At 73.2% G+C, this 47,848-nt stretch carries 34 protein-coding genes, 1 rRNA gene and 1 pseudogene; 14 read left to right on the forward strand and 22 right to left on the reverse strand.

Annotated features, from left to right (window positions below):
• Window positions 1-922, reverse strand: a 16S ribosomal RNA gene (locus ACWGJY_RS29280); the annotation flags it as partial.
• Window positions 923-1,522: 600 nt separating this feature from the next.
• Between ACWGJY_RS29280 and ACWGJY_RS29285 the strand changes: the two genes are divergently transcribed.
• Together ACWGJY_RS29285 and ptsP are read left to right on the forward strand one after the other, a co-directional pair.
• On the forward strand, window positions 1,523-1,972 hold the full coding sequence (locus tag ACWGJY_RS29285) for a PTS sugar transporter subunit IIA (protein WP_453263874.1): 450 nt from the start codon (window positions 1,523-1,525) through the stop codon (window positions 1,970-1,972).
• Window positions 1,973-2,049: 77 nt separating this feature from the next.
• Window positions 2,050-3,720 (forward strand): phosphoenolpyruvate--protein phosphotransferase, encoded by a 1,671-nt coding sequence (gene ptsP / locus ACWGJY_RS29290; protein ID WP_453263875.1) that lies wholly within the window; start codon window positions 2,050-2,052, stop codon window positions 3,718-3,720.
• Window positions 3,721-3,817: 97 nt separating this feature from the next.
• Here ptsP and ACWGJY_RS29295 read toward each other — a convergent pair whose 3' ends face one another.
• Window positions 3,818-4,744 (reverse strand): hypothetical protein, encoded by a 927-nt coding sequence (locus ACWGJY_RS29295; protein WP_453263876.1) that lies wholly within the window; start codon window positions 4,742-4,744, stop codon window positions 3,818-3,820.
• A gap of 150 nt (window positions 4,745-4,894) precedes the next feature.
• The gene (locus ACWGJY_RS29300; protein WP_453263877.1) at window positions 4,895-6,928 is read right to left on the reverse strand and encodes an acetoacetate--CoA ligase; all 2,034 of its coding nucleotides are present in this window, start codon (window positions 6,926-6,928) and stop codon (window positions 4,895-4,897) included.
• Between the two features lie 337 nt (window positions 6,929-7,265).
• Between ACWGJY_RS29300 and ACWGJY_RS29305 the strand changes: the two genes are divergently transcribed.
• On the forward strand, window positions 7,266-9,662 hold the full coding sequence (locus tag ACWGJY_RS29305; RefSeq protein WP_453263903.1) for a glycoside hydrolase family 31 protein: 2,397 nt from the start codon (window positions 7,266-7,268) through the stop codon (window positions 9,660-9,662).
• A 197-nt stretch (window positions 9,663-9,859) separates the two neighbouring features.
• Window positions 9,860-10,705, forward strand: a complete 846-nt coding sequence (locus ACWGJY_RS29310) for a M15 family metallopeptidase (RefSeq protein ID WP_453263878.1) — start codon at window positions 9,860-9,862, stop codon at window positions 10,703-10,705.
• 189 nt (window positions 10,706-10,894) lie between these two features.
• Here ACWGJY_RS29310 and ACWGJY_RS29315 read toward each other — a convergent pair whose 3' ends face one another.
• Window positions 10,895-11,905, reverse strand: coding sequence for an NUDIX hydrolase (locus tag ACWGJY_RS29315; RefSeq protein ID WP_453263879.1), 1,011 nt, complete (start codon window positions 11,903-11,905; stop codon window positions 10,895-10,897).
• 148 nt (window positions 11,906-12,053) lie between these two features.
• On the opposite strand from ACWGJY_RS29315, the pseudogene ACWGJY_RS29320 reads away from it, so the two are divergent.
• The 4 genes and pseudogenes from ACWGJY_RS29320 to glpK all read left to right on the forward strand — a co-directional run.
• A pseudogene (locus tag ACWGJY_RS29320) lies at window positions 12,054-12,467 on the forward strand (Zn-ribbon domain-containing OB-fold protein); the annotation flags it as partial.
• Window positions 12,468-12,698: 231 nt separating this feature from the next.
• Window positions 12,699-13,877: a lipid-transfer protein gene (locus tag ACWGJY_RS29325; protein WP_453263904.1), complete on the forward strand. Its 1,179-nt coding sequence runs from the start codon at window positions 12,699-12,701 to the stop codon at window positions 13,875-13,877.
• A 495-nt stretch (window positions 13,878-14,372) separates the two neighbouring features.
• Window positions 14,373-15,140: an MIP/aquaporin family protein gene (locus tag ACWGJY_RS29330; RefSeq protein ID WP_453263880.1), complete on the forward strand. Its 768-nt coding sequence runs from the start codon at window positions 14,373-14,375 to the stop codon at window positions 15,138-15,140.
• A gap of 70 nt (window positions 15,141-15,210) precedes the next feature.
• Window positions 15,211-16,746 (forward strand): glycerol kinase GlpK, encoded by a 1,536-nt coding sequence (gene glpK, locus ACWGJY_RS29335; protein ID WP_453263881.1) that lies wholly within the window; start codon window positions 15,211-15,213, stop codon window positions 16,744-16,746.
• A gap of 72 nt (window positions 16,747-16,818) precedes the next feature.
• Here glpK and ACWGJY_RS29340 read toward each other — a convergent pair whose 3' ends face one another.
• From ACWGJY_RS29340 to ACWGJY_RS29365, 6 genes are all read right to left on the reverse strand, one after another.
• Complete coding sequence (locus ACWGJY_RS29340; RefSeq protein WP_453263882.1) at window positions 16,819-17,430, reverse strand: GTP-binding protein; 612 nt, start codon at window positions 17,428-17,430, stop codon at window positions 16,819-16,821.
• A 219-nt stretch (window positions 17,431-17,649) separates the two neighbouring features.
• Complete coding sequence (locus tag ACWGJY_RS29345) at window positions 17,650-18,261, reverse strand: TetR/AcrR family transcriptional regulator (protein WP_453263883.1); 612 nt, start codon at window positions 18,259-18,261, stop codon at window positions 17,650-17,652.
• A gap of 59 nt (window positions 18,262-18,320) precedes the next feature.
• Window positions 18,321-19,190: an alpha/beta fold hydrolase gene (locus tag ACWGJY_RS29350; RefSeq protein WP_453263884.1), complete on the reverse strand. Its 870-nt coding sequence runs from the start codon at window positions 19,188-19,190 to the stop codon at window positions 18,321-18,323.
• A gap of 139 nt (window positions 19,191-19,329) precedes the next feature.
• Window positions 19,330-19,743, reverse strand: coding sequence for a DUF742 domain-containing protein (locus tag ACWGJY_RS29355; protein WP_453263885.1), 414 nt, complete (start codon window positions 19,741-19,743; stop codon window positions 19,330-19,332).
• Window positions 19,744-19,839: 96 nt separating this feature from the next.
• Entirely contained in the window at window positions 19,840-20,280 is a 441-nt protein-coding gene (locus ACWGJY_RS29360; RefSeq protein ID WP_453263886.1) for a roadblock/LC7 domain-containing protein, read from the reverse strand.
• Window positions 20,277-23,165, reverse strand: a complete 2,889-nt coding sequence (locus ACWGJY_RS29365; protein WP_453263887.1) for a nitrate- and nitrite sensing domain-containing protein — start codon at window positions 23,163-23,165, stop codon at window positions 20,277-20,279. Before ACWGJY_RS29365 ends, ACWGJY_RS29360 begins: the two co-directional genes overlap by 4 nt.
• A 267-nt stretch (window positions 23,166-23,432) precedes the next feature.
• Between ACWGJY_RS29365 and ACWGJY_RS29370 the strand changes: the two genes are divergently transcribed.
• Window positions 23,433-23,921, forward strand: coding sequence for a hypothetical protein (locus tag ACWGJY_RS29370; RefSeq protein WP_453263905.1), 489 nt, complete (start codon window positions 23,433-23,435; stop codon window positions 23,919-23,921).
• Window positions 23,922-24,096: 175 nt separating this feature from the next.
• On the opposite strand, the gene ACWGJY_RS29375 is transcribed toward ACWGJY_RS29370, so the two are convergent.
• On the reverse strand, window positions 24,097-24,426 hold the full coding sequence (locus ACWGJY_RS29375) for a bifunctional 3-phenylpropionate/cinnamic acid dioxygenase ferredoxin subunit (RefSeq protein WP_453263888.1): 330 nt from the start codon (window positions 24,424-24,426) through the stop codon (window positions 24,097-24,099).
• A 161-nt stretch (window positions 24,427-24,587) separates the two neighbouring features.
• Here ACWGJY_RS29375 and ACWGJY_RS29380 point away from each other — a divergent pair, with 161 nt between their 5' ends.
• Together ACWGJY_RS29380 and ACWGJY_RS29385 are read left to right on the forward strand one after the other, a co-directional pair.
• A complete protein-coding gene (locus ACWGJY_RS29380) occupies window positions 24,588-25,394 on the forward strand; it encodes an IclR family transcriptional regulator (RefSeq protein ID WP_453263889.1) in 807 nt (268 codons plus the stop codon).
• Window positions 25,395-25,627: 233 nt separating this feature from the next.
• Complete coding sequence (locus ACWGJY_RS29385; RefSeq protein WP_453263890.1) at window positions 25,628-26,713, forward strand: S-(hydroxymethyl)mycothiol dehydrogenase; 1,086 nt, start codon at window positions 25,628-25,630, stop codon at window positions 26,711-26,713.
• 72 nt (window positions 26,714-26,785) lie between these two features.
• Here the strand turns inward: ACWGJY_RS29385 and ACWGJY_RS29390 are convergent, their stop codons facing one another.
• The 7 genes from ACWGJY_RS29390 to ACWGJY_RS29420 all read right to left on the reverse strand — a co-directional run bounded on the left by ACWGJY_RS29390 (window position 26,786) and on the right by ACWGJY_RS29420 (window position 37,961).
• The gene (locus tag ACWGJY_RS29390; RefSeq protein ID WP_453263891.1) at window positions 26,786-31,495 is read right to left on the reverse strand and encodes a hypothetical protein; all 4,710 of its coding nucleotides are present in this window, start codon (window positions 31,493-31,495) and stop codon (window positions 26,786-26,788) included.
• Window positions 31,496-31,794: 299 nt separating this feature from the next.
• Window positions 31,795-32,802, reverse strand: a complete 1,008-nt coding sequence (locus ACWGJY_RS29395; protein WP_453263892.1) for a hypothetical protein — start codon at window positions 32,800-32,802, stop codon at window positions 31,795-31,797.
• A 136-nt stretch (window positions 32,803-32,938) separates the two neighbouring features.
• Complete coding sequence (locus ACWGJY_RS29400; protein ID WP_453263893.1) at window positions 32,939-34,492, reverse strand: hypothetical protein; 1,554 nt, start codon at window positions 34,490-34,492, stop codon at window positions 32,939-32,941.
• 152 nt (window positions 34,493-34,644) lie between these two features.
• Window positions 34,645-35,289 (reverse strand): pyroglutamyl-peptidase I, encoded by a 645-nt coding sequence (gene pcp, locus ACWGJY_RS29405; RefSeq protein ID WP_453263894.1) that lies wholly within the window; start codon window positions 35,287-35,289, stop codon window positions 34,645-34,647.
• Window positions 35,290-35,382: 93 nt separating this feature from the next.
• Window positions 35,383-36,351: a DUF979 domain-containing protein gene (locus tag ACWGJY_RS29410; RefSeq protein ID WP_453263895.1), complete on the reverse strand. Its 969-nt coding sequence runs from the start codon at window positions 36,349-36,351 to the stop codon at window positions 35,383-35,385.
• A complete protein-coding gene (locus tag ACWGJY_RS29415; protein WP_453263896.1) occupies window positions 36,348-37,058 on the reverse strand; it encodes a DUF969 domain-containing protein in 711 nt (236 codons plus the stop codon). Before ACWGJY_RS29415 ends, ACWGJY_RS29410 begins: the two co-directional genes overlap by 4 nt.
• 159 nt (window positions 37,059-37,217) lie before the next feature.
• A complete protein-coding gene (locus ACWGJY_RS29420) occupies window positions 37,218-37,961 on the reverse strand; it encodes a GntR family transcriptional regulator (protein WP_453263897.1) in 744 nt (247 codons plus the stop codon).
• 309 nt (window positions 37,962-38,270) lie between these two features.
• Here ACWGJY_RS29420 and ACWGJY_RS29425 point away from each other — a divergent pair, with 309 nt between their 5' ends.
• Genes ACWGJY_RS29425 through ACWGJY_RS29435 form a run of 3 tightly spaced genes read left to right on the forward strand, consistent with a single transcriptional unit; the run spans window position 38,271 to window position 40,530 of the window.
• A complete protein-coding gene (locus ACWGJY_RS29425) occupies window positions 38,271-39,050 on the forward strand; it encodes a LamB/YcsF family protein (protein ID WP_453263898.1) in 780 nt (259 codons plus the stop codon).
• Window positions 39,047-39,670 (forward strand): 5-oxoprolinase subunit PxpB, encoded by a 624-nt coding sequence (gene pxpB, locus ACWGJY_RS29430; RefSeq protein ID WP_453263899.1) that lies wholly within the window; start codon window positions 39,047-39,049, stop codon window positions 39,668-39,670. Before ACWGJY_RS29425 ends, pxpB begins: the two co-directional genes overlap by 4 nt.
• Window positions 39,667-40,530, forward strand: a complete 864-nt coding sequence (locus ACWGJY_RS29435; protein WP_453263900.1) for a 5-oxoprolinase subunit C family protein — start codon at window positions 39,667-39,669, stop codon at window positions 40,528-40,530. The genes pxpB and ACWGJY_RS29435 overlap by 4 nt, the downstream gene beginning before the upstream one ends.
• A gap of 136 nt (window positions 40,531-40,666) precedes the next feature.
• Here ACWGJY_RS29435 and ACWGJY_RS29440 read toward each other — a convergent pair whose 3' ends face one another.
• Genes ACWGJY_RS29440 through ACWGJY_RS29455 form a run of 4 tightly spaced genes read right to left on the reverse strand, consistent with a single transcriptional unit; the run spans window position 40,667 to window position 47,632 of the window.
• Window positions 40,667-44,281 (reverse strand): hydantoinase B/oxoprolinase family protein, encoded by a 3,615-nt coding sequence (locus tag ACWGJY_RS29440; protein WP_453263901.1) that lies wholly within the window; start codon window positions 44,279-44,281, stop codon window positions 40,667-40,669.
• Window positions 44,278-45,210 (reverse strand): SGNH/GDSL hydrolase family protein, encoded by a 933-nt coding sequence (locus tag ACWGJY_RS29445; RefSeq protein WP_453263906.1) that lies wholly within the window; start codon window positions 45,208-45,210, stop codon window positions 44,278-44,280. The genes ACWGJY_RS29440 and ACWGJY_RS29445 overlap by 4 nt, the downstream gene beginning before the upstream one ends.
• Window positions 45,211-45,269: 59 nt before the next feature.
• A complete protein-coding gene (locus tag ACWGJY_RS29450) occupies window positions 45,270-46,508 on the reverse strand; it encodes a glycosyltransferase (RefSeq protein ID WP_453263902.1) in 1,239 nt (412 codons plus the stop codon).
• Window positions 46,505-47,632 carry a glycosyltransferase family 4 protein gene (locus ACWGJY_RS29455; RefSeq protein ID WP_453263907.1) on the reverse strand — a complete coding sequence of 376 codons (1,128 nt, stop codon included), beginning with the start codon at window positions 47,630-47,632 and terminating at the stop codon, window positions 46,505-46,507. The genes ACWGJY_RS29450 and ACWGJY_RS29455 overlap by 4 nt, the downstream gene beginning before the upstream one ends.
• Window positions 47,633-47,848 lie beyond the last annotated feature (216 nt).

The raw sequence follows: 47,848 nt of genomic DNA on the forward strand, positions 1-47,848 counted from the left end.
CTCCGCTGCTTGTGCGGGCCCCCGTCAATTCCTTTGAGTTTTAGCCTTGCGGCCGTACTCCCCAGGCGGGGAACTTAATGCGTTAGCTGCGGCACGGACGACGTGGAATGTCGCCCACACCTAGTTCCCAACGTTTACGGCGTGGACTACCAGGGTATCTAATCCTGTTCGCTCCCCACGCTTTCGCTCCTCAGCGTCAGTATCGGCCCAGAGATCCGCCTTCGCCACCGGTGTTCCTCCTGATATCTGCGCATTTCACCGCTACACCAGGAATTCCGATCTCCCCTACCGAACTCTAGCCTGCCCGTATCGAATGCAGACCCGGGGTTAAGCCCCGGGCTTTCACATCCGACGTGACAAGCCGCCTACGAGCTCTTTACGCCCAATAATTCCGGACAACGCTTGCGCCCTACGTATTACCGCGGCTGCTGGCACGTAGTTAGCCGGCGCTTCTTCTGCAGGTACCGTCACTCTCGCTTCTTCCCTGCTGAAAGAGGTTTACAACCCGAAGGCCGTCATCCCTCACGCGGCGTCGCTGCATCAGGCTTTCGCCCATTGTGCAATATTCCCCACTGCTGCCTCCCGTAGGAGTCTGGGCCGTGTCTCAGTCCCAGTGTGGCCGGTCGCCCTCTCAGGCCGGCTACCCGTCGTCGCCTTGGTAGGCCATCACCCCACCAACAAGCTGATAGGCCGCGGGCTCATCCTTCACCGCCGGAGCTTTCCACACACAGACCATGCGGTCGTGTGTCATATCCGGTATTAGACCCCGTTTCCAGGGCTTGTCCCAGAGTGAAGGGCAGATTGCCCACGTGTTACTCACCCGTTCGCCACTAATCCACCCCGAAGGGCTTCATCGTTCGACTTGCATGTGTTAAGCACGCCGCCAGCGTTCGTCCTGAGCCAGGATCAAACTCTCCGTGAATGTTTACCGGTAATCCGGTGAACACACACGAGAGCGGAACAACCAGACGGAATAGGTCCGGTCGTTCACAGCGTCCTCGCTGTGTGTGCCACCCCGACCGCTCGGGCCGTGGTGGACTTTCAAAGGAACCTCATCCTCCGGAGTGTCTCCGGTGGACGGGGTATCAACATATCTGGCGTTGACTTTTGGCACGCTGTTGAGTTCTCAAGGAACGGACGCTTCCTTAGGATTCCCTCTCGGGTTTCCGCCGGGCGCTTCCCTTCGGTGTTTCACACTCTATCAGGCCTTTTTCGTCTTCCGAACCGCTGCTTTTCTGCAGACATACAGAAGCGCGCAATTCTCGAATCGCGATCAAGACGCTGGGAGTGCCGCCCACCATCAACCGGACGCAGTTGATTGCGTCCTGGCTGTCCGGGGCAGGTCTCAGACAGTACAGCTCTGCTGTGGGCGAGGCAAATCGATTCAGCAGGACGCGCGGTCCGCAACCGGCGTCTCTCATGCGGAACCGTCAGTTCTTATGACTTACGCTTCTGAACGGTGCGCCGTCCAGGACAGGTAGTGACGGCGGCCTGATGAATCTCCACCCCTGGGAGGCTTCCCATGACCACCGTGACGTCCCCTCTTGCCGGACGCGCCATCGGACTCGCGGCTGTGCCCGACCCGGTGTTCTCCGGAGCGATGGTGGGTCCCGGTACCGCCATCGATCCGGTGCGTGAGCCGTCTGCTGCTGTTTCACCCGTGGACGGTGTTCTCGTCTCGCTGCACCCGCATGCGTTTGTCGTCGTCGACCCGGAGGGGCACGGCGTGCTCACCCACCTCGGTATCGACACCGTTCAGCTCAACGGCGAGGGCTTCGAGCTGCTCGTGAACAAGGGTGACACCGTCACCCGCGGCCAGGAGGTCGTGCGCTGGAACCCGGCCGCGGTCGAGGAGGCCGGAAAGTCGCCGGTGTGCCCGGTCGTCGCGCTGGAGGCCACAGCCGACTCGCTCGGTGAGGTGCGCGAGGACGGCGATGTCAAGGCGGGCGACCAGCTCTTCTCCTGGCAGTAGCCGGGCGCCGTCCCGGACGGCAGGTACGACATCCATCGCGGCGGCCCGGACCGTCGCATCAACCGGAGACGGGTGCAATGGAGACAACGCTGCGAGGCGTCGGCGTCAGCCACGGTGTGGCGATCGGCGAGGTGCGGCACATGGGCACAGCGGTCCTGGAGCCGCCGGCCAAGCAGATTCCGGCGGATGAGGCGGAGCGCGAACAGGGGCGTGCCCGTCAGGCCGTGGACGCTGTCGCCGCGGACCTGATAGCGCGGGGGAACCTGGCGGGCGGCGAGGCCCAGGCCGTGCTGGAGGCCCAGGCCCTGATGGCTCAGGACCCCGAGCTGATGGCTGATGTCGAGCGGCGGATCGCCGTCGGCTCCACCGCGGAGCGCGGTGTGTATGACGCGTTCGCCTCCTACCGGGCGCTGCTCGCGGGTGCCGGGGAGTATCTCGCGGGCCGGGTGGCGGACCTCGATGATGTGCGCAACCGGATCGTCGCCCGGTTGCTGGGTGTACCGATGCCGGGGGTGCCGGACAGCGACGAGCCGTATGTGCTGATCGCGCGTGATCTGGCGCCGGCCGACACCGCGCTGCTCGACCCGACGCTGGTGCTCGGGTTTGTGACCGAGGAGGGCGGGCCGACCAGCCACAGCGCGATTCTTGCGCGGGCGCTGGGGGTGCCGGCCATTGTCGCGCTCCCCGGTGCGGGTGAGCTCGTCGAGGGCACGGTCATCGCGGTCGACGGCAGCACCGGTGAGGTGTTCGTCGAGCCGAGTGCCGAGAAGCGGGCGGTGCTGGAGCAGGCCGCCGCGGAGCGCAAGGCGGCGCTGGCGGCGACGACCGGTCCCGGTGCCACCTCCGACGGGCACAAGGTGCCGCTGCTGGCGAATGTCGGTGGTCCCGGGGATGTGGCGGCGGCGGTCGAGGCCGGGGCCGAGGGTGTCGGTCTGTTCCGTACGGAGTTCCTCTTCCTGGACGACAGCAAGAAGGCGCCGTCCGAGGAGAAGCAGGTCGATGCGTACCGCAAGGTGCTGGAGGCCTTCCCCGAGGGGCGGGTCGTGGTGCGGGTGCTCGACGCCGGCGCGGACAAGCCGCTGGACTTCCTGACGCCGGCCGATGAGCCGAACCCGGCGCTGGGTGTGCGGGGGCTGCGCACGCTGCTCGATCACCCGGATGTGCTGCGGACGCAGCTGACGGCGCTGGCGAAGGCGGCCGAGGGGCTGCCGGTCTACCTCGAGGTCATGGCACCGATGGTGGCGGACCGGATCGACGCGAAGGCGTTCGCGGATGCCTGCCGGGAGGCCGGGCTGCGGGCGAAGTTCGGCGCGATGGTGGAGATTCCGTCGGCGGCGCTGCGGGCGCGGTCGATTCTGCAGGAGGTCGAGTTCCTTTCACTGGGGACCAATGACCTGGCGCAGTACACCTTCGCCGCCGACCGTCAGGTGGGTGCCGTCGCGCGTCTGCAGGACCCCTGGCAGCCGGCGCTGCTGGATCTTGTGGCGGCTTCGGCCGAGGCCGCGAAGGCCGAGGGCAAGAGCTGTGGTGTCTGTGGTGAGGCGGCCTCCGATCCGCTGTTGGCGTGTGTACTGACGGGGCTCGGTGTCACCAGCCTTTCGATGGGGGCGGCGTCGATTCCGTACGTGCGGGCGACGCTGTCCAAGCACACGATGGCGCAGTGCGAGCGGGCGGCGGCTGCGGCGCGGGCCGCGGACACCGCCGATGATGCGCGGGCTGCCGCGCAGGCGGTGCTCTCCGGGGAGTGATCTCGCGCGGCGCGGTGCGTCGCAGGAGTGTTGACGGCCGTCCCGCCCTCTTGGCGGGGCGGCCGTTATCCGTGCGGAGCGGGCGGGGTTGGTGGGGTCAGTGGTGGTGGGGGTCGGGTGGGGGTGTCAGGGGGAGGCCGGGGGCGTAGTCGACGCGGTGCTCGGGTGGGATCGGTTCGCCGGTTTCGGCGTCGGTGCAGTAGGCGGTGAAGACCTCGGCGGCGCCGAGGGGGCGGGGCCAGGAGTCGCTGAGGGACCAGCCGCGGACCGTGTCGTGCGGGCCGTCCGAGGGGGTGGCGCGGTCGTTGGGGGCGGTGGTGGTGCGGGAGACGAGGCCGCCGGGGGTGCGCAGGGCGAAGCCGGCGGCGAGGACGGTGCAGAAGACGAGGGCCTCGGATTCGGCGAGCCGGGGCCGGGCGCCGTCGTGGCCGGTGGCGTGCAGGACCGCCAGGAGGGGTGGCTCACCGGCCGCGACGGAGCAGACGAGGTGGTGGGTGCCGTCGCCGAGCGCGGCCAGGAGCTGTTGGAGGGCCTGGGTGGCGCGGGCGAACGCGGCATGGGCGAGGTCGTCGCCGCACTCCTCGCAGGTGCCGGCGCGGGCCAGGAGGCCGGAGGCGTGGTCCCAGGTCGCCTGGCGGTCGGCTTCTTCGACGAGTAACGGCAGCAGCTGGGACATCGGCTCGCCCCGGTAGGTCAAGGTGGCGCCGGTGCGGGCGACTTCGGCGGTGTAGCGGCTGCGGCTGTCGGGGCGGTCCGGGTCCAGGCCGAGGTCGCCGCAGTATTTCTCGTAGGCGGCCGGGTCGAAGAGGCTGACGGTCGTGAGCACGCCCTGGGAGGCGAGGCTGCGCAGCAGGGTCTCCATCTGCCGGAGATAGCTGCGGTGGTCGTCGAACGGGAAGGTGGGGTAGCGGCGCATCGCGGTGAAGTCCTGCTCGTCGGCCAGGACGGCGGCGCTGCTGGGGATTTCGCGGCGCAGTGCGCGGCGGGCGGTGGACGGGTCGGTGTGCCGGGATGTGGATGTCATGACTCCCCCTGAGTGAAATGCGCCGACTCTGCGGGAGAGGCGGCGGCCGGACATCACTTGTCACTGAGAGTAATCGGGGGGTCTGACAATGCGGCCGGGCGCCGGACCGCCGGGGCATCCACGCCCTCCGGTCCGGCGCCCGGCCGGTGGTTACTGCGCGCGGTCGGCGGCGGCGCGGTCGCGGGCCACCCGCTCATAGAAGCGGAGCAGTTCGAGGTTGTCGACGGAGCCGGGGTTGACGGCCTTTTCGAGCGGGGTGCCCTGGAGGAGGCGCTTGACGGGGACCTCGATGCGTTTGCCGGTGAGGGTGTGCGGGACGCCGGGGGCTTCGATGATGTCGTCGGGGACGTGGCGGGGCGAGAGCTGTTTCCTGATGGTCCGTTTGATGCGGTCGCGCAGGGCGTCGTCGAGGGTGGCGCCGGGGGCGAGGTGGACGAAGAGCGGCATCCAGTAGCCGCCGTCGGGGAGCTCCAGGCCGATGACGAGGGATTCGCGGATCTCGGGGAGCCGTTCGACGGCTTCGTAGATGTCGGCGGAGCCCATCCGGACGCCCTGGCGGTTGAGGGTGGAGTCGGAGCGGCCGTGGATGATGACGCTGCCGCGGGCGGTGAGGGTGATCCAGTCGCCGTGCCGCCAGACGCCGGGGTACATATCGAAGTAGCTGTCGTGGTAGCGGGTGCCCTCGGGGTCGTTCCAGAAGCGGGTGGGCATGGAGGGCATGGGCTGGGTGACGACCAGCTCGCCGACCTCGTCGATGACCGGCTTGCCCTGGGGGTCCCAGGCCTGGAGGTCGGTGCCGAGGCAGGGGGCCTGGAGCTCGCCGATGTGGACGGGGAGGGTGGGGACGGCGCCGGCGAAGCAGCTGCAGACGTCGGTGCCGCCGCTGACGGAGGCCGTCCAGAGGTCGGCGCCGCTCTCCGCGAAGGAGTCGTGCAGCCAGCGGAAGCCGTCCGGCGGGAGCGGGGAGCCGGTGGTGGCGACGCAGGTGACGGCGGAGAGGTCGAGGTCGCGCGCCGGGTGGATACCGGCCTTGCGGCAGGCCATGACGTAGGCGGCGGAGGTGCCGAAGACGGTGGCGCGGGTGGTCTCGGCGACCCGCCACTGGGCGGAGATGTCGGGGTGGCCGGGGCTGCCGTCGTAGAGCACGATCGTGGCGCCCACCAGGAGGCCGGCGACGAGGAAGTTCCACATCATCCAGCCGGTGGAGGTGTACCAGAAGAACCGGTCGTCCGGGCCGAGGTCGCAGTGCAGGCCGGTCTGCTTGAGGTGTTCGAGCAGGATGCCGCCCTGGGACTGGACGATGGCCTTGGGCAGGCCGGTGGTGCCGGAGGAGTAGAGGACCCACAGCGGGTGGTCGAACGGGACCTGTTCGAAGACCGGTTCGGTGTCGTTCGAGGTCAGGTCCGACCAGTTCAGGGCACCTTCGGGGGCGGGGGTGCCGAGGAGCGGGATGTGGACGACGGCGCGCACGGTGGGCAGTTCGGCGCGGAGTTCGGCGACGGTGTCGCGGCGGTCGTGTTCCTTGCCGCCGTAGCGGTAGCCGTCGACGGTGAACAGGACGACGGGTTCGATCTGCTGGAAGCGGTCCAGCACGCTGCGGGCGCCGAAGTCGGGGGCGCAGGAGGTCCAGACGCCGCCGACCGCGGCGGTGGCCAGCAGCGCGACGACGGCCTGCGGGACGTTGGGGACGTAGGCGCTGACGCGGTCGCCGGGGCGGACGCCGAGGCGGCGGAGTTCGGCGGCCAGCGAGCCGACCTGGGCGCGCAGGTCCCGCCAGGTGACGGTGGTGGGCTCATGGGTCTCGTCGACGTACAGCAGTGCGGGGGCCGCTGCGCGGGCCGGGTCCTCGGCGGCGCGCAGGGCGTGCTCGGCGTAGTTGAGGGTGGCGCCGGGGAACCAGCGGGCGCCGGGCATCGTACGGTCGGCGAGGACGGTCTCGTACGGGGTGGCGAAGCGGACGTCGAACCACTCGGCGGTGGCCTGCCAGAAGGCGGGGAGGTCGTCGACGGACCAGCGGTGCAGGGCGGCGTAGCTCGCGGCGGGATCGCCGGGGGTGGGTGCGGGGGCGCCGTGGTGCTCGGCGGCCCAGGTGTGGAAGCGGGTGACCTGCGCGCCGGCGATGCGGTCCGGGCCTGGTTGCCAGAGAGGTTCCGGCTGTGGGGCGGACTGCGGTGCGGTGGTCATGATGCAGCTCCCGGGCGGTACGCGTCGTAGGCGTCGGGCGCGCACGGCGGGGTCCCCCGGCCCAGTGGGTGGGCGTGTGCGCGTGACACGGCTTGTCTGGACGATGCCATGTGATCGACTGGTGCACCAGGGTGGGCTGCCCACATTGGGCAGGTGGCGGATGTGGTGCCGGCCTGTGGTGCGGGCCGGTTCGGGGCGCACGCGGCGGTGCGGGGGCGGGAATTCGGCCAGCAGGCGGCGATCCACGGGCCTGAAGGTGGCCGAGCGTGACCCCTTGCAGGTGAACGGCAGTTGAACGGTGCCCGCGCACCCGGTCGTCAATGGCAGGCTGACCGGCATGGACGGGCGGGATCTGGTGCGGTCGGTACGGATGGTCAAGGCGGTCGGGCCGTCGCAGGGGCTACGGTCCGTGCGTGCGGCGTGGCGGACACGGCGGGCGGATGCGCTGGCGCTGCCGCGGCGCGCCCCCGAGCGGGCGCGGGTGCCGGGGGCGGCGCGCGGCGCGGAGCCCCAGCCGGGCGGCGGAGTGATCCACTTCGCCCGGTCGTCGCTGCGGGTCCGGGTGGCTTCGGGCGGTGCGGTGTTCTGCGGCTGGGACGGTGCCGGGCCGGAGCCGTCGTACGCGCTGGCCGGGCCGTGTCCCGAGGTGGACGGGCGGGCGGTGCTGGAGCCCGATACGGAGGGCGGCTGGCGGGTGGTCTCCGAGCGGGTGCTGGTGGTGGTCTCCCGGCACGGTGCGGTGGAGGTGCGGACGCCCGGCGGGGCGGTGCTGCGGCGGGAGTTGCCGCCGCGCTGGTGGGACCGGATAGCCGAGGAGGGTGCGGACGGGCGGCCCGAGGGGAGCGCCGCCTCGCGCTGGGTGCAACGGTCGGAGGTCGCGGCCGATGCCCGGTTCTTCGGGCTGGGCGGCCGGGCGCACGGGCCGCGGCTGCGGGACGGGGCGTACCGGCTGTGGAACACGGATCCGGGCGGCGCCTTCGGACCGGGGGACGATCCGCTGTCGGTGACCATGCCGGTGCAGCTGGTGGTGGCGGACGCCGGTACCCATCTGGTCTTTCACGACAACTCGTGGGACGGCCGGGTGACGCTGCGCGAGGGCGCGGAGGGGGCGGGCTCGGGGCATGACCGGCCGGGCACCTGTGAACTGCGGATGGACGGCGGACCGCTGCGCTACTGGGTGCTGGCGGGCACCCCGGCCCGGGTGTTGCAGGTCTGGACGGCGCTGACCGGGGCGCCCGCGCTGCCGCCGCAGTGGGCGCTGGGCCACCAGCACGCCCGCTGGGGCTTCGGCGGGGAGGCCGAGGTACGCCGGGTGGTGGCGGGCTACCAGGAGCGTGAACTTCCGCTGTCGGCACTCCATTTGGACATCGACCACTACGACCGGCACCGGGTCTTCACCGTCGACCGGCAGCGTTATCCGGATCTGCCCGGTCTGGCGCGGGAGTTGCGGGCGGACGGGGTGCGGCTGGTGTCGATCGTGGATCCGGCGGTGAAGGCGGAGCCGGGGGACGCGGTCTACGAGGGCGGGGCGGCGGCGGACGCCTTTGTCCGGGACGCGCGGGGGCGGGAGGTACGCGGGGTGGTGTGGCCGGGCGAGTCGGTGTACCCGGATTTCACCGATGCGCGGGTGCGCAAGTGGTGGGGTGCGCTGTATGCCGAGCGGCTGGCCCAGGGCTTCGCGGGGTTCTGGCACGACATGAACGAGCCGGTCTCCTTTGCCGCGTTCGGGGAGCGGACGCTGCCGCGCTCGGCGCGGCATGCGCTGGAGGGGCGGGGCGGCGACCACCGGGAGGCGCACAACGTCTACGGCCTGGCGATGGCGCGGGCCGGTTTCGAGGGGCTGTGCGAACTGCGGCCGGACCGGCGGCCGTTCCTCTTCTCCCGCTCGGGCTGGGCCGGGATGCAACGCTACGGCGGCACCTGGTCGGGGGATGTGGCGACCGGCTGGCCGGGGCTGCGCGCCTCGCTGTCGCTGGTGCTGGGCATGGGGCTGTGCGGGGTGCCGTACAGCGGTCCCGATATCGGCGGGTTCTCCGGGGTGCCGTCCCCCGAGCTGTATCTGCGGTGGTTCCAGCTGGGTTCCTGTCTGCCGCTGTTCCGTACCCATTCGGCGGTCGGAGCGGGGCGGCGGGAGCCGTGGGAGTACGGGACCGAGGTGCTCGAAGCCGCCCGTACCGCGCTGCGCGAACGGCAGCGGCTGCTGCCGTACTTCGAGACGCTGGGCCAGTTGGCGCGGCTGACCGGGGCACCGTACATCCGGCCGGTGTGGTGGAACACGCCGCGCGACCGGGCGCTGCGGGACTGCGAGGACGCCTTTCTGCTGGGGGATGCGCTGCTGGTGGCGCCGGTGCTGGCGGCGGGGGTGACCCGGCGGCCGGTGCGGCTGCCGCGCGGCCGGTGGTACGACACCGTGACCGGGCGGGCGTACGACGGTCCCGGGCAGGTGTGGGTGGAGGCGCCGCTGTCGCGGATTCCGGTGCTGGCACGGGCCGGTGCGGTGGTGCCGGTGACGGGGGCGAGCGGCGGGACGGAGCTGGAGGTGTGGGCGCCGGTGGCCGGGCGCGGGGGCAGCGGGCTGGTGGTGCCGGACGCCGGGGACGGCTGGCGGCGGCCGACCGTGGAGCGCTTCACCTCACGGCGGGAGGGCGGCCGGGTGGTCGTGGAGCGGCGGGACGGGGGCACGGTGGGGTATCCGGTACGGGTGCGGGGGCTGGACGACGGGGTGGAGGCGTAGCGGGGCAAGTGGGCGGGCGGCGGCGAGCGTCGCCGGGCGGAGGTATGGCCGGCGGCGGCAGGGCGGGGTACGGGACCACCGCGGACGGGCGTGCGGGGCGGGAGGCGCCCTCGCGCGGTACGGGACCACCGCGGGCGGGGCGGCCGACGGCCCTGTGGGTCTTCCCCTCCGGCCGCCACGCCTGGTAGACGAAGGCCATGCCGAGACTTGCTGCCGCGCTGCGCGGCCTCGCTGCCGCTGCCGCCGCACTGATCACCGTCACCGCCGCCCCTCCGAGCGCGGCGGCGGGCACCGCCCCGCATCCGGCGCCGTCGTCGTATCCGGCCCACGACCCCAAGCCGCCCAGGGAGTTCGTCGCGCTGCGGGACGTGGATCCCACGATCCTCCAGGAGATGCGGTACTTCACCCCGCACGACTTCATGGGGGTGCCGGTGACCGGCTACCGGGCGCCGATGTGCCTGCTGACCCGGGACACAGCACGGGCGTTGCACCGGGCGCAGCTCTCGTTCCTGCGCCGCGGATACTCCCTCAAGGTCTATGACTGCTACCGGCCGCAGCGCGCCGTGAACCACTTCGTGGCCTGGGCCAAGGACCTCGGCGACCAGCGGATGAAGGCCGAGTTCTCTCCACAGGTCGACAAGTCGACGCTCTTCCGGGACGGCTATATCGCGGAGAAGTCCGGGCACAGCAGGGGCAGCACCCTGGATCTGACGCTGGTGCGGCTGCCGGCGCTGCCGACCCGGCCATACATCCCCGGCGAGCCGTTGTCGTCGTGCTACGGCCCCAAGGCGGCCCGCTTCCCGGACAACTCGCTGGACATGGGCACCGGCTTCGACTGTTTCGACACCCTGGCGCACACCCTCGACCCGCGGATCAAGGGCGAGCAGCGGGCGAACCGACTGCTGCTGAAGAACGGCCTGGAGCGCGCCGGATTCGTCAACTACCCGTACGAGTGGTGGCATTACACCTTCACACCGGAAACGTTTCCTGACACCTACTTCGACTTCCCGGTCGCCCGGCGGTCGCTCGTCGTCCGGCACTGACCGGCCGCGGCGCCGGCGGCTCTGTCGGGGGCCCTGCCTGCGGCCCTCCCGGCGGCCCTGCCTCGTCCGTCGCGGCCGTCGCGGCGTCGCGGCCGGTGCGGCGTCGCGGCCGGTGCGGCGTCGCGGCCGGTGCGGCGTCGCGGCCGGTGCGGTGCGGGGGCGCGGCGGCGCGTACGGCGGCCGTGGCCGTCAGCTCACGCTCTCCTCCCGGCCGGGGCGCAGCAGCGCCGGGTGCAGCAGGCGGGCGCCGCCCGCACGGTAGAGGCGGGCGCGCGGGCCGCCACGGGCTCCCCCGCGGGCCGCCGTCGTGCCGGTGGATTCGACGAAGCCGGGGACGGAGAGCACCTTGCGGTGGAAGTTGCCCGCGTGCAGCGGGCTGCCCCAGACGGATTCATAGACCCCACGAAGCTCGACGACGGTGAATTCCTCCGCGAGGAACGCCGTGGCCAGCGAGGTGTACTCGATCTTTGCCCGAGCGCGGTCAAGTCCGTCGGCGACGATGCGGGCGTGATCGAACACGAGCGGGAGGAGTGCCCGCCGACCGGGCCGCCCTACCGCCGCGCCGTCGGCGGGCCGGGGCACGGAACCACCCCCGTCGGTCCCGTGCCGCCGACCCTGTTCTGGGGGACGCGGCCGGGCCGCGTCCGGTTCGGCGAAAGTCTGCGGAGTCATCCTTTCGGGGTCCTGCGCCTCCGTACGGCCGTCGCACCGGTCCCCGAGATCCAGCGCGGCGACCGGCACCCAGGCCGCGGACGCGGCGTCACCGCCGCCCCGGGCCGCGGGGAGATCCGGCGCGAAGGCGAGGTAGGCGACAGTGACGACGGGCATCCGCGGGTCGCGGCCGGGATCGCCGTACGAGCCGAGCTGTTCGAGGTGGACGCGCTCCAGCTGCACGGCGTCCAGCCCGGTTTCCTCGGCGAGTTCGCGGGCGGCGGCCGCGTCGAGCGACTCCCGGCCCGCGCGGACGAAGCCGCCCGGCAGCGCCCAGGCACCCTGGAAGGGGCGGCCGCCGCGCTCGACGAGCAGGAGGTGCAGGGCCCCGGCGCGCAGCGGGCCGAATTCCTTGGTGACGGCGGTGTGCCGTACGGCGGGCGCGGCGGTGGTGCGGCCCGGACGGGCATTGGTGCGGGCGGCTCGGTGCGGGCGGCTCGGTGCGGGCGGCTCGGTGCGGGCGGCATCGGTGCGGGCGGCTTCGGTCACGGGCGCTCCCCTCGTGAACGGCCTGATCGCCCGGCGACCGTACCGGGGTTCCGCACGGAGCGGCAGCGTGGCACACTCCTGACGTTCCGTCAGTTTTGCTGTTGCCGGTCCACGGTCGGGAGGGTCTGTGGCACATACGCACGAGCCGGTGGTGCCGGGGTGGTTCGATCCGGACGCGGCGGACTTCCGGCTGCTGGGGACGCGCTGCCGGGCCTGCGGCGCGGTGTTCTTCCCCCGCGAGGACGCCTTCTGCCGCAACCCCGCGTGCGGGGGCGAGGAGTTGGCGGAGGTGCCGCTGTCCCGGCGCGGCACGGTCTGGTCGTACACCGACGCGCGCTATCGCCCGCCCGCCCCCTACGTCGTCGACCCGGACGCCGAGTGGCAGCCGTACGCCCTGGTCGCCGTGGAGCTGGCGGAGGAACGAATGGTCGTCCTCGGGCAGGCGGCGCCCGGAGTCCGCACCGCGGAACTCACCGTGGGCATGCAGGTCGAGCTGGTCCCCGGGATCCTCAACGGGGGTGACGGGCACCCCCGGACGACGTGGCACTGGCGGCCGTGCGGGAGCGGGCGGGGGGCCGGGGAGGTACCTGATCCGCTGCCGCCGGGCCTCCGCGAAGCGGTGCCCGCCGGCCCCGGGGCGGAAGCGGCGGCCGCCGACGCCGCGGCCACGGAAGCGGAATCCGCATCACTACACCCGCCCACCCCCCGAAGGGGGGTGGGCGGCGGGGAAAAAACATCAGGCGCGGGTGGGCGGCGGGTAGGGAGAAGCCCGGGAAGCCCCGCGGCCGGTGAGGTGGCCGTGCTCGGTGCCGGTATGCACCCCTGGGGCAAATGGGGGCGCAGCTTTGTCGAGTACGGCACGAAGGCAGCCAGGGAGGCGCTCGCGGACGCCGGGCTCGACTGGCGCGCCGTACAGAGCATCGTCGGCGCGGACACGGTGCGCGGCGGCTATCCCGGCTATGTGGCCGGCGCGACCTTCGCCAAGGCGCTGGGCTGGCAGGGCGCCCGGGTGACCAGCGTCTATGCGGCCTGTGCGTCCGGCGCCCAGGCCATCGGCGCCGCGCGGGCGCAGATCCTCTCGGGGATGGCGGACGTGGCCCTGGTGGTGGGCGCCGATGCCGCACCCAAGGGCTTCTTCACCCCGGCGGGCGGCGACCGGCCCGACGACCCGGACTGGTTGCGGTTCCGGGTGCTCGGAGCCACCAACCCGGCGTACTTCGGCCTCTTCGCGCGGCGCCGGATGGCCCTGTACGGCGATACGGCCGACGACTTCGCGCGGGTGAAGGTGAAGAACGCGGCGGCGGGCGCGGCCAATTTGTATGCCCGCTACCGCAAGCGGGTCACCGCGCAGGAGGTCGCGGCGTCGGCCGTGGTCTGCGATCCGCTGCGGCTGCTGGACATCTGCGCGACCTCCGACGGCGCCGCGGCACTGGTCCTGACCAGCATGGACTTCGCGCGCCGGCACGGTGCCACGGATCCGGTCCGGATCCGCGCGGTCTCCACGGCCACCCCGCGGTATCCGCGGACCGTACTGGATCTGCCGGATATCGCCACCGACTCCGCGGCCGCCGTACCGGAACCGGAGACCGGCTTCCGGGCGTCGGTCGTCCACGCCGCTTACGAGGAGGCCGGGATCGGCCCCGGGGACCTCTCGCTGGCCGAGGTCTACGACCTGTCCACCGCACTGGAGTTGGAGTGGTACGAGGACCTGGGGCTGTGCGGCCCCGGCGAAGGGGCGAAGCTGCTGCGGGACGGGGTGACGGCGCTGGGCGGGCGGCTGCCGGTGAACGCCAGCGGTGGGCTGGCCTCCTTCGGCGAGGCGGTACCGGCCCAGGCCATTGCCCAGGTCTGTGAGCTGACATGGCAGTTGCGGGGGCAGGCGGGCGCGCGGCAGGTGGCGGGCGCCCGGGTGGGGGTGAGCGCCAACCAGGGGCTGTTCGGGCACGGGTCGGCCGTCGTCGCGGTGCGGTGAACACGGGTGCGCTCCTGTGCCGTGCGGCCCCGTTGCGGGCCGCCGCCGCAGCGCCACCGGGACGGGGCCGGGTCCCCCCTCGAAGGTCGTGTGCACCTCCCGCGGCCACGATCCGTACACTCCGGAGGCGCCGGGGGGAGCTGGGTGCTGGGCCGGTCCGACTCGGAGCGTACCGAGATCCGCCGCGGCAACGCGGCCGGGGTGCCGGACCCGGCGGGCCCGGCGGGCACCGCTCCGCCCGGTCAGGAGGGTGTGCGGGCCCACGGCTGACGGGGCGGCACGGATCCCGGGCCACCGGCCGTCCGCGTCCCGGCATCCTCTGCCGTGCGCGGCCTTGACGCCCCCTCACCGCCGGTGAACACTTCCGGATGCCAGTCGGCATCGCCGCACTCAGGCACCCCGGCCGGGTGGCAGCGGCTGTCCGCTGCCCGCCGGTGGCACGCACCCTGCACGGAGGACCGGGGGACGTCCCCGGGCGAGGGCCAAGGAGCCGCCATGTATTCCAATGGGGACATCATCGCCGGTGAAGTGATCGGCACCGCGGTACTCATGCTCTTCGGGACCGGTGTGTGCGCCGCCGTCACCCTGCACCATTCCAAGGCGAAGGACGCCGGCTGGGTCGTGATCGCGTTCGGCTGGGGCATGGGCGTCCTGGCCGGCGCCTACACCGCGGCACCGCTGTCCGGCGGGCATCTCAACCCCGCGGTGACGCTCGGCTCGGCGGTCGCGGGCGGCACCGAGTGGTCGAAGGTGCCGCTGTACATCCTGGCGCAAATGGTGGGCGCCGCGATCGGTGCCGTACTGGCCTGGGCGCTGTACTACGCGCAGTTCGCGGCCAACGCCGACCGGGACAAGGCCCAGCCGACGCTGGGGATCTTCTCCACCGCCCCGGAGATCCGCAAGCCGGCCGCCAATCTCGTCACCGAGATCATCGCCACTGTCGGCCTGGTGCTGCCGCTGCTGTTCTTCGGCCGGAACAAGGGCATCGGCATCGGCCAGGTCCCCGGTGAGCACGCGGGCGTCTACGGCTCCGGCATCAATGTGCTGCTGGTCGCGCTGCTGGTCGTCGGTATCGGGCTGTCGCTGGGCGGGCCCACCGGGTATGCCATCAACCCGGCCCGTGACCTCGGTCCGCGCCTGGTGCACGCCCTGCTGCCGATCCCTAACAAGGGTTCCTCCGACTGGGGTTACTCCTGGATACCGGTGGCCGGTCCGCTGATCGGCGCGGTGCTGTCCGGCCTGGTCTGTCTCGCGGCGTTCTGACCCGTGCTCCTGCCCGTACGGCCCCGGGCCCGCTGCACCCACTCACCAGGACTTCAGGAGGCGTGACGGCATGATGGAGCGAACCGGGAAGACCGAGAAGTATGTAGCCGCGATCGACCAGGGCACCACCTCCAGCCGCTGCATCATCTTCGACCACGGCGGGGCGATCGTCGCCGTCGACCAGCGCGAGCACCGCCAGATCTTCCCGAAGCCGGGCTGGGTGGAGCACGACGCCACCGAGATCTGGTCGAAGGTGCAGGCGGTGGTGGCGGGCGCACTCGCCAAGGCGGGGCTGCGCGCGGACCAGCTCAGCGCCCTGGGCATCACCAACCAGCGGGAGACCACGGTTCTGTGGGACCGCGCCACCGGCAGGCCGGTGCACCATGCGATCGTCTGGCAGGACACCCGGACCTCCCAGCTGTGTGCGGAACTGGGCGGCGCGGACGGCCAGGACCGCTTCCGGGACGCCACCGGACTGCCGTTGGCCAGCTACTTCTCCGGGCCCAAGGCGGCTTGGCTGCTGGATGAGGTGCCGGGGCTGCGGGACCGTGCGGAGCGCGGCGAGATCGCGTTCGGCACCATCGACTCCTGGCTGATCTGGAATCTGACCGGGGGCACCGACGGCGGGGTGCATGTCACCGATGTGACCAACGCGGGCCGCACGATGCTGATGAACCTCGCCACCCTCCAGTGGGATCCGGCGATCCTGTCGGCGATGAAGGTGCCGGCCGCGATCCTCCCGGAGATCAGGTCGTCGGCCGAGGTGTACGGCACGGCGGTGGGGCAGTTGCAGGGGGTACCGGTGGCGTCCGCGCTCGGCGACCAGCAGGCGGCCGTCTTCGGCCAGACCTGCTACGGCGTCGGCGAGGCCAAGAACACCTACGGCACCGGCTCGTTCCTGCTGCTGAACACCGGCAACCGCCCGGTGCCCTCCAAGAACGGGCTGCTGACGACGATGGGCTACCAGCTCGGCGGTGAGGCGCCGGTCTACTGTCTGGAGGGGTCGATCGCCCTCACCGGCGCGCTCGTGCAGTGGTTCCGCGACCAGCTGGGCATTATCTCCTCGGCCGAGGAGATCGAGTCGCTGGCGGCGAGCGTCCCGGACAACGGCGGAGCCTATGTCGTACCGGCGTTCTCCGGGCTGTTCGCGCCCTACTGGCGCTCCGATGCCCGCGGTGTGATCACCGGTCTGACCGGGTTCGTCACCAAGGCGCATCTGGCGCGCGCCGTACTGGAGGCGACCAGCTGGCAGACCCGGGAGGTCGTGGACGCCATGTTCCAGGACTCGGGCGTGCGGATCACCCAGCTCAAGGTCGACGGCGGGATGACCGCCAACCAGCTGCTGATGCAGCATCAGGCCGATGTGCTGGACGTGCCGGTGATCCGCCCGGTGATCTCGGAGACCACCTGTCTGGGAGCGGCGTACGCGGCCGGCCTGGCGACCGGCGTCTGGCAGGATCTGGACGAGCTGCGGAGCCACTGGAAGCGGGACACACAGTGGACACCGCGGATGGACGCGCCAACCCGCGAGCGCGAGTTCGCCCACTGGCGCAAGGCCGTGGAGCGCAGCTTCGGCTGGCTGGCCGAGGACGGCTCGGCGGGGTAACGGCATCGGCAGTGCGCAGACGTACGGCCCGTACCCCGGACGGCGGGGTACGGGCCGTACTTCCGCGCTCCGTCAGGGAAGCGCGGGCTCCCGGCGGCGGGCGCCGGCCTCCATCGCATGCTCGACGACGGAGATCAGCACGTCCCGCACGGACTCCGTGCTGCGGGCGTCGCACAGCATCACCGGTACCTGGGGGTCCAGGTCCAGTGCGTCGCGTACGGACTCCGGCGGATAGCGGTCGGCGCCGTCGAAGCAGTTGACGGCGACCATGAAGGGCAGGCCGCTCCGCTCGAAGTAGTCGATGGCGGCGAAGCTGTCCGACAGCCGGCGGGTGTCGGACAGCACCACCGCGCCGAGTGCGCCCCGGGCCAGTTCGTCCCACAGGAACCAGAAACGGTCCTGGCCCGGGGTGCCGAAGAGATACAGCACCAGTGCTTCGTTGACGGTGATCCGTCCGAAGTCCATGGCGACGGTGGTGGTGGTCTTGGCCTCCACCCCGTCGAGGTCGTCGACCGGCCGGCCCGCCTCGGTCAGCCGCTCCTCGGTACGCAGTGGTTTGATCTCGCTGACGGCACCGACCAGGGTGGTCTTGCCGACCCCGAAGCCGCCCGCGACCAGGATCTTGAGCGTCACCGGCTCGACGGCGGCGGACCGTCGGCGGCGATCGGATCGCCCGAAGGCCATGGGATTCTTCTCCTGAATTGCCGTGAATGACGGGTGGAGCTCACGTGGGGTACCCGAGCGCCGGTGCACGGGGCAGCGGCGCAAGGGAACGGTACAACGTGCTCAGCACGGCGCCCACTTGAGATGCGTCACGCCGGGAGACGTCCCGGGTCAGAGGTCGCCAACCTGCCCAAAAGGGTGCCGGTGGCGGCCGTTGACGGGGGGCGAAGCCGCGGGCGTTCAGCGTGCGGCGAGCACCCCGGGCCGGTCGAGCAGTCCGAGCATGGTCACCAAGCTGGATTCGATGAAGGCGCAGAGCTCTTCCCGGGCGCCTGGCTCGTCCGCGGGCCAGCTGACGACCGCCTCCTCGGCGAACGCCATCCAGGCCCGGGTGGCCAGTTCGAGCCGCGGGGCGTCCGGCATACCGAGCCGCTGCCGGCCCTCGCGCACCCGGCGGGCGGCGGTCTCCCGGGTCGCGCCGACGATGTCGGTGACCGCGGGATGGCTGCCGGCGGCGCCCCGCACCAGGGCGAGATACACCTTCCGGTGTTCCAGGACGTACGCCACGAAGCCCGTGATGAAGGCCCGCATCCAGGCGACCGGTTCCAGGGAGCCGTCCGGTTCCGTCGCGGCGGTGAAGCGGTCGCACTCGGCGCGGACCACCGCACGGTAGAAGTCGCGCTTGGAGTCGAAGTAGTGGAAGAGCAGCCCACGGGAGATGCCGGCCCGCCGGGCCACCTCATCGGTGGACAGCTCGTCCAGGGAGCGTTCGGCGAGCATCTCCAGACCGATGCCGACCAGTTGCTCCCTGCGCCGGTCGGATGCGAGGCGGGTGGTGCGCTTGCCGGACATGCCCGCAGTTTACGGCGACGGCGCCGGGACGGCCCTGGTGTCCCGGCCCCGCCGCGATGTCAGACGTACTGGCCGAGGTGGTCGAGGATCTTGGGCGTGACCACCTCGGGGACCTCTTCGGGCAGCCAGTGGCTGGCACCCTCCAGGGCCTCGAAGCGGTACGGGCCGTCCACCCACTCCCCCGTGGACTCGGCCGCGCCGCGGCCCAGGGCGATGTCCTCGCTGCCCCACAGGAAGAGGGTGGGGACACCGATCCGGCCCGCGGGTACCGAGATGACCGACTCGGGGGCGCGGTACCAGTTCAGCGTGGCGGTGAGCGCGCCCGGCGCGGAGAGCCGGCGGACATTGCCGTCCACGAGCGCGGCGGGCACCTTGCCGGCGTATGCGGCGCGCAGCCGGGCGGCGTCGTCGGCGAGGAGGGCGGCCTCCGCTGCGCCGTCGTCGCGGCGGAAGAAGCGGACGTAGTCGAGGCGGTGATGCTGGGTCGGGTCCTCGGCGGCGGCCCGGTTGAGCGCGTCCGGGTGCGGGGTGGCCAGCACGGTCAGGGACTTCAGCCGCTCGGGGTGGGCGCCGGCCAGCGCCCAGGCGACCATGCCGCCCCAGTCGTGCGAGACGAGGTGGAAGCGGTCCGCGCCCTGGGAGTCGGCGAACGCGAGGGCGTCGGCGACGAGTTCGGGCACGGCGTAGTCGGCGATCCGGGGCGGGCGGGCGCGCGGGGAGTAGCCGCGCTGGTCGACGGCGACGGCGCGGTAGCCGGCCGCGCCCAGGGCGGGGAGCACGGCGCTCCAGGAGTCGGCGAACTCGGGCCAGCCGTGCAGCAGCAGGACGAACTCCCCGTCGGCGGGGCCGCAGGCCAGTGCGTCATAGGTGTGCGGGCCGGCCTGGATCTCCAGGTGTTCGACGGGGGCCGGGGTCTCGTCCGTGGCCATGGCGCGGATCTCCTCCTGTTGACAGTTGCTCAACAGGCACCGTACCGCGGCCCCGGCCGGCGTACCGGGCGCAGCCGCCGGGCGGTGGCCGCCGCCGCGGACACAGAGTCCGGACGACGGCGGCCGGGGTGCCGGCGCGTCACAGCGCGCGCAGGCCTTCGATCACCTCGCGCAGCACCTTCTCGTCCGGCAGCTCGGCCGGCGGCACCGGCCTACTGACGTGGACCAGTTCCGCATCGAGCAGATCCCCGATCAGGACCCGTACGACGCCGACCGGCAGGTCGAGTTCGGCCGCCAGCTCGGCGACCGACAGCGGCTCCTGACGGCACAGCTCGACGATCTCGACGTGCTCGGGCGAGAGGGTCTGGTCATCGACCGACTCCCCGGCGCGGCTCTCGGCGATCACCAGCGCGATCAGATCGAGGCGCCCCTCCGCGGCCGTGCGGGTACGCCCGCGCGTCATGGCGTACGGCCGGACGACCGGGCCCGCGTCGTCGTCGAACCAGTGGGCCGTTTCGCGGTCCCGCGCCGCCCGGCCGTCCTGGTCGCTCATGCCGAAACCTCGCTTCGCTCGGCCTCGCACTCGCGCGGCGCGCCCCTCTCGATTCTTCGCTCGCCGCGCTCGCTCATGGCGTCACCGTCGTCGTGCTCAGGTGGAAAGGCCGGACCGGGGCGCGGTGCCCAGGTGCGTGCCCACGCGCTTGACCAGCAGCGTCATCTCGTAGGCGATCAGCCCGACATCGGAGTCCGCGTCGGCCAGTACAGCCAGGCAGCTGCCGTCGCCGGCCGCGCTGACGAACAGGAACGCCTCGTCCAGCTCGACCATGGTCTGCCGGACCCGTCCCGCCTCGAAGTGCCGGCCGACGCCCTTGGCGAGGCTGTGGAAGCCGGACGCGACCGCGGCCAGATGCTCGCCGTCCTCGCGGGTCAGGTCCTTCGAGGCCCCGGTCGCCAGCCCGTCGCTGGACAGGACCAGCGCCTTGCGGATGGAGCCGACCCGTTCGACCAGTTCGTCCAGGAGCCAGTTCAGCTCACCGGATCCCTTCTCCGAGACCGATGCGGTGGAAGCTGCTGCCTGCGGTGCGGTCATGGACCGTCCCCTCCCGATGTGGTTCCTGGTGGTGCCGTGGTACCCGTGACATCGCCGTCGTGCGTGACGGCGTCACGGGCGTCCAAGTCTGTGGGGTCCGGACCTGTGGTGTCCGGACCTGTGGTGTCCGGGACGGTAGCGGCCGCAGGGGCGGTTTCGGCGGCCGCCGGGTCCTCGCCCGGTGGCGTGGCCCTCGCGCGCGGGTCCTCGGCATTGTCGCGGCGGCCGCGCTGCCAGCCGCGCTGGAGCGAGGCCATCCGGGCGCGGACCGCCTCGGCGTCGCGGTCGTCCGCGGCCGCCGTGCTCCGCACCGCCGCCTCGGTCCGCCCGGTGGGGTCGGCCTTGAGCTGGGGCGCGAGGCTGGCCTGCCGTACCCGGCGGGGCAGGCCCGTCGGGGCGGTGGGCGCGGGCCGCTCCCGGTCCTCGGGGGGCTGCGGGCCGTCCGGGGCCGGGTCCTGCGGCCCGGCGGACGACGACGGCCGGGCCCCGGAGGGCTCGGGACGCGGACGCCCGGAGCCGGCGCGCTCAGCGTCCCGCTTCCCGTGCCCGTCGCGGTCGTCGACCGTTCTGCCGTGGTCGGAGACCAGCACCGGCGGGCGGGGCCGGCGGCGGGGCAGCGGTGCCGGCCCGCCGGGCGCCTGGTCCCGGGTCTGCTGGTGCTGCTCACCGTCGGGGACGGACGGCACCGGTGCGATACCGCGCGGTGCGGCGGCCGGTCCGCCGGGCGTGGCGGCGGGTCCCGTCCGTTCGCGGCCGCGGTCCCGCGTGCGCAAGAGACCGTCCTCGTCGGCGGCCGGGTCCGGCCCGTCCGGGCCGAGCGGCGCCTCCAGTTCGACCGGGCCGTCGATGACGGCCGGGGCGCGCCGCTCCCGCTGGGCCGGCGCCTGGGAGAGCGCGGCCAACTTGCCCGCCGCATGCTCCAGTTCGTTGCCGGCCGGGCCGCCGGGCAGGCCGTACGGCTCCGGGCCGCCGTCGCCCCGGCCGCCGGCGGCGGCCTCGGTGAGGATCGCCCCCGGGAGGAAGACCACGGCGGTGGTGCCGCCGTACGGCGAGGGCTGGAGACAGACCCGTACGTCCTGCCGCTGGGCGAGCCGGCTGACCACGAACAGGCCGAGCCGGTCGGTGTCGGACAGCTCGAACTCGGGGGTCTCGGCGAGCCGGAGGTTGGCCTCCAGCAGCAGGTCGGGGGGCATGCCCAGACCGCGGTCGTGGATCTCCAGGGTGAAGCCGTTGGCGACCCGCTCGCCCAGAACCTGTACGGCGGTGTGCGGCGGCGAGAAGACGGTGGCGTTCTCCAGGAGTTCGGCTATCAGGTGGGTGAGGTCGGACACCGCGGGGCCGTCCACCGCGAGCCGCGGCAGCCGGCGCACCTCGATGCGCTCGTAGTCCTCCACCTCGGCGACCGCCGCACGCACCACGTCCATCAGCTGGATCGGTTTGCGCCACTGCCGGGAAGGCGCCGCGCCGGAGAGAATGACCAGGCCCTCGGCGTGCCGTCGCATACGGGTGGTCAGATGGTCGATCCGGAAGAGGTCGGCGAGTTCGTCGGTGTTCTCGGTGCGCCGTTCCATGGCGTCCAGGAGGGTCAGCTGGCGGTGCAGCAGGACCTGGTTGCGGCGGGCGAGGTTGACGAACACCTCGGAGACACCACGGCGCATTTCGGCCTGTTTGACGGCAGCCTCGATCGCGGCCCGCTGGAGGGTGTGGAGCGCCTGTCCGACCTGGCCGGTTTCGTCCGGGCCGAAGGCGAGCCGGGGCGCCTCGGTCTCCACATCGACCTTTTCGCCGGCCGCCAGCCGGCGCATGACGCTCGGCAGCCGTACGCCGGAGACGTCATGGGCGGTCTTGCGCAGCCAGGTCAGGTCCCGGACGTGGCGGCGGCCGATGCGGAACGAGACGATGAGCGAGACCAGCAGCGCGGCAAAGCCGAGCACACCGGCGACGGCGGCCTGCAGCAGGACGCCCATCGCGACGGGGGCGACGCGCCGCTGGTAGCGGTCCCCGGCGTCCTTGCCCATCCGCTGGAGGTCGCCGAGCACCTTCCGTGCCACGGTGTTCCAGCGTTCGGCGTTGACCGCATGCGGTCCGTCCTGTGCGCCGGCGGCGATCACCCGGTCCTCGTACGAGATCAGCTCGTGTGCCCTGGCGGAGCGCCAGTAGTCCTCGTAGAGGCCGCGGTCCTTGCGGGGCAGGGCGGGCAGGCCGGTGCGGTAGAGGACCCGGCGTTCGGCGACCCGGTCGGACAGCGCGCGCAGATCGCGCTTGCTCATGCTGCCGGAGACGAGCGCCGCGGACATCAGGGCGTCCTCACGGGAGACCGCCTCGCGGGCCCGGGTGATGGTGACCAGCGCCCGCGCCTGCTTGTCCATCTCCACGTTCTCCAGGGAGTGGAGCGCGGCGAGGAAGTCATAGCTGGGGTCGACGAGGGCGTTGTAGCTCTCCATGGTCTCCTCGCGGGAGACGGTGTTGTCCTCGACCTGGGCCCGCAGCGAGCCGAGTCCGCCCAGGCCCTTGAGGACGCCGGTCATCCGCGCCCCGGCGCCGTCGCTCAGATCCTCGCGCAGGTCGCGCAGGTCGATGTCGGCACGCAGCCGGGTGACGGCCTCGTCGGTGGCCCGGGTCTGCCGGTGGAACTCGTCGAGCGCGTTGGCGCCGCGCCGGTCGGCGAGGTACAGCAGGCTCTGCCGGCGCTCCCGCTGGAGGGCCTGGATGACGTCCTCGACCGGATAGCCCAGGTTCTTCACGACGTTGCCGACATCGAGCAGCTGGTTCGCCTCACGCCCGGTGATATAGGTCGTGACCGCCCACATGGACGTCAGGGACACCAGTGGTACGAGCAGCAACGCCACGATCTTCCGGCGGACCGACTTCCCGCGAAAGCGCATGGCCTCCCCTACGTCAACCCCGGCGCACGGGGGTGGTGTTCCGTCAACAAACGGCGCGAGCCTACTACTGTCGGAGGACCAACCCGAAGACCTCTCGTGATGCGGGGGCAGCGTACGGTAAGGGATCGTCAGGAGTTGTCCGCCGATTCCCGGACAAGGCCCCCGCCCGGGTGAGCCGGTCCGGCGCCGCACCGCCCGGCAAGATGCCGGACAGTTGGCCGGTTTTGCTCTACCCCGGGTAACCCTACGCGGCCGCGGTACGTGACCATGAGCACGGACGGGGTGCGGCACCAGGGGAATGTACCCGGCGAAATCCGGGCAGCCACTGAGGAGTCGGACACGCGGGGAGAGTGCGGGGAGTGTGACGCGTTCATGGACACCGGCAGACGACCGTTGTGGCAGGAGGAGCCGGCCGTCCGGCGCCGGATGGCGGACCCGGTGCGGACCGCGGCGGTCCGCGCCGTCATCATCGTGGCGCTCACCCTGATTCAGGCCATGGTGGCGTTTTTGTGCACGCTGGCGGGCTCCTGGTTCGCGTTCCCCGCGGTGCTCGGCACGGTCGCCAGCACCGTGGTCGCCACCTGGGGGGTACTGGACGTCTGGGTGACCCGTCAGGTGTGGGTGCAGCGCAACGGGGTGCAGTCGCAGCCCAGCAGTACGGCCCGGGAGCTGCGCCGCGAGCGGCGCCGGGTGCGTCGGCAGCAGCGCCGGGAGTCACGGGAGGGCCCGTCGGGCATCGACCGGGCGGCCGCCTGAGCGGCCGGGCGGCAGGAGCCCCACGAGCGGCTCCCCACAGGACTCGCGGCCTTCCGCCCGTCGGGCCGTCCGGGCTCCTGAGGGACCGGAAAGACGCGCCCGGCGCCGGACCGTCACCGCGTGTGCACCGCGCCCGGCTGCGGACGGCCACCGTGCGTACGTCGTGACCGGGAGGTTATGCCACCGCCTCTTCCCTTACGGCGGGCCGGACATGGATCATGCCGTCCAGGACACCGACCTCGTGCGTGCGCACCGGCCGACGGGCGGGCAGACAGGCCGGGGCCCCGGTGCGCAGGTCGAACAGGGCCGCGTGCAGCGGGCATTCGACGAAGCAGCCCTCGACCCAGCCCTCGGAGAGGGAGGCGTCCTGATGGCTGCAGGTGTCGTCGACGGCGTAGTAGCCGCCCTCGGCGTGGAAGACCGCAATGGCCGGTGTGCTGTCGTCGATCTCGATCCGTACGGACTCACCCTCGGGCAGGTCCTCGATGCGGCAGACGGGAAACATCTGGCCCCCCTCTCGCTGATCGGTATCATGTGTTCTGAATAACGCACCGCAGAGCGCGATGCGCAACAGAATCCAAGCCGGGGAGCGGGCCGTCAAGGGCTTCCCGGCAGATGCCCTCAGACGTGCCCCGCGGGGGCCACCGGGTGGTGACACAAAGACCCATGTCGAACACGACCGATACGGCAGACGACCGGTCCGGGGAACGGCGCGCCGGGGCGGGATCCGTCCAGTCCGTGGACCGGGCGGTGAGCGTGCTGGAGATCCTGGCCAAGCTGGGCGAGGCCGGGGTGACCGAGATCTCCGAGGAGCTGGGCGTCCACAAGTCGACCGCGTTCCGGATCCTGGGCGTGCTGGAGAACCGCGGGCTGGTGGAGCAGGAGAGGGACCGCGGGAAGTACTACCTCGGCGCCGGGGTGCTGCGGCTGGCCGGCGCCGCGGCGATCCGGCTGGACATCTCCCAGGAGGGCCAGCCGGTGTGCCGTGCGCTCGCCGAGGACACCGGGGAGACCGCCAACATCGCGGTGCTGGACGGCGATGCGGCGGTCAACATCATGCAGGCCAGGGGCTCCGCGGCGGTCACCGCGTACAACTGGCTGGGCCGCCGCACCCCGCTGCACGCCACCGCCAGCGGCAAGGTGCTGCTGGCGCATCTGCCGGCGCAGCGCCGGGAGACCCTGGTGACCCGCAAACTGCCCCGGTTCACCGGGCACACCCTGACCACGGCGGCCGGTCTGCGCGAGCAGCTCACCGCCGCGCTCGCGAACGGATTCGCCTGCACCGACGAGGAGTTGGAGATCGGGCTGAACGCGGTGGCGGCACCGGTGCGGGCGCACGACGGCGCGGTGATCGGGGCGATCGGCGTCTCCGGCCCGGCGTACCGGATGGAGCGCGAGCTGCTTCCGGAACTCGCCGAGCGGTCCGCGAAGGCGGCCGCGGAACTCTCCCGGCGTATGGGGTACGCGGGTTGAGTCCGGTAGCGAAAAATCCCCCTTGACGGATCCCTGACCGGACTTCCAGCATGTCTCCTATAGCGCAACCCGGCGCACTATAGGCAACACGGGGGCAGTGGCGGACCGTCCTCCGCCACTGGCCTCGTGCCCAGCACCGCGTACCACTCCAACCCCCCACAGGCATCCGTGCCACCTCACCCGTGCTCCCCGCCCCTGCCGCCCCGCAGGCGCTGTTTTATTAGGAGTGAGCCATGCCGCACGAAGCCCGCGCCGTCGTCGCCCTCAAGAAGGGCGCCCCCGTCGAGGTGCTGCCGATCCTCGTGCCCGATCCCGGTCCGGGCGAAGTGCTCGTGACCGTGCAGGCCTGCGGGGTGTGCCACACCGATCTGCACTATCGCGACGGCGCGATCGGCGATGACTTCCCCTATCTGCTCGGCCATGAGGCGGCCGGGGTCATCGAGGCCACCGGCCCCGGTGTCACGGATCTGGCACCCGGCGACTACGTGGTGCTGGCCTGGCGGGCGCCCTGCGGGCAGTGCCGCGCCTGCCGCCGCGGACGGCCCTGGTACTGCTTCGACTCGCGCAACGCCGCCCGGCCCATGACCCTGCTGGACGGCACGGAGCTGACCGCGGCCCTGGGCATCGGTGCGTTCGCCGAGAAGACCCTGGTCGCCGCCGGGCAGGCGGTCAAGGTCGATCCGTCGGCGCGCCCCGAGGCCGCGGGCCTGATCGGCTGCGGGGTGATGGCGGGGTACGGCGCGGCCGTGCACACCGGCCGGGTGGGCAGCGGGGACACCGTCGCCGTCATCGGCTGCGGAGGAGTCGGCAACGCCGCCATCGCGGGCGCCTCCCGGGCCGGCGCACGACGGGTGATCGCCGTCGATCTCGACGACGGCAAGCTGGACGCCGCCGAACGGTTCGGCGCCACCGACACCGTCAACTCCCGTGGTACGGACCCCATCGAGGCGGTCCGCGCGCTCACCGGCGGGCACGGCGCCGACGTGGTGATCGACGCGGTGGGCCGCCCGGAGACCTACCGGCAGGCGTTCTACATGCGCGATCTGGCCGGCACACTGGTCCAGGTCGGCGTCCCCGAACCCGACATGCGCATCGAGCTGCCGCTGATCGATCTCTTCTCACGCGGCGGCGCCCTGAAGTCGTCCTGGTACGGCGACTGTCTGCCCAGCCGCGACTTCCCCGTGCTGATCGATCTGTTTCTGAGCGGCAAGCTCGATCTGGAGCGGTTCATCAGCGAGACCATTGCGCTCGATGACATCGAACCGGCCTTCGCGAAGATGCAGCGCGGGGAGGTCCTGCGGTCGGTGGTGGTGGTGTAAGGCACCCTCACGGATCCTCGGGGCTCCGCACGGCTCCGGCCGCCTCGGCCCGCAGGCCTCCCGCGCCGGCAATCACCCGGCGACTTCGTCCGTCTGCTCCTCGGGAGCCGGGTCCTCGGGAGCCGGGTCCTCGGGGCGGCGGTACATCCGCGTCGCCGTGATCTGCCCGTGCACCGCCTCGCCGGACGGGTCCGGCTGCGGCAGGCCCGGCCGCAGATGCTCCTCGACGCTGATGTACTTCAGCCCGGCCCGCAGGTCCGCGTCATTGCGCAGCCTGATGACCAGCGGGAACTCCGCGAGCGCCGTGGTGTCGAAGAGTCCGGTGGTGTACAGCAGCTGGACGCCCAGCGCGTCGGCGACGGCGCGCTGGAGCTCCAGCAGATAGGTCGCGTTGGCACGGCCGATGGGGTTGTCCAGGAAGAGCGTGCCGGCGTGCCGCTGCTTGTCGCGGCCCCGGTCGTTGCTGCGCAGCGCCGCCATCGTGCAATACAGCGCGATGGCGGCGGTCAGCAGCTGGCCGCCGGAGAAGACATCGCCCATCTGCCCGACCGGGACCCGCTCGGCGCGCAGCACCGCGTCCGGTTTGAGGATCTCCACGGCCACCCCGCGCGGCTGCAGCGCCGCGCCGACCCCGCGCAGCAGCAGGGACATCCCGTCCCGCCGCAGATCGCTGTTCTTCTTGACGGCCGCACGGGTCGCCTCGTCGATCACCTCGCCGAGCCGCTCGGCGAGCGTGGCGTGGTCGGGGTCCTCGAAGCGGATCCGCAGGAACTCCTGTCCGGACCACTCCCCCAGCCCCTCAGGCAGCCGGGACAGCCGCTGGGCGGAGCGGAGCGTGGTCAGCGACGACTCGACCAGCCCGCGCAGCCGGTCGACGATGGAGTCGCGGTTGCGCTCCAGCTGCGCCAACTCGTCGCTGAGCACCCGCAGCCGGGGGGCGAAGGCCTCGGCCCACTTGGCGGCATGGTCCGGGAGCGCCGCGGCGGGCAGTTCGCGGATCTGCTGCCGGGCGGGCGTACGGACCTGTTCGTAGCGGGTGGAGTTGGCGTGCCGTACGAGGATGTCACTGGCCTCGCGCACCGCGGAGTCGGCGGCCGAGAGGTCGGCGGCGCAGCCGCGCAGCGAGCGGCGGGACTCGGCCGCCGCCTGCCGGGCCTCGGCCAGCCGGCCCGCGTACGGCTCGGTCCGCCCGTCCGCCGCGTCATCGGTGTCCTGCTGGTCGCGGAGCAGATCGCGCAGCAGCGCGGCGGTCTCGTCGAAGCCGCCCGCGGCGTCCTCGGCGGCGCGATGGCCGCGCAGCAGCTCTTCGTGCCGCTCCCGGGCGGTCTCCAACGCCTCGGTGGCGGTGGCCAGTTCACCGGCCGCGGTGCGCAGCAGCTCCTTGGCGCGGTCCGCGTCCTTGGGCACCCGCTCCTCGGGCAGGTCGGTGTGCGCCTCGCCGTCGGTGGGGGCGAGGCGCTCGGCCTCGCCACGCAGCCGGCCGAGCTGTTCACTGGCGGCCGAGGCACGGGTCTCCAGCATCTGCACCAGCGATTCGGCGCGGGCCGCGGCCGCCTGCCGGGACGGCCCGTCGGCGGCGTCCGGGCTCTCCAGCAGGGCCTCCGCGCGGGTGCGGACCTTGTTGGTGAGGCGGTTCAGCTCGGCCAGGGCGGCGCTCTCGTCGCCCTCGGCGCGGGCCTGTTCGGCTCGCAGATCGGCACCGACGCCGACCTTCTCGTAGAGCTGGGAGGCGGCACGGTAGGCCTCGCGCAGCGTGGGCAGCGAGGCGCTCGTGCCCTCGGGGGCCTCCCCCACGTCGTCCGGCACACCGGCGATCTCGGCGCGCTCGGCGCGCAGTGCGCGAGCGGTGCGGCGGGCGTCGTCGGCGGCGCGCTGGGCGGCCCTGCGATCCTCGTCGGCGGCCCGTGCGCGGTCCACGCACTCCTCGGCGCGGGCCTCGAACTCGGCTGCCTCGTCGGCGAGTTCGCGCATCCGGGACTGCCAGGAGGCTCGTTCCCGCAGCCGGTGGGCGAGCCCGGCGAGCAGGTCGGCGGCGCGCCGGGCGCGCTGAGCGGTGTCCTGGCGCTCGTCACGTACCCGGGTGGCCTCGGCCGCGGTCTCGTCGGTCTCGGCGCGGGCCGTGCGGGCCTCGGACAGCTCGGCGGCGGCCTCCTGTGCGGCCGTACGGGTCGTTGCCGCGGCGGCGGCCAGTTCACCGAGGCGGCCGGCCGGGCAGCCCGCGCGCCACGAGCCGAGCCGGGCGGCCAGCGCACGGTCACCGGCGAGCCGGGCGGCCAGCGCCCGGATCCCCTCGTCGCGCTCTATGGCGCGGGCCCGCAGCGCCTGGCGTTCCTCGTCGGCGGCGGACTCGTCGTGCATCGCCGGGTTGGGCGGGACGAGGAATACGTGAGCGGCGGTGCTGTCCCGCTCGTCGGGGGCGGGCGTGGGCGCCAGCAGCGCCGCGGCGGTACCGACCGCGACGGCCGAGCGCGGCAGCAGCGCCGCCTGGGCGAGCACCTCGCGGGCCCGCGCATGGGTGTCCGGGTCCGTGATGATCACGCCGTCGACCAGCTCGGGGCGGGCGGCGAGCACCCGGGTGTGGTCGGCGGGGTCGACGGACTGGGCGAGATAGCGCCAGCCGGGCAGCGCGGGGACACCGTGCTCGCCGAGATACTCCACGGCGGCCAGCACATCGGGCCCCGGCGGCAGCAGTCCGCCGTCGCCCAGCGCGCCGAGGATCCGGGCATCGTCGGCGGCGGCGGTACGCAGGTCGAACAGCTGCCGTTCGGCGCCGGCGACGCCCTCCTCCAGCAGCTCGTGCAGCTCGTCGGCGTTGCGGTCCAGTTCCTCGGCGGTGAGCGGGCCCGCGCCGGGGCGGCGCGCCGGGACCGGGTCCGTACCGGGTGTGGCCGTACGGGGGCCGGGCACGCCAAGGGGCTTGGCCTCGGACTGCGGGAGTCCGAGGAGGTCGGCGAGCCGCTGCTCGGCGCCGATGGACTCGGCGGCCCGGCGTTCGGCGTCGTAGGCGCGCTCCGCGGCCTGCGCGGCGTCCTCCGCGCGGGCCGCCGCGAGTTCGGCGGCGGAGTGCCGGGCGGTGGCCTCGCGGGCGTGGTCGGTGGCCTGCCGGGCGGCGTCACGGGCCGCGTCCCAGGCCTCCACCGCGGTCTTCTCGGCGTCCGAGGCGGCGAGTGCGGCGCGGGCCGGGTCGGCGTCGGGGGCGCTGTCGTCCAGCCAGCCGGCCCGGACGGCTTCGGCGGTCTCCTCGGCGACCTCGGTCAGCCGCTGCTTGAGGTGGTCGGCCTCGCTGCGGGCACGCTGGGCGTGGGTGGCGGCCGTGGTGGCGTCACGGTGCGCGGATTCACCGGCCTCCTGAAGGCCGGCGGAACGCTCCTCCTCCTCGTTGGCGACCCGCTCACCGGCCTCGGCCGCGGTGTGCAGGGCGCGTACGAGGTCGGCGGCGGCGGTGGCACGGGCGGCGAGCGCGGGGGCGGCGTCCCGCTCGGCCTCGCGGATGGCAACGGCGACCCGCGCGGAGCGGTCGGCGGCGGCGCGGTGGCGCAGCGCGGTCTCGGCGGCCTGCCAGGCGCTGTGCAGCGTACGGGCGTCGTTCAGCTCACGGCGCTGGGCGGCGGCGCCCTTCTCGGCGGCGGCCAGCGCCAGCGAGGCGTGCCGGTAGGCGAGTTCGGCGGAGACCAGGGAACGGCGCTCGCGGACGCGTTCCGCGTCGGTGACGCGGTGCGCCGCGGTGGCGACCTGTTCGGCCAGCTCGGCGGCGCGGCCGCGCTCTTCGGTGCCGCGGGCGTGCAGCCGCTGGGCGAGGCCGCGCGTACGGCGCTCGGCTCCCGCATGCACCTCGCGGGCCCGTTCACGCTGCTCGGCGGCGTCGGCGATACGGGAGAGCAGGTCGAGGGAGCCGGCGGTGAAGTCCCGCTCGGCGGTGAGCTCGGCGCGCCGGCCGAGCTTGTGGGCGAAGCCGTGCACCAGGTCGGCGAGGCCGTCGGTGTCCCGGGTGTCCGTGACGGCGCGCAGCAGCAGGTCGGTGAAGTCCGAGTCGTTCTTCACCGCGAACAGGCCGGCTGCCTCGCCCTCGTCGGCGTTCATCTCCCGCTGGTAGCGGAAGAGTTCGGGGTCCAGGCCCAGTTCGCCGAGGTGTTCGTTCCAGCGTTCGTGGATCTCTTCCCAGACGACGTCGAGGTTGGGGTAGTTCTTCCCGGCCTCGGTGAGGACGTCGCGGAAGCCCTTCATCGTGCGCCGGCGGCCCTGGGCGCCGGAGCTGCCCTCGCCGCTCTCCTGGCGGGGGCGGACGACGGTGGCCTCGGCGACGGGGAGGGAGTCCAGGCTCATGCCGGGGCCGGGCCGGAAGCTGTACCAGGCCTCGGCGAACTTCCGGGGGTCGTTGGAGACCTGCCGGCCGCGCCATTCGCTGACCTTGCCGACGACCACGCTCTCGCCGGTGAGGACGTGCTGCCACTCCAGGGCGACATGGCCGCAGTCGTCGGCGAGCAGGAACTTGCGCAGCACACCGGAGCTGGCGCCGCCGAGGGTGTTGCGGTGGCCGGGCAGCATCACCGAGAAGATCAGCTTGAGCAGGACGGACTTGCCGCCGCCGTTCTCCAGGAAGAGCACGCCCGCGGGCGCCGGGCGGCGCGGCGGGCCGACCGGTTCGTCCTCGAAGAAGTCCGCCTGGGCCGGGGCCGGTCGGGGCACGGGCGCACCGACTCCGCGCAGGTCCAGCACGGTGTCGGCATAGCGCGCACCGGCGGGCCCGATGGAGTAGAGGCGGACCCGGGACAGCTCGTACATGGCGGACTCTCGTTGTCGTGTCGGGAAGGGGTGGTGCCGCTCCCCCGCCCCCTCCCCCTCCTCCCCCTTCGGGGGGAGGGGGCGGGGGTGGGTTCGGGGGTGGGGGGGGAGCCGGGGTCGAGCGACGGTCGGTGGTCGGTGGTCGGTCGGTAGTTGGCGGTCGGCGGTCGGCGGTCGGCGGTCGGCGGTCGGCGGTCGGCGGTCGGCGGTCGGCGGTCGGCGGTCGGCGGTCGGTCTGATGGTCTGATGGTCGGGTGCCGGTCGGCCGGCCGGAACATCAGCGGCCGACGGGCGGGACGTCAGCCGGAGTGGAAGGGCAGTCCGGCGTCGGCGACCAGGTCGAGGTCGTCGGTGTCGTCGCCCGGCAGCAGCGCGGCGCTGCCGTCGGCGACGGGGACGATGCCCAGCTCCAGCAGCTCGGCCATGGCGGCGCCGCCGGCCATGTCGCGGACCTGGAGCTGATAGCGGGCGGTGGTGCGGTAGGCGCCGCCGGAGTCGTCGCCGGTGCGCTGCAGAAAGCCGGAGTCGACGAGGAAGGTGACGGCCTTGGCGATGATGCCGGTCGTCGAACCGGCCAGCCGGCGGGCGTCCTTGGTGGCGCCGGTCGCACTGCGCCGCGCGTAGATGCGCCAGGCGGATTCCAGGCCGGGGGCGTCGGTGGCCGGGTCGGTGTTCTCGCCCTCCTGCTCGGCGCGCTCCTCCAGCCGGCGGCAGGCCTGCCGGACGAAGGCGTCGACGCCGTTGACGGTGATCCGGCCGATATAGCCGTCGTCGGCGAGGTCTTCGGGGCGCGGGAAGGCCAGTGCGGCGACGGCGAGATGAGCCAGGCCGTGCAGGAAGCGGTCGGCGGAGTCGGCGGAGGCGCGACGCGCGTAGTCCCCCATCCGTACGGCGAAGACGGAGTCCTCGTCGGCGGTGACGGCCATACCGGCGCGGGTGGAGACCTCCAGGACGACCAGGCCGAGGCCGGTGGCGACGGCATCGGCGAGCCGGGCGAAAGCGGGCTCGTCGCGATAGCGGCGCAGCAGTTCGCCGTATTCGGCGTCGCGGGCGGGCAGCAGCTTGGGCTGGAGGCCGAACGAGACCAGTCGCGCGGCGTCGGCGGCATCGGCGGGGCTGAGGGAGGGGGTCTTCCCCTGCCCATGGGGGCCTGCGCGGTCGGGCGACGTCGGGAGCGGGAGAGAAGCCGAGAGCTCGGGGAGGGGCCCCGCCGCGGCCGGCTCGGCGTCGGCGGTGGGCGCGCCCCAGCCCGGTTCACCGTTCCCGGACGCCCGGTCCGGCTGCGGTGCCTCGTCGTACTGGGTCACGGAACTAGCTCCTTGCGGGGGACGGTTTCGGAAATCACTGGCCGGCGCGACGCCTTGCGGCGGCCCGGCACGCCGGGGCCCGGCCGGACCGGGCGCGCCGCGCCGGCCGCCGGCCACTCCTCCTGGACACGGGACATCACGCCGCCTCCGAACGGTCCGCGGCCATTCCGGCGGAGTCCAGCAGGGCGGTGCCGACGATGAGGTCGGCCCCGCCGAACTCGGGGTCGGTCAGCTCCGTGCCGTCGTCGACGGCGAACAGCAGTTGCTGCTCTCCCTGGCGGTAGGCCGTGCCGACCGGCGGGCTGGCGGCGTGTACCGCCAACAGGGCGACCAGGTAGGGGAGTTCGGGATCGCCGAGGCGGGCCTCGGCGAGCAGTCCGGAGAGCCTGCGGGGTGCGTCGGCGGGCAGGTCGAGCAGCGTCATCGCGGCGTCGAGCTGCGCCTCGCTGAAGCGGCTGTCGTCGGGGGTCGCCACCAGGTCGGGCTCGGGCATCTCGGCGCCGAGGTGCTCGCGCTCCACGGGCGGGGTGAGCAGCACCTCGACGAGATCGCCGACGCGGACGGCCGAGGGTGTGCGCAGGCCCGTGCCGTGGGCGAAGAAGGCGTCGGTGACGCGGATGGCCTGCTCGGCGGGGAGCGGCAGCAGGGGGGCGACCAGCTGGCCGTACAGGTCGAGTCCGGAGCGGGCGGCGGGGGTGGCGAAGGCCTGCCGGTCCTGTTCGGCGCGGAAGAGCGGTCCGGCCTCCAGCAGCCGGGACTGGAGCTGGGTGTGGCGGCGGATGCAGTCCTTGACGATGTCGACGAGTTCGGCGGCGCGGCGCTTGTGGTCGGGCTCCTCGGTCTCGTCGCGGGCCTTGCGGATGTTCGTCAGGATGGCGTTCTCGTGGCGGTAGCGGTCCGCGACGTGGTCCAGCGCCTCGTTGATCATGTCGGGGACGGTCTCCAGCCAGTCCACGGCGCGGACGTTGCGGCGGGTGGCGTCCAGGGTCCTGCGCAGGGTCTCGGCGTACTGCACGGTGCGGTAGCGGGCCTGCTCGGCGGCGAGCTGGGCGTCGGCCAGCCGCCCGCGGTTGATCAGCACCTCCAGCTTGACCTCGGCGGCGATCTGGGCGCTGGTGACGTCCGTGTCGAGCGCGCCGACCAGGACGTTGACGGCTTCGTCGGTGGCCCGCAGGAAGACCGTGCCGCCGGCGGACGGGACCTCCTCGATGAGCTTGAAGTCATAGTCGCGGCGGACGTACTGGCCTTTGGTGTCGAAGGTGCCGTAGACGGCCCGGAAGCCGCGGTCCACGCTGCCGACGTTGATCAGGTTCTCCAGCACCCAGCGGGCGACCCGCTCGTGCTCACCCGTGGCACGGCGGGGTGCCTGGGCGGCGACCCGCGGGAGCACCTTCGCCACTATTTCTTCATGGTCGGCGCCGGTGTCGAAGTCCATGTTGAGGGTGACGAGATCGATCACGGCGAGCGCCACCTCCGCCATGGCGTAGACGCCGTACTCGCCCGCGAGGTTGGCCTTGCGCACATCGAGGTCGTGCAGCGGCGCGGTGCACGCGAGGGCGCGCAGCCGGCGGGCCAGGCCTTCGTCGGCGGCCGGGCCCGGCGCGGGCCGGTTCGGCCCGTTGAGCTGGGGCGCAGCGGCCCCCGGGGCGGAAAAAGTCACGTCGCACAGAGTAGGCGCTCGCACTGACATCGGACGAAACGGCGCGGATCCGCTCATGGGTGGAACCGCTGGTGGATCCGTTGACGGACCACTCGCCGGGCCGGCGCGTCAGTCTACGGCGTGGCCCGCGGTGGCCGGCCGCCAGGTCCCGTGGTCTCCGTTACCGGCGCCGGCGCCGGCCCTCAGTGGGTGGCTCCTCCGGCGACCCGGAGGTCGGTGCGGGTGTGTGCGGCGGTGACCGCGATCTCACGCAGGGCCCTGGCCACCGCTTCGGCCGGCAGCGACGGCTGGGCGCGGTCGACGACCTGTTCCGGCGCGTAGGGGACGTGGACGAACCCGCCGCGCATCTCGGGCAGTTCGGTGGCGATGAGGTGGGCGAGGCTGTAGAAGACGTGGTTGCAGACGAAGGTGCCCGCGGTGTTGGAGACGGAGGCGGGCAGCCCGGCGGCGCGCACGGCCGCCACACAGGCCTTGACCGGCAGGGTGGAGAAGTACGCGGCGGGGCCGCCGGGCACGATCGCCTCGTCGACCGGTTCGGCACCCGCGGCGTCGGGGATGCGGGCGTCGTCGATGTTGATGGCGATGCGTTCGACGGTGATGTCGGGGCGGCCGCCCGCCTGGCCGACGCACACCACTGTCTCGGGACGGGTCTCCTCGATCGCGGCGCGCAGCACCGCCACCGACGCTCCGTAGACGCAGGGCAGCTCGACGGCGAAGGCCTCGATGCCGGACGGCGGTTCGTCCGCGGCGGCGCGTACCGCCTGCCAGGAGGGATTGGTGGATTCGCCCTCGAAAGGCGCAAATCCGGTCAGCAGTACCCGGGTCATACGGTCATCCTTGGTACGAGGTGTCCGGCGGTGGGGACAGCGAACTAGGGGGTGCACGGCACCGCGGAGTGCGGCGCCGGCGCCCGGAGCGGTTCAGAAGGCGAACAACGCCATGATCACGATGTTGCAGCCCAGCAGGACACCCGCGGTGGGCAGTTGTGCCTTGATGGGCCCGTACTGGTCCTTCAGTTCCAGCAGGGCCGCCGGAATGATGTTGTAGTTGGCGGCCATGGGGGTCACGAGGGTGCCGCAGAAACCGGCGAGCATGCCGAGGGCCAGGACGGCGGCGGGGTTGCCGTCGAAGTGGCCGATCAGGACCGGCCAGCCGACGGCCGCGGTCATCACGGGGAAGGCCGCGAAGGCATTGCCCATGATCATGGTGAACGCGAACATACCCACGCAGTAGACGACGATCGCGAGGATGAGCGAGTCCTTCGGCAGTACGGAGGTGGCGAGCTTGCCCACCTGGTCGCCGACGCCGGAGACCTGGAAGATGGCGCCCAGTGTGGCCAGCATCTGCGGCAGCAGCATGGCCCAGCCCATCGCCTCCAGCATGGAGCGGCCGGACTGCACGGGCACGGAGATCCGCTTCTCGCGGAGCATGATCATGCCGACCACGAGGGCGGCGACGGCGCCGATCCCCAGGCCGAGGATCGTCTCGCTGCCCTCCTGGAGGACCGGTTCGCCCCCGATGGACAGGTGCTTGACGCCGAGGGCGCAGGCCATGGCGACGACCGGGATGGTGAGCGCCGGGACGAACAGCTTGTTGCCGAGCTTGGCGGCACTGGCGGCACGCTGCTCGGGGGTGGTGGTGCGCGGGGTGCCGCGCCCGGTGAAGCCGAAGCCGGCCAGTGTGGCCATGACGAGCACCGCGCCACCCAGCGGCTCGGCGGGCGCCTGCTTGGTGACGACCCAGCTGCTGTAGATGAAGCCGGCGCCGATCAGGCCCCAGAAGGCGCCGGTGCCCAGGCGCTTGGGGTTGCTGCGGTCGGTGACCATCTGGGCGGCCATCACCAGGAAGCTGAGGCCGACCAGCCAGTAGAACCACTCTGCCTTGATCACTGGGCGGCCTCCGCTGCGGCGGTGTGAGGAACCTGGGCGGTGCGCAGTTCGCGTTCCAGCCGGCGGTCCAGGCGCAGCAGCCGCCAGCCGTGGACCACGAAGGCGCACACGGCGGTGGGGATCGCCCACAGCGCGAGCTGCAGCGGTTCGAGGTGGGTGCCGTAGGTGGTGTTGACGAAGCCGGTGATCAGCAGGATCGAGCCGACGGCGAGGAAGACGTCCTCCCCGAAGAAGAGGCCGATGTTGTCCGCGCTGGCGGAGAACGACCTGACCTTCTCCCGTATCCGCTCCGGGAGTTCGCCGTATGTGCGCTCGGCCGCGCCCTCGGCCATCGGGACGGCGAGCGGGCGGACGGTCTGGGCGTGGCCGAAGACGTTGGTCAGCCCGACCGCGGCACCGATCTGCCGCAGACCGAGGTAGAGCGCCAGAAAGCGTCCCGTGGTGAGCCCGCCGAAGCGGGCGATGAGGTTCCGGGCCTGCTCCTGGAGGCCGTAGCGCTCCAGGAGGCCGATGACCGGGAGGGTGATCGCGAAGATCGTCACCGCCCGGCTACCGGCGAAGCCCTCGCCGAACGCGGCGAGCACCTTGCCCGGCGACAGCCCGCCGAGGAGGCCGGTCACGATGCCGGCCACCCCCACGACCAGCAAGGGATTGCGTTTCGTGGCGAAGCCGATCACGACCACGAGCACGCCGAGGAGCACGATCATGGATCCGCCTTCCGCGTACGGGGACCCCACGGGTCCGTGAGGAGATGAAGAGAGTGCAGCGGACGTTAGGCGATTGTTCAACGATCCGACAAGGGGTCTGCGAAGACGGATCTCAAGCCGTCCCCGTGGCGGCCCCCGTGGCGGCGCGCGCCGCGAGGCTCATCCCTCCGCGATGCGCTGCGCGTAGGCCCCCGACAGCTGGCTGCGCGAGTCCTCCAGATAGGACAGCAGCAGCCGCTCGGCCTCGGCGGCATCGCCCGACTGCAGCGCCTCGACAATCTGCCGGTTGCGGGTCAGATAGGGCGCGTGGAAGCGCCGGGGGTCGGCCATGACGTGGAAGACCAGCCGGAGTTCGGCGAGCACGGCCCGCATCAGCTCATCGGTGCGCGGGCTGCCCGTCAGGGCCACGATTCCCTGGTGAAAGCGGATGTTGGCGGTCGAGAGCGCCTGCCACTCCCGGCTCCCGGAGGCGGCCTCGCCGGCCTGTACGGCGGCCTCGATCGCCGCAATGGCGTCCGTCACACCGGGGCCGTAGGGGCCCTGCCCCAGCCCCCGTACCGCCGCGCACTCCACGAGCATGCGCACCCGGTAGATGTCCTCCAGGTCCTCGACGGTCACCATCCGGACGAACACCCCGCGGTTGAGCTCGTGCACCAGCAGCCGCTCATGCGTCAGCAGCCGGAAGGCCTCCCGCAGCGTGTTCCGCGAGACGCCCAGCGCACCGCCGATGCTCTCCTCGGAGAGCCGGGCGCCGGGCGGGAAGTAGCCCTCGGTGATCCGGTCGCGCAGGATGTCGGCGACCCGCTCGGCCGTGCTGGAGCGCCCCAGCAGGGCGCGGTCCCCCTCCAGGCCCGCCACCTCGGTCAGCCGCCGCCGGTCGTTCTTCGCCGCTCCGCCCGCCATACCGCTCCCCGCTCTCGCGCCGTACCGGGCGGCGATCGAGGCCGCCCCGGTGTCGTGTGAGCGGAAGTCAATCCCAGATGGGGGAACGAAACAACGCATCCCCCCTCGGATGCAGCACATCTCTTGTCGGATCGTTCAACGATCCTTTACGTTGTCCCCCATGCCGGTCGGCTCGGCTTGCCCTCGGGGGAGAGTCACTACGGATACGGGCCGGCCGGCGCGGAACGCCCCCGCCCTGCCCCGACCGGGCCGCCGCGCCCTGCGCACCGCGCGCCCGTCCGGCACCGAGCACCCCTGGAACGGATACACATGAGTGACGGCCCGGCGGCACCTCCCGTCATCGATCTCAACGCCGACCTCGGGGAAGGCTTCGGCCGCTGGCAGCTCACCGACGACGAGGCCCTGCTCTCCGTCGTCACCAGCGCCAATGTCGCCTGCGGCTTCCACGCCGGCGACCCGGCCACGATGCGCCGGGTGTGCGAACTGGCCGCCGAGCGCGGCGTGGTCATCGGCGCCCAGGTCTCCTACCGCGACCTGGCCGGCTTCGGCCGCCGCGCGATGGAGGTACCACCGGACGAGCTGTCCGCCGAGATCATGTACCAGATCGGTGCGCTGGAGGTCTTCGCGCGCGCCGCCGGCGCCCGGGTCGGCTATGTCAAACCGCATGGCGCGCTCTACAACCGCTGTGTCCATGACGAGGAGCAGGCCGGCGCCGTCATCGACGGCATCCGGGCCGCGGGCGGCGCCCTGCCCGTCCTCGGCCTGCCCGGCTCCCGGCTGCACGAGGCCGCCCGGCGGGCCCAACTGCCCGTCGTCGGTGAGGCCTTCGCCGACCGCGCCTACACCTCCGGGGCCACCCTGGTGCCGCGCCGCGAACCGGGCGCGGTGATCCACGACGCCGACGAGGTCGTCAAGCGCGCCCTCGGCATGGCCCGCGACCACACCGTCACCTCCCGCGACGGCCGGCCCGTCGGCATCACGGCCCGGTCGCTGTGCCTGCACGGCGACACCCCCGGCGCCGCGGACCTCGCCCGGCGCGTACGGTCCGAGCTGGCCGCGGCCGGCGTACACATCCGGAGCTTCGCATGAGGCCGCTGCCGGTCGGTGAACACGGGCTGCTCATCGAGCTGGACAGCGCCGAGGAGGTCGAGGCGCTGCACGCCGAACTGCTGCGCCGGGCCGCCGACGGCGTCCTGCCCCCGGTGCGCGAGATCGTGCCGGCCGCCCGTACGGTGCTGCTCGACGGCCTCACCGACCCCCGCGGGCTCATCGCCGAACTCGCCGCCTGGGCCATCCCGCCGCTCACCGTCGGCGACCGGCCCACGGTGGAGATCCCGGTCCGCTACGACGGCCCCGACCTCGGCGATGTCGCCGCCCTGTGGGACACCACCCCCGAAGAGGTGGTGCGGCGGCACTCCGCGACGGAGTTCCATGTCGCCTTCTGCGGCTTCGCCCCCGGCTTCGGCTATCTGACCGGACTGCCCGAGCAGCTGCACGTACCGCGCCGGGACACCCCCCGTACGAAGGTCCCGGTCGGCTCGGTCGCTCTGGCCGGCCCGTACACCGGTGTCTACCCGCGCTCCTCCCCCGGTGGCTGGCAGCTGATCGGCACCACGGACACCGTTCTGTGGGACCCGCGCCGTGAACCGGCGGCGCTGCTCGCACCCGGCACCCGCGTCCGCTTCGTCCCGCAGGAGACCGTCCGATGACCGACCGCGCCTTCTCGGTCGTCCGGGCCGGTGCGCTGACCACCGTCCAGGACCTCGGCCGGCCCGGCCATGCCCACCTGGGTGTGCCGCGGGCCGGGGCCCTCGACGCGCCCGCGCACCGCCTCGCCAACCGCCTGGTCGGCAACCCCGAGTCCGCCGCCACCCTGGAGACGACGTTCACGGGCTGTGCCCTGCGGGTCCGTACGGCCACCACCGTCGCCGTCACGGGCGCGCCCTGCCCGGTGACCGTCGACGGCCGCCCCGCACCCTGGGGCGCGCCGGTCCGCGTCCCGGCGGGCGCCGTCCTGGAGGCGGGGCCCGCCACCCACGGGCTGCGCTCCCACCTGGCCTTCGCCGGCGGCATCGACACCGAGCCGGTCCTCGGCAGCCGCGCCGCCGACCTGCTCTCCGGTCTGGGGCCCGACCCGCTCGGCGACGGCGCCATCCTCCCGCTGGGCGACCCGTACGGCCCGCCGGCCGCCGCCGACGCGGTACCGCACCCCGGCCCGGTGACGGAGCTGCTCCTGCCGTTCCTGCCCGGCCCCCGCGACGCCTGGTTCACCGATGCCGGTCTGCGCACCCTCACCACCGGCCGCTTCCGCGTCTCCCCGGCCGGCAACCGCATCGGCCTGCGCACCGAAGGCCCGGCCCTGGAGCGCGCCCGGACCGGCGAACTCCCCAGCGAGGGCATGCCCCTGGGCGCCCTCCAGGTCCCGCCCGACGGTCTGCCGGTCCTCTTCCTCCACGACCACCCCACGACCGGCGGCTATCCGGTCATCGGCGTGGTCCCGGAGCGCTTTCTGGCCCCCGCGGCCCAGGCGGTACCGGGGACACCGGTCCGCTTCCTCCGCATCCGCTGAACGTTCCGCGGGACGTGCCGGGCGGTGCCGTCATGTGGCTGCGGCTGCAACTGCGGCTGCGGCTGCGGCTGCGGCTGCGGCTGCGGCTGCTGTGACATGGCTGGTCGCGCAGTTCCCCGCGCCCCTCGAGGGCGCCTCAGCCCCCGTCCGCCACCCCGTACCCCCCACCGCCCGGCGTGCGCATCACCAGCACATCGTCCACGCCGACCTCCGCCGCGTCGCAGCCCGCCAGTTCCTCGCGCGAACCGTCCGCCCGTTCGACGGAGTTGGCGCCCAGCGCACCCGGGGCGCCGCCCGCCATGCCGTACGGCGCGATCCTGCGGTGGCCGGTCAGCAGGGCCACGGTCATCGGCTCCAGGAAACGCAGCCGGCGCTCGACACCGCAGCCGCCGTGCCAGCGCCCCGCACCACCGCTGCCGGAGCGGATCGCGAAGCTGTCGACACGGACGGGGTAGCGCCACTCCAGCACTTCGGGGTCGGTCAGCCGGGAGTTGGTCATATGGGTCTGGACGGCGTCCGCGCCGTCGAAGCCGTCGCCGGCGCCCGAACCACTGGCCACGGTCTCGTAGTACTGCACGCGGTCGTTGCCGAAGGTGAGGTTGTTCATGGTGCCCGAGCCCTCGGCCTGGACGCCGAGCGCGGCGTAGAGCGCGCCGGTCACGGCCTGGGAGGTCTCCACATTGCCCGCGACGGTGGCGGCCGGGAAGACCGGGGCGAGCATCGAGCCCTGCGGGATGCGGACCTCCACGGGCTTGAGGCAGCCGCTGTTGAGCGGGATGTCGTCGGCGACCAGGGTGCGGAAGACGTACAGGACGGCCGCCATCACCACCGAGCTGGGCGCATTGGCGTTGCCGGGCTGCTGGGGCGAGGTGCCGGCGAAGTCCAGTACGGCTCTGCGGGCGGCACGGTCGACGGTCAGCGCGACATGGATCTCCGCCCCGCTGTCGGTCTCGTAGCGGTAGCTGCCGTCCGACAGCTGCGCGATGATCCGCCGCACCGATTCCTCGGCGTTGTCCTGGACGTGCCCCATATAGGCCTGGACGACCTCCAGCCCGAATTGTCCGGTCATCCGCCTCAGTTCCCGGACGCCCTTCTCGTTGGCGGCGATCTGGGCGCGCAGGTCGGCGAGGTTGGCGTCCGGTGCGCGGGAGGGGTAGGGGCCGGCGGCGAGCAGTTCGCGGGTCGCCCGCTCGCGCAGCTCGCCGTCCCGCACCAGCAGCCAGTTGTCGAAGAGGACGCCCTCCTCCTGGATGGTCTTGCTGAAGGCGGGCATCGAGCCGGGGGTGATGCCGCCGATCTCGGCGTGGTGGCCCCGGGAGGCCACCAGGAACAGCAGCTCGTCCCCGGCGGTGTCGAACACAGGGGTGACCACGGTGACGTCGGGAAGGTGGGTGCCGCCGTGGTACGGGTCGTTGACCGCGTAGACATCGCCCGGCCGCATCTCGCCGCCGCGGCGCCGGAGCACCTCCTTGATGGACTCCCCCATCGAGCCCAGATGGACCGGAATGTGCGGGGCGTTGGCGATCAGACTGCCGTCGGCGTCGAAGAGGGCGCAGGAGAAGTCGAGGCGCTCCTTGATGTTGACGGAGTGCGCGGTGTGCTCCAGCCGGACGCCCATCTGCTCGGCGATGGCCATGAAGAGGCTGTTGAAGACCTCCAGCATCACCGGGTCGGCCGCCGTGCCGACCGCCGCCCGGCCGGTACGCGGCCGGGCCCGGGTCAGCAGGAGGTGCCCGCCCTCGCCCACGGCCGCCCGCCAGTCCGGGTCGAGGACCGTGGTCGCGTCCTCCTCGGCGATGACCGCCGGGCCGGTGAGGGTGTCGCCGGGGCGCAGGTCCGTGCGGCGGTAGAGGCCGGTGTCCTGCCGGCGCCCGCCCGTATACATCCGGACCGTGGCGGCAGGCGCCAACTCCCCTTCGCGGCCTCCCGGCCGGGCCTCGTAGCCGCCCGCGCCGCCGGCCGCGCCCAGCGCCTCGACCGACACCGCCTCGGCCACCAGGGGTTTGTCCATGGTGAAGGCGTAGCGCTCGCGGTGTGCCCGGACGAATTCCGCGGTCATGGTGGCGGCGTCGGCCAGCGGGACGCCGATGGTGGAGTCGGTGCCCGCATAGCGGATCAGCACCCGGGCGCGGGTGCTGACCGAGTCGTCCGGCACCCCGTCGTCGAGCAGTTCGCGCCGGGTCACTCCGGCCAGGCCGTCGCACACCTCGCGCAGCCGGCCGAGGGCCGCGGGGTCCGTGAACTCCGCCTCGACGGCCTGTTCACGCATCGCGGTGGCGTCGGCGACCCCGATGCCGTACGCGGAGAGCACCCCGGCCAGCGGCGGGACGAGCACGGTGGTGATGCCCAGCGCGTCGGCGACCGCGCAGGCGTGCTGGCCGCCGGCGCCGCCGAAGCTGGTGAGGGCGTAGCGGGTGATGTCATGGCCGCGCTGAACGGAGATCTTCTTGACGGCGTTGGCCATGTTGAGCACCGCGATGTCCAGGAAGCCGGCCGCGACCTCCTCGGGCCCGCGGTCGTCCCCGGTCTCGGCGGCGGCGCGCGTGGCCAGTTCCGCGAAGCGGACGCGGGCCACCTCGGCGTCCAGCGGCAGGTCGCCGTCCGGGCCGAACACCGCGGGGAAGTGCGCGGGCTGGATGCGGCCGAGCATCACATTGGCGTCGGTGACGGTGAGCGGTCCGCCGCGCCGGTAGCAGGCCGGCCCCGGGTCCGCGCCGGCCGAGTCGGGACCGACCCGGTAGCGGCGGCCGTCGAAGTGGAGTACGGACCCGCCGCCGGCCGCGACGGTGTGGATGTTCATCATGGGGGCGCGCATCCGCACACCGGCGACCTCGTTGCCGAAGACCCGCTCGAACTCGCCGGCGTAGTGCGACACATCGGTGGAGGTGCCGCCCATGTCGAAGCCGATCACCCGGTCGTGGCCGCCGCCGGCCTCCGCGGCGGTACGGACCATGCCGACGACGCCGCCCGCGGGACCGGACAGCACCGCGTCCTTGCCACGGAAGTGTGCGGCCTTTCGCAGTCCGCCGTTCGACTGCAGGAACATCAGCCGGATGCCGGGGAGCTGGGCGGCGATCTCGTCGACGTACCGGCCCAGGATCGGGGAGAGATAGGCGTCGACGACGGTGGTGTCGCCGCGCGGCACCAGCTTCATCAGCGGGCTGACCTCGTGCGAGCAGCTGACCTGGGAGAATCCGGCCCGCCGGGCCAGCTCGGCGACGGCCCGCTCGTGGTCGGGGTGGCGGTAGCCGTGCAGCAGGACGACGGCGGCGCTGCGCAGGCCGTCCGCGTGGGCCCGGTGCAGCGCCCGGCGCACCCCGGCGGCCTCCAGCGGCCGGACCGGCTCGCCCCGGGCGCCGGTCCGCTCCGGTACCTCGATCACCCGGTCGTAGAGCGCCTCGGGCAGCACGATCCGGCGGTCGAAGATCCGCGGCCGGTTCTGGTAGGCGATCCGCAGGGCGTCCCGGAAGCCTTCGGTGATCAGCAGCACGGTCGGTTCGCCCTTGCGCTCCAGCAGGGCGTTGGTGGCGACGGTGGTGCCCATCTTCACGACGGAGACCCGTTCGGCGGGCACCGGTTCGTCCGGGCCGAGCCCCAGCATCATCCGGATGCCGGCCACCGCGGCGTCCCGGTAGCGCTCCGGGTGGTGCGAGAGCAGCTTGCCGGTGACCAGCCGTCCGTCCGGCCGCCTGCCGACGACGTCCGTGAAAGTGCCACCGCGGTCGATCCAGAACTCCCAGCGTCCGGTCACCCTGCCATTGTCGCAGCGCCCTTCGCCGTCGCGGCTGTTTTCCCGGCCGGGATGCCGTCCGCCTCGGTCAGGGCGGCGAGCGCGCCCCGGGTGGCCCGCTCGGCCGCGGCGTCCAGCAGCCGCCCGGATCCGGCCAGGCCGTGCCGGCACTCCTGGAGCGCCAGGGCGAGCAGGCCGGGCAGCAGATCCGTGCACCGGTCGGCGACCCAGCGGGTGCCGCGGGTCGCCATCCACCGGGCGGAGCCGGCGCGGGTCGGCGGCGGCCCGTCGAGGGTGAGCGTCGGCGGCGGTCCGACGGGCAGGCCGGCGGCGGCGAGCGCCGTGTGGAAGCCGCGGGCCAGCAGTCGGTGGCCGCGTTCGCTGGGGTGCAGGCGGTCCACGCTCCACGAGGCGCGCTCGGCGGCCCAGGGGTGCGCGGCGAGGTGCAGATGGACGCCCTGATAGCGGGCGGACACCGCATGGACGACGGTGTTCACGGCGTGCATCCGCCGGGCCAGCGGGCGGGCCAGCGGCGCGGGCAGCCCCAGCATGCGGCCCGGATCGGGCAGACAGGCCGTCAGCACCACCGCCCCGTCGCCGCTCAGTGTGCCGTGCGCCCGGTCCAGCGCGGCCGCGACCCGCTCGATGGCGAAGGCCGCGCGCAGGGTGTCGTTCGCCCCGACGACCAAGGAGACAAAGCGCGGCGCCAGCTCCCGCGCCACGGGCAGCTGCCGCTCGGCCAGCTCCGCCGCCAGCGCCCCGCTCCGCGCCAGGTTCACCAGCTCCACGGCGCCCGGCCGCTCGCCCAGCGTTCCGGCGAGCAGAGCCGCCCAGCCGCGCCAGCCGCCGCCCGGTACGGGGTCGCCGAGCCCCTCGGTGAGCGAATCACCGAGCGCGACAAAGCGGGCCGGGGCCGGGCGACCACCCCCGCCCGGCGCCTGCTCGGATATCACCGGCTGCTCGGGTATCACCGGCTGCTCGGATATCAACGGCCCCTCGGAGCGCACCGTCACCACCCGCCCAGCGGGCCGGCCGACGACGGCGAGGACGCGGCGGCAACCGGCCTGCCGAGCGGTACGGGCGCGTCGTGGGCCGCCAGGAAGGCATCGATGGCGGGCTGCCAGCCGTAGCCCTCGGCACGCCGGCGGGCGGCGGCGCGCCGGGCGGGTTCGGGCCGGGCCAGGACCCGCTGGACCGCATCGGCGAACGACGGCCCGTCGTCGAGTGCCGTGTCACCGCCGCTGCCGACGAGACCCGCCAGCGCCGATGCCGCGCTGGCGACCACCGGGGTGCCGCAGGCCAGCGCCTCCAGGGCGGCCAGTCCGAAGGTCTCGGCCGGGCCGGGCGCCAGCGCCACATCGGCGCCGGCCTGCAGTGTGGCGAGCCGGCTCCGGTCGGCGAGATGTCCGAGGAACGCAACGGGCAGCCGCTCGGACCGCGCCCGGGTCTCCAGGCGGGCGCGCAGCGGCCCGTCACCGGCCACCACCAGCGCCGCGTCGACCCCGCGCCGCCGCAGCTCCGCCAGCGCGTCCAGCGCCCGGCCCGGCCGCTTCTCCTGCGACAGCCGGGAGCAGAGCAGCAGCAGCACCTCCGCCCGGCCCGCCCAGCGCCGTCGCAGCTGCGCGCTGCGGCAGTCCGGGTGCCAGGCGGCGAGGTCGACGCCGAGCGGAGCGCGCACCACATTGCGCACCCCGACCCGGGTGAACTCGGCCGCCGCCCAGTCGGTGGTGCACACGACCTTGCTGTAGGCATGCGCCGTACGGAGGTTGAGCCGGTCCGCGGCGGCGCGGGCCAGCGGCTGCGGTACCCCCCAGGTGCGCAGCACCCCGTCGACGCTCTCGTGCGAGACCATCACGGCGGGGATCCGCGCCCGGCGCGCCCACTGCCCCGTCCAGCGCAGCGTCGTCCGGTCGGAGACCTCCAGCCGGTCCGGGGCCAGCGCGTGCAGCAGGTGCTGGAGCCGGCGTCGGTCGGTCAGCATGCGGTAGCCGCCGCTGCCCGGCAGCTCCGGCCCCGGCACGGTGATCACCCGGCCCTGCGCGGTGACTTCGTCGCGCAGGCCGGCCGTCCCGCCCGTCCCGTCCGCCCCTGGCGGTCCGGGGACGATGAGCACCGGCTCGTGGCCGGCGGCCCGGTAGCCCGCGCCGAGTTCGCGCAGCGCGGCGCGCAGGCCGCCGGAGGCCGGGGTGACGAAGTTGGCGATCCGGACGATCCGCAGGCCCGTCCCCGTGCTGCGCCGCGCGGTCATGCCGCCACCGCCGTCCGGTCGCTGAGCACGGCCTCGTAGTGGCCCAGCAACTGGTCGCCGACCGCCTCCCAGGTACGGTCCGCGACGGCACGGCGGGCCGCGGCGCCATACCGGATGCGCAGCTCGGCGCTGCCCGCGAGCAGCCGCACCGCGTCCCGGAACGCGCCGCCGTCACCCGGTGTCACCAGCAATCCCGTACGGCCGTGGTCCACCAGGTCGAGCGGGCCGCCCGCCCGCGGCGCCACCACCGGCACACCGGCGGCCATCGCCTCCTGCACGGTCTGGCAGAACGTCTCGTACGGCCCGGTGTGCACGAAGACGTCCAAGGAGGCGTAGAGCCGGGCGAGTTCGTCGCCGGTACGGCGGCCGAGGAAGCGGGCCTGCGGCAGTGCGGTGCGCAGCCCGGCGGCGCTGGGGCCCTCGCCGATGACGACGGTGCGTACGCCCGGCAGCCGCGAGGTCTCGGCCAGCAGCCGGACGTCCTTCTCCGGCGCGAGCCGCCCCACGTACCCCACCAGCAGCTCCCGCCCCGCGGTCAGTGAACTGCGCAGCACCTCGTCGCGCCGCCCGGGGTGGAACCGCTCGGAGTCGACACCGCGCGGCCACAGATGAACCCGTGGGATGCCGTTTTCGGTCAGGTCCAGCAGCGCCGCGCTGGAGGGCGCCAGGGTGCGGTCGGCGGCGGCGTGCACCGCCCGGATGCGCCGCCAGGCCGTGGCCGCGCCGCCGCCGAGGTAGGTGCGGGCGTAGCGGCCCAGATCGGTCTGGTAAACGGCGATCGCGGGCACCCGGCGGCGGGCGGCGGCCGCCATGCCGCGGGCGCCGAGGACGAAGGGGCTGGCGAGGTGCACCAGGTCGGGGCGGTGTCCGTCGAGGGCCGCGGACAGCCGGCGTCCGGGGAGGGCGATCCGCACCTGCGGATAGCCGGGCAGCGGCATGGAGGGCACGCGGACGACGGGGCAGGGACTCTCGTGCGTACCGGTGGCCGGCGACGCGCCACCCAGCGGCGCGATGACGAGCGGATCGTGGCCGCGGCGGACGAGATGCCGGACGGTTTCCAGGGCGCAATGGGAGACGCCGTTGACATCGGGCGGGAAGGATTCGGTGACGAGGACGACGCGCATACCGCTGTTCTCGGCGCGCCGTGCGTGGAGGGGACCAAGGGGATCTTTCCAGCCGGAGAACGTCCCATGACCGTCCGCTGCGCTTGGCCTGCGGCCCACGTCGTTGGCTTTCCCGCCGTTGCGCCTGGCGGCGGACCGGGGCCCGCTGCGCGGGGCTGTCGGGGTGCGGTGACGGGCCTCCGCGGGTGGGGTGCCGGACTGCTTCGCTTTACGTCC

The organism is Streptomyces sp. NPDC054765 (assembly GCF_053612065.1).

What these genes read in the sequence shown, in the direction of transcription:
- ACWGJY_RS29285 (WP_453263874.1), top strand. Translation starts at nt 1,523, where the DNA reads ATGACCACCGTGACGTCCCCTCTTGCCGGACGCGCCATCGGACTCGCG.
- ptsP (WP_453263875.1), top strand. Translation starts at nt 2,050, where the DNA reads ATGGAGACAACGCTGCGAGGCGTCGGCGTCAGCCACGGTGTGGCGATC.
- ACWGJY_RS29295 (WP_453263876.1), bottom strand. Translation starts at nt 4,744, where the DNA reads ATGACATCCACATCCCGGCACACCGACCCGTCCACCGCCCGCCGCGCA.
- ACWGJY_RS29300 (WP_453263877.1), bottom strand. Translation starts at nt 6,928, where the DNA reads ATGACCACCGCACCGCAGTCCGCCCCACAGCCGGAACCTCTCTGGCAA.
- ACWGJY_RS29305 (WP_453263903.1), top strand. Translation starts at nt 7,266, where the DNA reads ATGGACGGGCGGGATCTGGTGCGGTCGGTACGGATGGTCAAGGCGGTC.
- ACWGJY_RS29310 (WP_453263878.1), top strand. Translation starts at nt 9,860, where the DNA reads ATGCCGAGACTTGCTGCCGCGCTGCGCGGCCTCGCTGCCGCTGCCGCC.
- ACWGJY_RS29330 (WP_453263880.1), top strand. Translation starts at nt 14,373, where the DNA reads ATGTATTCCAATGGGGACATCATCGCCGGTGAAGTGATCGGCACCGCG.
- glpK (WP_453263881.1), top strand. Translation starts at nt 15,211, where the DNA reads ATGATGGAGCGAACCGGGAAGACCGAGAAGTATGTAGCCGCGATCGAC.
- ACWGJY_RS29340 (WP_453263882.1), bottom strand. Translation starts at nt 17,430, where the DNA reads ATGGCCTTCGGGCGATCCGATCGCCGCCGACGGTCCGCCGCCGTCGAG.
- ACWGJY_RS29345 (WP_453263883.1), bottom strand. Translation starts at nt 18,261, where the DNA reads ATGTCCGGCAAGCGCACCACCCGCCTCGCATCCGACCGGCGCAGGGAG.
- ACWGJY_RS29350 (WP_453263884.1), bottom strand. Translation starts at nt 19,190, where the DNA reads ATGGCCACGGACGAGACCCCGGCCCCCGTCGAACACCTGGAGATCCAG.
- ACWGJY_RS29355 (WP_453263885.1), bottom strand. Translation starts at nt 19,743, where the DNA reads ATGAGCGACCAGGACGGCCGGGCGGCGCGGGACCGCGAAACGGCCCAC.
- ACWGJY_RS29360 (WP_453263886.1), bottom strand. Translation starts at nt 20,280, where the DNA reads ATGACCGCACCGCAGGCAGCAGCTTCCACCGCATCGGTCTCGGAGAAG.
- ACWGJY_RS29365 (WP_453263887.1), bottom strand. Translation starts at nt 23,165, where the DNA reads ATGCGCTTTCGCGGGAAGTCGGTCCGCCGGAAGATCGTGGCGTTGCTG.
- ACWGJY_RS29370 (WP_453263905.1), top strand. Translation starts at nt 23,433, where the DNA reads ATGAGCACGGACGGGGTGCGGCACCAGGGGAATGTACCCGGCGAAATC.
- ACWGJY_RS29375 (WP_453263888.1), bottom strand. Translation starts at nt 24,426, where the DNA reads ATGTTTCCCGTCTGCCGCATCGAGGACCTGCCCGAGGGTGAGTCCGTA.
- ACWGJY_RS29380 (WP_453263889.1), top strand. Translation starts at nt 24,588, where the DNA reads ATGTCGAACACGACCGATACGGCAGACGACCGGTCCGGGGAACGGCGC.
- ACWGJY_RS29385 (WP_453263890.1), top strand. Translation starts at nt 25,628, where the DNA reads ATGCCGCACGAAGCCCGCGCCGTCGTCGCCCTCAAGAAGGGCGCCCCC.
- ACWGJY_RS29390 (WP_453263891.1), bottom strand. Translation starts at nt 31,495, where the DNA reads ATGTACGAGCTGTCCCGGGTCCGCCTCTACTCCATCGGGCCCGCCGGT.
- ACWGJY_RS29400 (WP_453263893.1), bottom strand. Translation starts at nt 34,492, where the DNA reads ATGTCAGTGCGAGCGCCTACTCTGTGCGACGTGACTTTTTCCGCCCCG.
- pcp (WP_453263894.1), bottom strand. Translation starts at nt 35,289, where the DNA reads ATGACCCGGGTACTGCTGACCGGATTTGCGCCTTTCGAGGGCGAATCC.
- ACWGJY_RS29415 (WP_453263896.1), bottom strand. Translation starts at nt 37,058, where the DNA reads ATGATCGTGCTCCTCGGCGTGCTCGTGGTCGTGATCGGCTTCGCCACG.
- ACWGJY_RS29420 (WP_453263897.1), bottom strand. Translation starts at nt 37,961, where the DNA reads ATGGCGGGCGGAGCGGCGAAGAACGACCGGCGGCGGCTGACCGAGGTG.
- ACWGJY_RS29425 (WP_453263898.1), top strand. Translation starts at nt 38,271, where the DNA reads ATGAGTGACGGCCCGGCGGCACCTCCCGTCATCGATCTCAACGCCGAC.
- pxpB (WP_453263899.1), top strand. Translation starts at nt 39,047, where the DNA reads ATGAGGCCGCTGCCGGTCGGTGAACACGGGCTGCTCATCGAGCTGGAC.
- ACWGJY_RS29435 (WP_453263900.1), top strand. Translation starts at nt 39,667, where the DNA reads ATGACCGACCGCGCCTTCTCGGTCGTCCGGGCCGGTGCGCTGACCACC.
- ACWGJY_RS29450 (WP_453263902.1), bottom strand. Translation starts at nt 46,508, where the DNA reads ATGACCGCGCGGCGCAGCACGGGGACGGGCCTGCGGATCGTCCGGATC.
- ACWGJY_RS29455 (WP_453263907.1), bottom strand. Translation starts at nt 47,632, where the DNA reads ATGCGCGTCGTCCTCGTCACCGAATCCTTCCCGCCCGATGTCAACGGC.